Source organism: Paenacidovorax caeni (assembly GCF_001298675.1).
In the GTDB taxonomy this organism is placed as follows: Bacteria; Pseudomonadota; Gammaproteobacteria; order Burkholderiales; family Burkholderiaceae_C; genus Paenacidovorax; species Paenacidovorax caeni.
Map to the genome: position 1 here is coordinate 1 of NZ_CYIG01000039.1, position 50,433 is coordinate 50,433.

A 50,433-nucleotide genomic window follows, 5' to 3' on the forward strand; every position below is an offset into this window, starting at 1 on the left:
AGCGATCAAGGCACAGCTCGATGATCTGGAGAGGCAGATGGTGGGCCATGTGCGCGAGCACTTCGGTGAGCTCGATGGGCTGCTGCAATCGACCAACGGCATCGGCCCGGTGGCCAGCGCAACGCTGATTGCTCAGTTGCCCGAGTTGGGCAGGCTCAACCGCCGCGAGATCGCCGCCCTGGCGGGCGTGGCGCCCGTGGCCAATGACTCGGGTAACAGGAAGGGGCGACGCAGGGTGCAGGGTGGGCGCTTTGAGATACGGCGTGTGCTGTACATGGCCACGCTGACTGCAGCGCGCTACAACCCGGTCATCCGAGCGTTCTACGAGCGTTTGAGGGCTGCGGGCAAACTGCCCAAGGTCGCCTTGGTGGCATGCATGCGCAAGCTGCTGACCACGCTCAACGCAATGGTCAGAACCGGCAAACCTTGGGACCCGTCGCTTCATCGTGCTTGACTTTGAAGACGGTTACTCAGGGGGGTGTTCTTCAGTCATACACCTCGGCTTCGGGGTCGGTGGCCTCCAGCTCGTAGCTGGCGGCGAGCATGGCCAGGCGCGCCACCACGCCGTACATGTAGAAGCGGTTGGGCGCGCTGGCGCCGGGGCGCGCGCCCGGCTGGGGCAGTTGGCCGCCGTGGGCGAAGGCCAGCGGCACGAAGGCCGCGCCCGGGGCGTTGAGATTTTCTTCGTCGCCGCGCTCGGCGTGCACGCGGTAGAAGCCGCCCACCACGTAGCGGTCCATCATGTAGACCACCGGCTCGGCCACGGCCTCGTGCATGCGTTCCTGGGTACGCACGCCTTCCTGGACGATGACCTCGCTCACCGTCTGCCCGTCCTTGATGACGGCCATCTTGTTGCGGCTCTTGCGGTTGAGCTGCTCCAGCTCCTTGGCGTCATGCACGGTCATGATGCCCATGCCGTAGGTGCCGTTGTCGGCCTTGACGATGGCAAAGGGCTTCTCGTTGATGCCGTATTCCTTGTACTTGCGCCGCACCTTGGCCAGCAGCCCGTCCACGTGGCTCTGCAAGCTTTCCAGGCCCTGGCCCTCGGCGAAATCCACCGCGCCGCAATGGCTGAACAGCGGGTTGATGAGCCAGGGGTCGATGCCCAGCAGCTTGCCAAAGCGCTTGGCCACCTCCTCGTAGCTCTTGAAGTGGCGGCTCTTGCGGCGCACGCTCCAGCCCGCGTGCAGTGGCGGCAGCAGGTACTGTTCGTACAGCTCTTCCAGGATGCCGGGCGCACCCGCCGACAAATCGTTGTTGAGCAAGATGGTGCAGGGGTCGAACCCCTTGAGCCCCAGGCGGTGCTTGGTGCGCACCACGGGCTCGATGGTGATCTCCTCGCCCCCGGGCAACTCGACACGCATCGGCTTCTTCACCTCCGGGCTGATGGAGCCGATGCGCACATGCAGCCCCGCCATGTTGAAGATGCGCGCCAGCTGGGCCAGGTTGGCCAGGTAGAAGGTGTTGCGCGTGTGGTTCTCGGGAATGATGAGCAGGTTGCGCGCCTCGGGGCAGATTTTTTCGATCGCCGCCATGGCCGCCTGCACGGCCAGCGGCAGCATCTCGGGCGTCAGGTTGTTCCAGCCGCCGGGAAACAGGTTGGTGTCCACGGGCGCGAGCTTGAAGCCAGCGTTGCGGATGTCCACCGAGCTGTAGAACGGCGGCGTGTGCTCCATCCACTCCAGGCGGAACCAGCGCTCGATGGCGGGCATGGAATCGAGGATGCGCTGCTCCAGCTCGTTGATTGGGCCCGTGAGCGCGGTGATGAGGTGCGGAACCATAAATGCCCTGGTGTAAAGGTCAACCGGGCCATTTTAGGGACGCGCGGCGCGGCTTATGCGCATCGCGGCATATGAAAATTCCGCCGCGCCGCAGCCGCCGGGCCTCAGCGCTTCCAAAACGCGGGCGAAAGCATGGCCATGAAGCTCAGAATTTCCAGCCGGCCCAGCAGCATGGCCAGGGTGCACACCCAGATTTGGAAATCGGTCAGCACCGCGTAGTTGGAGCTGGGGCCGACGGCGCCCAGCCCCGGCCCCATGCAGTGCACGCTGGCGAGGATGGCCGAGAAGGCGGTCAGCGGGTCAATGTCGGTCAGCAGCAGCACCATGCTGAGCACGATCACGGTGGCACCGTACACCAGCATGAAGGCCAGCACCGAGAAGATCATGCGGTTGTCCACCACGTGGCCCCCCAGCAGCACCGGCTGCACGGCGCGCGGGTGCACCAGGCGCGTCAGCTCGCGCCGCGCCTGCTTGATGAGGATGAGCATGCGCACCATCTTGATGCCGCCGCCCGTCGAGCCCGCGCTGGTCGCCACGCCCGACAGCAGCAGCATGAACACCGGCGCGAACACCGGCCACTGCAGGTAGTCCTGCGTGGCGAAGCCCGTGGTGGTGGCCACGGAGACCACGTGGAACATGCCGTGGCGCAGCGCCTGCAGCGGCGCATACACGCCCTTGGCCCACAGCAGCAGCGCCACCAGCAGGCCACCGCCGATCAGCGCCACCATGGTGGCGCGCATCTCGGGGTCGCGCCAGAAGCCGCGCCAGTGGCCTTTGCGCAGCGCGATGAAGTACAGCGCGAAGTTGCAGCTCGCGGCCAGCATGAACACCAGCGCGATGCCTTCGAGCAGCGGCGAGTTGAAGTAGGCAAAACTCGCATCGTGCGCCGACAGCCCGCCCAGGCTCACGGTGGTGAACATGTGCATGAGCGCGTCCATGAACGACATGCCACCGGCCCAGAACGCCGCAGCGCAGGTGACCGAGAACACCGCGTACACGCCCCACAGGCCCTTGGCCGTCTCGGTCATGCGCGGGGTCAGCTTGGTGTCCTTGATCGGGCCAGCCGCCTCGGCCTTGAACAGCTGCGCGCCGCCCACGCCCAGCAGCGGCAGCACGGCCACGGCAAGGATCAGGATGCCCATGCCGCCCAGCCACTGCAGAAAGGTGCGCCACACGTTCACCGACAGGGGCAGCGCATCGACCCCGCTGAGCACCGTGGAGCCGGTGGTGGTCAGGCCCGAGACGGCCTCGAAGTAGGCGTGCGTGAACGTCACCGGGTGGTTCACCCACTGCAGCGCCAGCCACAGCGGCAGCGCCGCACACAGCGGCAACAGCACCCAGACCAGCGTGACCAGAATCACCCCGTGGCGCGGCTGCAGCTCGCGCTTGTAGCGCCGCAACCCCCACGACAGGCCCGCCCCCGCGCCCAGCGCCACCAGCATGGCCAGCGGATAGGCCTGCCACACGCCGTCGTCATGCCCCAGCGAGACGGCCAGCGGCAGCCCCATGGCCAGCGCGAACATGCACAGCAGCACGCCAAGCACACGCAAAACGGGAAAGAGGTCGCTCATGGCCGGGCCGTAGGGGTCAGAAGAACGTGGCGCTGACGCGGAACAGCTTCTCCACCTCGCGCACCAGGCGCTTGTTCGGCAGGAAGAACACCACGTGGTCGTTGTGCTCGATCACGGTGTGGCTGCGCGGCAGGATGACCTCGGGCTCGCTCGCCTGCAGCGGCACGATGGCACCCTCGGGCGGCGGCGGTGCCTCGGGGTCGGGCAGGCCGCGGATGATCAGGCCCATGTGCACGGCGGGCGGCAGGGGCAGGTCCTCCACCTGGCGCCCCACCACGCGCGAGCTCTTGCGGTCGCCGCGCGCCACGATCTCCAGCGCCTCGGCCACGCCGCGGCGCAGGCTGTGCACGGCCTGCACGTCGCCATGGCGCACGTAGGCCAGCAGCTCGCCCAGCATGGCCTGCGCGGGCGACAACGCAATGTCGATCTGCGTGCCGTGCATCAGGTCGGCGTAGGTGTGGCGGTTGATGAGCGCCAGCACGCGGCGCGCACCCAGGCGCTTGGCCAGCAGGCAGGCCATGATGTTGTTCTCGTCGTCGTCGCCCAGCGCCAGGAAGAAGTCCACCTCCTCGATGCCTTCCTCGCTCAGCAGCTCCTCGTCCGAGGTTTCGCCCTGCAGCACCAGCACGCCTTCCGGCAGGGCCGAGGCCAGCGCCACGCAGCGCTGCGGGTCTTCCTCGACGATCTTCAGATGAAAGCGCCCGGCCTGCTGCGCCAGCCGCCGCGCCAGGCGCTCGCTGACCTGGCCGCCGCCGGCCATCATGATGCGCCGCACCGGCCGCGCAGGCTGCCCCTCGGGGCGGTGCAACGCCGCCAGCACCTGCGGAATGCGCTCCTGGCTGGCCAGCGCGAAGACTTCGTCGCCCGGCTCGATGCGCGTGCTGCCGTCGCAGGGCACGAAACGGTCGGGCTCGTCGGCAAAGCGCCGGTAGATGGCCACCATGCGCACGGCCACGTCGGGCATCTGCTGGCGCAGCGCACCAATCTGCAGGCCCACGGCCGGCGCGCCGGGGCGCGCGCGCACCGACACCAGGCTGGCGCGCCCGCCGGCAAACTCGCGCACCTGCAGCGCCTCGGGGTACTCCACCAGCTTGGCGATGTAGCGCACCAGCGAGTCCTCGGGGCACAGGATGTGGTCCACCGCAAAGCCGTCGGGCGCCAGCAGCGCGCTGCCGTCCTCGAAGCTGGGCGAGCGCACGCGCGCAATGCGCGTGGGCACGTTGAACAGCATCTGCGCCACCTTGCAGCACACCAGGTTGGTTTCGTCCTGCGCGGCGCAGGCAATCAGCAGGTCGGTGTCGCGCGCGCCGGCCTCGGCCAGCACCTGGGGCTCCATGCCGTTGCCCACCACGCCGCGCAGGTCCAGGCGCGACTCCAGCTCGCGCAGCCGCGCGCCATCGGTGTCGATGACGGTGATGTCGTTGTGCTCCGACACCAGGCTGTCGGCCACGCTCTGGCCCACACGGCCCGCCCCCAGGATGATGATTTTCATACCAAATCAGGCCCTAAGCCAACGCAGACAAGCGCTAAAAGCTATCAAATAAAGAGCGAATCAGGTCCGAATCTCGCCCTCGCCCAGCACCACGTACTTGAGCGAGGTCAGCCCCTCGATGCCGACCGGGCCGCGCGCGTGGAACTTGTCGGTGCTGATGCCGATCTCGGCGCCCAGCCCGTACTCGAAGCCATCGGCAAAGCGCGTGCTGGCGTTCACCATCACGCTGGCCGAGTCCACGTCGCGCAGGAACTGCTGCGCGTGCTGGTGGTTGGTGGTGAGGATGGCGTCGGTGTGGTGGCTGCCGTAGCGGTTGATGTGGGCAATGGCCTCGTCCACGCCCGCCACCACCTTCACGCTGATGATGGGCGCCAGGTATTCCTCGCCCCAGTCCTGCTCGGTGGCGGGCACCAGCTTGGCGCCGGGCACGGCGGCCAGCAGGGCCAACGCCTCGGCGTCGCAGCGCATCTCCACGCCCTTGGCGGCGTACACGGCGCCGATGCGGGGCAGGAAGTCGGCCGCCACGCCGCGCGCCACCAGCAGGCCCTCGCTGGCGTTGCAGGGGCTGTACTTCTGTGTCTTGGCGTTGTCGGCCACCGTCACCGCCATGGCGATGTCGCAGGGGTCATCGACGTAGGTGTGGCAGTTGCCGTCCAGGTGCTTGATGACGGGCACCTTGGCCTCGGCGCTGATGCGCTCGATCAGCCCCTTGCCACCACGCGGGATGATCACATCGACAAACTGCGGCATGGCAATGAGCTGGCCCACGGCGGCGCGGTCGGTGGTCTCCACCAGCTGCACGCCATGCGCGGGCAGGCCGGCCTGGGCCAGCGCCTGCACCACCAGGCGCGCCAGCGCCTTGTTCGACTCGATGGCCTCGGAGCCGCCGCGCAGAATGCAGGCGTTGCCGCTCTTGATGGACAGGCTGGCGGCCTCGATGGTCACGTTCGGGCGGCTCTCGTAAATCATGCCGAACACGCCGATCGGCACGCGCATCTGGCCCACACGGATGCCGCTGGGCTGCTGCTTCATGCCCAGGATCTCGCCAATGATGTCGGGCATGGCGGCGAGCTGCTCGCAGCCCTGGGCGCAGGTCTCGATCACCTTCGGCGTGAGCTTGAGGCGGTCCACCATCGGCGCGTCCAGCCCGGCGGCCACGGCGCGCTCCAGGTCGCGGGCGTTGTCGTGCTGCAGGGGCTGCACGTTGTCGCGCAGCAGCTGCGCCAGCGCCCGCAGCGCTTTGTTTTTGATAGCTGCTGGCGCACGCGCCATCAGGGCAGAAGCCGTTTTTGCTTGGGAACCAAGGGTATGGGTGTATTCAGCGATGTCGAGCGCGGTCATCGCCCGATTCTGACGCAGTTCCCCTGATGCTGCGCTGACAACCCCCTTGGCGCTACGCTCACGCCCCATGCCCACCGAACTCGCCACCCACCAGCTCCAGACCTTGCAGGACGACCTGCACGCCCTGCGCGACCAGCGCCTGGGCAACCACGCCTTCAGCACGCGCGCGCGCGCCCACAGCGCCTTGCTGGCGGCGCTGCCGCCGCGCTACACCGAAGTGCTGCACGGCCTGCTCGACCGGCTCGAGGCCGGCGCCCTGTTCACCGAGGAAAGCTGCTCGTTCAGCCACCAGGACCTGGTGGACAGCCTGCAGCTGTGGCTGGACAAGGCGCGCGCCACGCTGGCGGCGGCCTGATCCACCCAATTTTGAACAAAATTAGGCCCCAGGCCTTATGCAGTAAGCGCTAGCAGCTACTGATACATGAGCAAACCTACTGCGGCAGCTGCGCCAGGAACTGCGCCAGCGCCGCGTTCACCGGCTGCGGGTGCGTGAGGTTGGCCGCGTGGCCCGCGCCGGGCACCACCACCATGCGCGCGTGCGGCAGGCCCGCCGCCATGGCCTGGGCGCGCTCCAACGCGATGGCGTGGTCGGCGTCGCCGTGCAGCACCAGCGCGGGCGCGGTGATGCGGCCCAGTTCGCCGCTGATGTCGTCGCGTGTGGCCAGCGTGGTAAAGCATGCCAGCAGGTCGGCCGGCTGCATGCGCTGCCACGCGGCGCGCCAGGCAGCGGCGCCCTCCCAGCCATCGCCAAGGATGATGTGCTCGATGGTGCGCGCGCGCTCGTCCGACAGGCCGCGCTCCAGCCATTCTTGGATGATGACCTGGTGGCCCGCCATCTTCTCGGCCTCTTCGGGCAGCGCCTGGGTGTCGATCAGCACCAGCGCGCGCACCACCTGCGGGTGGCGCAACGCAGCGCGCAGCGACAGGTAGCCGCCCTGCGACATGCCCGCGAACACCGCGCGCCCGATGCCCAGGTGCGCCAGCAGCGCCACCACGTCGTCGGCCGAGTCGTAGTAGCTGAACGGCGCGCACGTGCCCGTGGCGGTCTGGCCGTGGCCGCGCTCGTCCCAGGTAATGCAGCGCCACGCACCGCGCAGCGCCTGCACCTGGGGCGCGAACATGCTGCCGTCCATCAGCAGCCCGTGCGAGAAGACGATGGCCGGGCCGTCGCCCCCGGTGTCTTCGTAGTACAGGCGCTGGCCGTTCACGTGCGCGTAGGGCATGGTGTCTCCTTGTCGTTGGTTGGAAGTCGCCATACTGAAAGGGCTCTGGTCACGGCGCTGCCACCTGGGAGACAGCCGCACCGCCGCGCGGAAGGCGTGCACGGCCTCAGGCCGCAGGCGCTGCAGGGGCAAAGCGGCCGGTGCCGACTTCCACCAGGGCGTCGCCCCGGCGCAGCAGCCACAGCGCCTCCAGCGCCTGGCGCTGGGCCAGCGCCAGGCCTTCGCCGACACCGGCCACGAGCAGCGCAGTCGCCCAGGCGTCGGCCTGCATGCAGGTGCGCGCCAGTACGGTGACCGAGGCCACGTCGTTGCGCACCGGAGCGCCTCGGCGGGTGTCCATGGAGTGGGCGAGGCGGGCGCCCCCCACCTCCAGGTAGTGCCGGTAGTCTCCCGAGGTGGCCACCGCCAGGTCTTGCAGGGCCAGGACGCCCTGGACGGCGCGCAGCCCGGGCACTGGCCGCTCCAGCGCCACGGCCCAGGGCGTCCCATCGGCCTGGGCACCCAGCGCGCGCAGCTCGCCATCCAGCGCCACCAGCGCGTGGGCCAGCCCATGCGCCTGCAGCACGGTCGCCATGCAGTCCACGGCATAGCCCTTGGCAATGCCACACAAATCCAGCTGCCGTGGCGCGTGCTTGCGCACGCGGGCACCAGCCTGGTCCAGCTCCAGTGCTTCGTGGGTGGGTGTGCGCGGCGCTTGCGCGGCCGCGCGGATGGCCTGCGCATCAGGCGCTTGGCGCGCCGCCCCAAAGCCCCATGCATCCACCAGCGCCCCGGCACCGGGGTCGAAAGCCCCCCGGCTCAAGCGGCTGATATCGAGCGCGCAAGCCAGCACCTCCAGCAGAGGCTGCGGTACGGCCACCCAGGTATGGCACGGCGCTTGGTTGATCCGATTCAGGTCGCTATCGGGCTTCCAGGGCGACATCTGGGTGTCTACGGTGTCCACCGCCGCCGCCAGCGCCGCGTGCAGGGCGGCGGTATCGGTACCCGCTGGCATATCGCAGGTGACCGACCAGCGTGTCCCCATGGTGGGGCCGTGCAGCGTCTGCCGCTGCGGGTCAGAACAAGTCTTCGGCATAGCGTCCTTCGGCCTTGAGTTGCGCCAGGCACAGGCCCAGGGGGGCCAGCAACGATTCCAGAACCTGCGCCACGCCGTGTGCCATGGGACGGCTGCCGCAGACCCGCACACAGGCACCCTGGGCCAGCAGCGCACGCACCTGGGTGCCGTCACGGCGCAGTGCGTCTTGCACGTAGCCGCCGCCGTCCGGCAGGCGCGAGAACGTGGTGTGCAGGCCGCTCAGGCGGCCCTCGGCCTGCCAGGCTTGCAGCGCGGTGCCGAAGTAGAAGTCCCGTGCCGGGTCGCGCGCACCGTAGTACAGGTGCATGGGTCGGTGGGCCGTGTTGCCACGGATGAAGCCGGCCAGTGGCGCCACGCCGGTACCTGCGCCAATCAGCAGCACGGGCGTGTGGCCCGCCGGCAACACAAAGCCCGGATTGGGCCGGATGAATGCCTGCACACTGTCGCCCGGCTGCAGCGCATGCAGGTGGTTGGAGCACACGCCGCCGGGCATACGGCGCACGCAGATTTCGACAAAGCCGTCGCGTGTGCCGCTGGCCAGCGAGTAGTAGCGCGGCACAGCCTGGTCTGGTGGAACCACACCGACCAGGTCGCCCGCGGCGAAGCGCGGCAGGCTGCGGCCGGGCAGGGCAAAACGCAAAATGGCTGCGGGCTCGCCCGCACCGCCTGCAAAGTCCTGCCGCGCCACGAGGGTGAGCGCCACGGTTGGCGGCAGGCGCGGCCGGTAGTCGATTGCAAGTTGCTGCCCCAGGGCCTGCGCCAGCGCCTGCCCCCAGCGGGCAAATTCCTGGGCGGACTGCTGGTGCACGCGCTCCAATGGCAGCAGCGCGAGCCAGCCCTGGCGGCGCAGCGTTGCTTCCAGTGCCTCGGCAAAGGCGCAGAAGGCAGGGAACTGGCGGTCGCCAAAGCCCAGCACGGCGACCTGCGCGGCCGTTGCCGGTTGGCGCGCCATGGCTTCCAGCGCGCGCGCCGCATGGGCAGGCGGCTGGCCGTCGCCATAGGTGGCGGCGAGCACATAGACCTGGCGCGCCGTGGGCGGTACGCGCCAGTGCTCCAGCGCCGTGGTGTGCACGCGGTGGCCCGCAGCCACCAGCGCGGCATGCAGGGCCTGGGCAAAGCCCCAGGTGCTGCCGCCTTCGCTGGCGACAAAGACCAGGCTGTCGGCCTGCGCCAGCGGGGTGTTGTTGGCAATGCGCGGGCGGCTGCGGCGTGCCTGCCACCACAGCAGCGCGCCTGTGCCCCAGAAGAGCGGGATGCTCACCCCCATGGCGCCCAACAGCAACGCCCAGGCCCAGGCGCCCTCGCCGGTGTGCAGCAGCAGCGTCCAGTCGTGCACGCGCTGCGCGGCCGCGGCGTCCTGCCAGGCCAGCATCTGGCCGCTGTAGCGGTCCACCCAGCCCTGGCCCTGGGTGGTGGTGACCTGCCAGGTGTCCTGCGGGTCGGCGGCGGCGGGCAGGTTGAGCTTGCGCAGGTCCTGCACGCGCACGTCCTGCAGCAGGGGCAACTGCGCGGCCAAAAGCGGTGGCTGGCGGCCTGGCACAGAGGCGACGTCGGGCTCGGGCGCCGCGTCCAGCGGCATCAGACCGAAGGTGGCCGCGCTCATGACGAGCGCCGCAGCAGCCGACACCGCCAGCACCGGCAGCGCCACCCGCCCAGCCAGCACATGCAGGCGCTGCGCCAGCGTGCCGCGTACCGGGCCCGCGAGGTGGCGCCAGCCGCCCATGCGGCGCAGCAGCAGCACCAGACCCGAGACCGACAGCCCCAGCATGGCCAGGGCCACTGCGGCGGCGACCATGCGCCCGGCATCGCCCAGCAGCAGGGCGCGGTGCAGGTTCTTCAACCAGCGCGGCAGCAGCGAGGGCTGGTAGCCGCCCAGCACGCGGCCGTCCGCCGGGTCCACGCGCAGGGCCTGGGCCTGGCCGTTGTCGAAGGCATGGACGACGATACCGCCCGAGGGCAGGCGGCGGATTTCCTCCGCGCCGGGCACGCTGGCCTGCACGCGCTGCACCAGCGTCGCCACCGGCAAGTCCTGCGCTGCCGGGGCTGCCTGCCAAGCGTTGCGCAGCGGGTCGAGCGCCAGCAGCGTGCCCGTGATGCCCAGCACCAGCGCCAGCGTGCCCGCCACCAAACCCAGCCAGCGATGGAGTTGCCGCCAAACCATGGGAGCTCCCTTTGTTTACTTGAGTTGGTAGCTGAACGCCTGGATGTACTGCTTGCCCGCCTGTGGTTTGCCCGCCTGCGCGGTGGACAGCGGCACGCGGATTTCCGAGGGGCTGTCGCGCATGTCCTCGGCAGCAGCGTCGATGCGGATCTCGTAGCCCGCATCCAGCAGTGCGTCGGCCAGGTCGGCCGTCACCTTGAGGGTGCGGCCCGCGCCCACGCTGGCGCCGGTCACGCCCTGCAGGCGCTTGCTGTCGCTGGCGGACAGGCGGTTCCAGTCCGCCAAATGCTTGTAGTACTTGGCCTTGCCACCCGCCACCCAGAGCGTGCCGGCGTAGGCGCCCTTGGGGTCGGTGAGGTACACGGCGAGGTAGGCGCCGTCACCGCCATAGTTCTTGAGCTGGGTGGTGAGCGTGACCTGCCGGGCTTGCGCCAGGGCAGGCACGGCCAGCGCACAGGCAGCGGCCAGGGTGGTCAGCAGGGGTTTGGTGGTGGACATGGACGGTCTCCGGAAAAAAAGGGGTGGGGGTTATTCGATCTGGCCGCGCGGCGTGGTGCCCGGGGTCAGCACGGGGCTGTGCGCCGGGGTGGGCGCAGCACCCGGGACGGCGTCTTGGACGGGCGCGTTGGCCGGTGCGGCGTTGCGTTCGCGGCGACGCTCACGCTCATGGTGGTCGTCGCTCCGCAGTTTCATCTTCACCACGCGCAGCGTCTGGGGGTCCAGCTTGGCTTTGAAGCTGCGGCCCTGGGCGTCGCGGCCACGGATTTCGTAGCAGCCGTCGTCAATCTTCAGGCGTTGTATCTGCCAGCCCTGGGCTGCCGCGTGCTGCATCACGGCGTCGCGCGATTGCCATTTCTGTACCGGGGCTTCGCAGTCATCATCGGCCAGTGCCGGAGCGGCAGCGAGGGCCAGGGACAGCGCGAGAAGAGAGGCCGTGTGTTTCATGGAAATCTCCTTGGGGTAAATCAACGCATGGCAAACGATTCGCGGTGCAATCGCCACGGGCGGGGGCCGCTGGCGTGCGCTTGCAGCGCATTGCCCAGGCCCTGGGGGCCGCAGAACCAGATGTCCAGCGGGCCGGGAATGGCCTCCAGGTCCTCGGGGCGCAGGCGCTGGCCCTGGGCGTCGCCATGCACCGTCAGAACCACGGGCGGCTGGGCCTGCGCGCACAGCGCGCGCAGGCGGGGCAGCAGCGGGTCGGTGGCAGCGTCGCGGGTGCAGTAGTGCATGTGCACGGGTTGCAGCGTGGCGGCGGCCGGTGCCGCGCCCGGCTGGCGCGCCTCCAGCAGCGCCAGGAAGGGCGTGATGCCCACGCCCCCCGCCACCCACACCTGCTGGCACTGGCGGCGGCCCCGGCCGTCGAAGCGGCCGTAGGGGCCTTCGATGTCCACGCGCTGCCCGGCCTGCAGACGCAGGCCCAGGGTGCGGGTGTAGTCGCCCAGCGGCTTGATGACCAGGCGCAGCAGCGGCTCGCCCGCATCGCTCCTGCCCAGGCTGCCCGGTGCGCTGGCGATGGTGAAGGGGTGGGCACCCTCCGAGGCGTCAAAGCGCACAAAGGCAAACTGCCCCGCGCGGTGGCTGGGCCAGAGGGCAGGCAGGGCACAGATCACCTCGATGGGGGCCGCCGCGCCGCCGTCGCCCAACACCTGCACGGCGTGAATGCGGCCTGCGTAGCTATGGGCGCGGCCGATCCTGCCTGCCAACGACCACACCGCCGCCAGACTGCCCAGCGCCAGCAGCGTGCCCATGAGCAAGCCCAGCGGCAGCCTCCAAAAGGTCAGCGGCATCAGCGCCACGGTATGCAGCGTGAGCGCCAAGAACACCAGCGGCATGGCGCGGTGCAAGAAGCGCCAGGGCTTGTAGGGCAGCAACCGGGTCAGCAGCGTGATGGCCACCATGGCCAGCAGCAGGTAGAACGCCATCTCGCCCAGGTCCTTGGCAAAGCCCCGCGCGTCGGTGAGCCAGGGCAGCACGGCTTCGCGCGCGGGCCGGCCGGCGCGCCCCCACAGGCCCTTGATCCAGTCGCTGGACTCATCGGCAGCCCAGTGCAGGAGGGCCGCCAGCGCCGCGCTGATGCCAGCCCACTTGTGCAGGCGATAGACCTGGTCCATGCCGCCCAGCGGGCGCTCCAGCCACGGCAGGCGCAGCGCCAGAACCATGGCCAGCGCCATCAGGCCGATGCTCCACAGCCCGGACAGGTACACGGCCTGCTGGCGCAGCTGCCACCAGCCGGTGGCCGCGCCCTGGGCGTCCACCAAAGGCGAAACGCCCAGGTCAGCGGGTAACACGGCCATCCATGCCAGGGTGATGGCCGACAGCCAGATACCGATGACAGCTTTGGTACGCATGGGAGCCCCTTCTGATCGTGAGCGCAGGATCATTGTGGTGCTGTGTGCCATGGCCCGGCTTCAGTGGGCCAGGGGCCGGAAGTCGGGGTCGGCGAAGTAGCGCGCGTAGCTGTCGAGGGCAGAGACCACCTGGAGCGCACCGTTGCGCGGCTTGCCACGCTGGCCGGTCATTTGCTCGGCGCCCTGCAGCAGTTCGGCGACGACCAGGTGCAACTGGGCATCGGCCTCGGGCGGCAGCTTGCACTGGGCGACGATGTCGGCCACGGCGGCTTCAACCTCCCGCCCCAGGCGGGCGTATTCCGCCGCGGGCAGCCGCTTGGCATGGATCGGGCCAAGCGCTGGCGCCATGTGCTGGCGCAGCCGGGCCATGGCCTGGCGCAAGGGGGCATCGGTCTCCCACTTTTGCCCGGCATTCAGGTGCAGCGCCGCCGTGGGCGCTGCGTGGCTCTGGCTGTGGCCGTGGTCATGTGCAGCCGTGGCGGCCTGGGCAGGCACCAGGGCGGCGACAGTAAGTGCCAGGGCGGCGGCGATGGGCGTGAATTTCATGGAGGCGCTCCTCAAAGCGGGTGGCAAAGCACGATGCCTGGCCTGGCATGCATTCTGAAAACACCCGCCTGAACCCCAGCTGAAGGCGGTGTTCATGCGCCATTCATGCGATCGGAGGTATAAAAACCGCCATGTTCACTCCCCGCCCACGCCCCTTGCACCGCCTCGCTACGTTGGGTCTGCTGGCCTGCGTGCTGGGCCTGGGGGCGACTGCACACAGCCCGGCGCATGGCGAAAGCGATGACCACGACCTGGCGCGCCAGGCTCTGGAACAGGGGCAGGTGCTGCCATTGCGCACCGTGCTGGACCGGGTCGAGCGCGAGTACGACGGGCAAGCACTCAAGGTCGAGTTCGAGCATGAGGATGGCCGCTTCATCTATGAAATCCGCCTGCTGCAGCGCGACGGGCGGCTCGCCAAGCTCAAGGTCGATGCGGTGAACGGCCGTGTGCTCGGCATCAAACGCAAAGGCCCCTGATGCGCATCCTGGTGGTGGAAGACGAACCCGTGCTGCGCACCCAGCTGGCGCAAGCGATTGCCGCCGCCGGCCACACGGTGGACTGCGCCGCCGATGGCGCCCAAGCGCACTACCTGGGCGAGGTGGAGGCGTTTGACGCGGTGGTACTCGATTTGGGCCTGCCCGTGCTCGACGGGCTCTCGGTGCTGCGGCGCTGGCGTGCCGCGGGACGCAACATGCCGGTGCTCATCCTTACGGCGCGCAGCGCCTGGCAGGAAAAGGTGGCGGGCATCGACGCCGGGGCGGATGACTACCTGGCCAAGCCTTTCCACATGGAGGAGCTGATGGCGCGCCTGCGCGCGCTGCTGCGCCGCCAGGGCGAACACGCCAGCGCGCAGTGGCACTGCGGCGCCATCTCGCTCGACACCCGCCAGGCGCGTGTGCTGGTGAACGGGCAGCCGCTGGTTCTCACCAGCCACGAGTTCAAGCTGCTGTCGCAGCTCATGCAGCGCAAGGGCGAAGTGCTGTCGCGCACGGACCTGTCCGAACACATCTACGCCGAAGGCAGCGACCGTGACTCGAACACCATTGAGGTCTTCGTCGGGCGCCTGCGCAAAAAGCTGCCGCCCGGCAGCATCGAGACCGTGCGCGGGCTGGGCTACCGGCTGGTGGAGGCCAGCGCCACACCATGAACACGCCGCCCCCGCCCGGTGAAGCGGACAGTGGCGGCTCGCTGCGCCTGCGCCTGCTGGCGGGCACGCTGGCGTGGATGCTACTCACCATTGCCCTGGCCGGCTGGGGGTTGCGCGCGCTGTTCCAAGACCACATCACGCAGCAGCTGCAAACCCAGCTGGTGATGCAGCTCAACCACCTGAGCGGCGCGGTGGACTGGGCACCGGATGGCCGCGTGAGCCTTGCCCCCATGGGGACCGATACCCGGCTGGGCCAGCCCCTGTCCGGCCTGTATTGGCAAATCGACCGCCTGGGCCCCCAGCCCCAGGTGGGGGTGGCGCGCTCGCGCTCGCTGTGGGACCAGACCCTGACCATCCCGGCCTCGCAAGACGCCGCCCAAGGCGAGCGTGTGCTGGTGCAGTGCGACGCCCTGGGCCACGACCTGGTGGCCGTCGCGCGCACCCTGCAATTGCCCGACGACGACGCGCCGCCACTGCGCCTCGTGGTGGCCGCCGACAAGGCCCTGGTTGCCGAACCCATTCAGCGCTTCACCCACATGCTGCTGCTGGCGCTGGGCATGCTGGGGCTGGGGCTGGCGGCCGCGGTGGCCATGCAATTGCACTTGGCGCTGCGCCCGCTGCAACTGCTGCGCGCACGCCTGGCGGATGTACGCGGCGGCCAGGCCGCGCAACTGGCGGGGCGCTTTCCGCAGGAGCTGCAGCCGCTGGTGAACGAGTTCAACCACGTGCTGGCGGAAAACGCCGACATGGTGCAGCGCGCCCGCACCCAGGCCGGCAACCTGGCGCATGCCGTGCATACGCCGCTCTCGATCCTGGCCAATGCGGCGGCGCAAGACAACAGCAGCGCGCTGGCACAGCTGGTCAACGAGCAGGTCGCCATTGCGCGGCGCCAGGTGGACTGGCACCTGGCACGCGCCCGCGCAGCCGCTGCCGTACGCGCTACCGGCCTGCGCACGCCGGTGCTGGCACCCGTGCAGGCGCTGCTGCGCACCATGGCCCGGCTGCACGAGGCACGCGGCGTGCACTTCGCGCTGGCCGCCCAGGCACAGGATGGGGCTTTCCGCGGCGAGGCCCAGGATCTGTACGAACTGCTGGGCAACCTGATCGACAACGCCGGCAAATGGGCGCGCACGCGCGTGGTGGTGGACGTACAGCGCGAAGGCGCGCAGCTGTGCTTCACCGTGGACGACGACGGCCCCGGCATTCCCGAAGCGCAGCGCGAGCGCATGTTCCAGCGCGGCGTGCAGCTTGACGAGCAGCGCCCCGGCGCAGGCCTGGGCCTGGATATCGTGCGCGCCCTGGCCGAGACCTACGGCGGCAGCGTGCAGGCGCTGGCTTCGCCGCTCGGCGGCGCGCGGCTGCACCTGTGCCTGCCGGCCTGTGACTAACAAGGCCTTGGCAGGCCCCTGGGCACGAAATCCTCAAAAAACATAGCTGCTCGCGCTCACTGGGTATGGCCTGGTGCCTTTTTTCTTTCACGTTTTTTCCTTGCAGCGAGCGCTTGCGCCGGGCACGCGGCACCGCCTGGCTCAAGGCGTACCCAGGGCCTGGTACAAGGCGACGCAGTCGGCCAGTTGCTGTGCTTGGGCCTGGGCCCGCAGCAAGGTCGCTTGTGTCGCCTGCTGCTGGGCTTGCACCAGCTGCACGTAGCTGGCGGCACCCAGGGCATAGCGGCGCTGCACGGTGTGTGCGGAAGCCTGGGCCGCCGCATCGGCTTCGCGCAGGGCCTGCAGCGCCTGCGCGCCGTGGTCCAGGGCACCCAGGGCGTCGGCTACCTGGCGCAAGGCCTGCAGCACCACGCCCTGGTACTGGGCGCTGGCCGCTTGCAGCGCGGCCAGCGCCGCAGCCTCCTGGCCCTGTTGCGCCGGATTGAAAAGCGGCTGTACCAATTGCCCGCCCAGTGCCCACACCGCCGCGCCCGCACCAAACAAGGCGCCACTGGTCAGGGCCTGGCTGCCCAGGTTGGCGCTCAGCTGCAGCTGCGGGTAGCGTCGTGCCACGGTAGCGCCGTGTTCGGCGTGCGCGGCGTGCAGCAGCGCCTCGCTGGCCTGGATGTCTGGCCGTTGGCGTACCAGTTGCGATGGCACACGCAGCGGCAACTGGGTCGGCAAGGTGAAGTCGCCCAACGCGAAAGCATGCAGGGGCTGGATGCCGGGAGGCTGGCCTGCCAGCACGGCCAGTACGTGCTCGGCCTGCTGCAGCTGCTGGCGCAGCGGGGGCAGGCTGGCACGGGTTTGTGCCGCCAGGGCCTGCAGTGCCAGGGCTTCGTCGGGCGTGGCTTGGCCCAGGCGCACGCGCGCCTGGGCGATGTCCGCCAGGGCCTGCTGTTGTTGCACGAGGGTGTGCGTAGCCTCAACCTGCGCCGCCCAGCGCGCCCGCGCGATGGCGGTGGCGGCAATCTGGCCGGCGAGGGCCCGCCGCGCGGCGGTCTGCTCGTGGCGGCGCCATTCGGTGCGCGCTGCGAGGGCCTGGAGCGTGTGTTGGCTGGCACCCGATAGATCAAACAGGTAGCGCACCTGCAAACCCGCGCTGTACAGGCTGAAACTGCGGCCCTCGCCGCTTTGCCCCAGGGCTGCCGGGGAGGTGTGCTGGCGCTGCGCGCCCACGGTGGCGTCGAGCTGGGGCTGTGCGGTGGTGGCCGCTTGGGCGTTTTGCAGCGCCTCGGCCTGGCGCAGCGCCGCCTCGGCGGTGGCCAGCGTGGGGCTGGCCGCTTGGGCCTGGGCAATCAGTGCACTCAGCGCTGGCGACTGCAAACTTTCCCACCAGGGGCCGGGCAGTGCCAGCCCCGCGACGCGCGGGGGCGTGGCGGCTGACTGGTGCGGACCGTCGCTCCAGGGTGCCGGGGCGTCATCGGATGCCACAGCGGCAGGAGGTACCAGCTCCTGGCGGCTGCTGGCGCAGCCGGTCAGCCATGCCGCAAGCAGGCAGCCCAGGGCCATGGCGGCAGCACGAGTACGGGCGCCCCCCAGAGGGGGCAAGACGGCGGGGGCTAGAGGACGCATGGTGAGACGTGGAAAGCGTGGTTAAGCCAAAGGCCGGGCTTGGCCCGCCTCTTCGTGCGTGACCCCGTCGCGGATGTGGTACAGCCGCCGGAACGTCGGGATGATTTTTTCGTCGTGGGTGACGACGACGATGGCGGTGTGGTACGCGCGCGCCATCTCGCCCAGGATGCGCATCACCGCGAGCGCGCGCTCCGAATCCAGTGGCGCCGTGGGCTCGTCGGCCAGGATCACAGGCGGGCGGTTGACCAGCCCCCTGGCGATGGCAACGCGTTGCTGCTCACCGCCTGACAGCTGCGCGGGCATGGCACGCGCGCGGTGCTGCACGTCCAGCGCACGCAGCAGCTCCAGCGCCCGCGCACGCGCCTGGCCGTTGGGTAGGCCCGCCAGCATGGGCAGGAGCGCGACGTTATCGGTCACGTCCAGGAACGGAATCAGGTACGGTGCCTGAAAGACGAAGCCGATTTTGTCGCGCCGCAACGCACGCAGATCACGCACCTGCCAGCCGTTGTCGTAGATGGTCTGGCCGCCCAGCGTCATGCGGCCCGCAGTGGGATCGGTGACGGCACCCAGGCATTTGAGCAGCGAGCTCTTGCCCGAGCCCGAGGGCCCGATCAGGCCAACCACCTCGCCGGGGGCAACCTGCATGTTGACGTCCTTGAGCGCGAGCACTGCGGTATCGCCGCTGCCGTAGCGCTTGGACAGGCCTTGTATGTGAATGCCGTGGTGCGGCTCGGTCATGGCCATCTCCTGTCAACCACCGATGGCTTCGGCGGGGTCGATGCGCAGCGCCACGCGGATGGCAATGACACTGGCCAACGCGCACAGCGCCTGTACCGCGAAGAACCCGGCCAGTGAGTCCTGCGGCACCAGCAGCACGTATTTGGGAAAGAACGGCGCGGCGAACGTAGCGCTGATCTTCCCTACGGCAAAGCCGATCAGGCCCAACGCCAGCGCCTGCTGCAGGATCATCGCGGCGATGGTGCGGTTCTTGGTGCCGATGAGCTTGAGCACCGCAATTTCGCGGATCTTGTCCATGGTCAGCGAGTAGATGATGAAAGCCACGATGGCCGCGCTCACCAGCGCCAGGATGGCCAGGAACATGCCGATCTGGCGCGCCGAAGTGGCGATGAGCTTGCTGACCAGGATTTCTTGCATCTGCGCCCGCGTGTAGACGCCCAGGCGCACGTAGCGGCGAACCGTGTCGGCAACGGCCTGCGCGTCGGCCCCGGGCGCCAGGCGCAGCAACACCGCGTTCACGGTGCTGCTGTTGGTTTGCGACGCATCGATCGCTTCGCGCAGGCCAGGCACTCCGGGACGATTGAACGCCGGGTTGGCCGCCGTGCGCTGGCGCTGGCGGTGGATGGCATCGTTGTCCTTGAGGAACTGCGCCTGCTGGGCGTCCTTCAGCGGGATGAACACCATCGGGTCGCCACTGGAAGACACCATGCGCCGCGTCAGGCCGACCACGGTGTACTGGTTGCGCCGGATCGTCAACCGCTCGCCCAGCGCGACGCCGGAGGCCATGTCGGCCACGGCCTCGTAGTGGCCCCGGGTAATGTGGCGCCCAGCGACCAGCGTGGGGGGATAGCCAGGCGCGCCCCAGGCTGCGCCTGGGGTAATGCCCACCACCATGGCGCGTACGTCCTTCGGCACCGGCGTGTCGCGGCGCACTTGCATGGTGAAGTAGGTCACATTGGCCGCTTCGGCCACACCTTCGATGCCACGCAGCGTACGGTAGGCGTCGTCGCTCAGGCTGGAGGATTCAGCGTACGGCCCCTGCGTATGCTGCTGCACCACCCACAGGTCGGCGCCGCTGTTGTCCAGCAGGGCCTGACCGTCGTCAACCATGCCCCGGTACACCCCCGCCATGACCAGCGTGACGCCGATGAGCAGCCCCAGGCCCACCCCCGTGAAGACAAACTTGCCCCAGCTGTGCAGGATGTCACGGCCCGCAAGCGAGATCATGGCTGGGCCTTCACCAACTGGGACTCCACACGCACGCGCGTGCGCGGGGTCAGCGCCTTCTCGCTGTAGACGATGATGCGATCCCCGGCCTCCAGGCCCTGCAGTATCTGCACGTTGCCCTCCAGGTCGGCGCGCCCCGTGGTCACCGGGGTGAAATGCAGGCCACCCGGGCCATGGCGCCACACCCCCCGCAGGGCACCCAGCCGCTGGAGGGCAGCGTTCGGCACCACTGGCGTAGCCGGCAACGCAGGCAGGTCGACCGAGACCTCGGCCAGCTCACCCAACGGCGGCAAAGGCGTGGGCAGTTGCGTGAAAACCACCTTGGCCAGCGTTTCCTCCGTCACGGCGTCTGCCTTGGGCTCCACGCGCAGCACCCGCCCGGGCAACGGTGCACCAGGGTGCGAACGCAGATGCACTTGCGCCGGCAAGCCCGCAACCAGGCCCGCGGCGCTGGCCTGGTCGATGCGCAGATGCACCCACAGGCTGTGCGGCGCCACTACTTCCAGAACCGCCTGGCCTGCCAGCACAGTGCTGCCAGGCTCCGCGTCGCGCACGGTCACCACACCGTCCGCAGGTGCCAGCAGGCGCAGGTGGCTGCGCTGGCTGCGCAGGGCCGCCGTATCCGCCTGCACCCGGGCAGCCTCCTCGCGCGCGGCAGCCAGGGCAGCGTCAGCCACGGCCAGCTCCTGGCGCTTGAGCTGCACGGTCTCTTCACTGGTCGAGCGCGCGACTTCCAGTTGGGCGTAGCGCTGCGCCTGGGCTGCCGCGAAGGCCTGGCGGGCGCTGGCTTCACGCACAGCCGCTTCCGCGCGTTTGTACGCGGCTTCCTGGGCGCGGATGCGTTCGTCCAGATCCACCGGATCCATCGCGCCCAGGGTCTGGCCTGCGCGCACAGCGTCCCCCACGTCCACGGCCAAGTGCTGTAGCCGCCCGGCTGCGGTGGGACCGATGCGGTATGTCTGCCGCGCCTCCACAGTGCCGATGCCGAACAGCGCGGGCCGCAGCACCTGGCTGCGTACCTCGGCTTCGGTAACAGCCACGGGAGCCAGGGGCCCCGAACGCAGAGCCACATAGCCCAGCAACCCGGCCAGGGGGAGCAGCAGGGCTGCCAGCGCCACGGTGCGCCGTTGCAGTGTGGGGAACGTCATGGGGCATCTCCCGCTGGAATCGCCATGACCGCGCGTCGGTACAACGCGAATACCGGGGCTGCCTGCCGGCGCATGTGCAGGACGTCGCCAGCCAGCATCGATTGCATGACAAGGCCCTGGAGCGAGCCAATGAACAGCGTGACGGCTGTAGCGCAGTCCAGGGCGCCAGCGACCTGGCCCTGGGCCTGGCCTTGGGCCAGCCATTGCTGCAGGCGTGCACCGTAGTGGCCCAGCAGCGTTTGCACCACGCGCTTGGGGGCAGTCATTTCACTGCGCTGCAGCTCACCAAACAGCATGCGCGGTACGCCAGGATGCTCCACCACGAAGTCTACGTGTGCGAGGAATATGGCCTCCAGCGCCGCTAATGCCCCGCCATGGGCCTGGACAGAGTGCGCCGCCTCGTCCACCCGGCTGAGCAAGTGCTCGGCAACCCAGACCATGACGGCCTCCAGGATCGCCTCCTTGGTCGGGAAATGCTTGAACAAGGCGCCCTGTGTCACGCCCATGTGCTGGGCAATGGCCGTGGTGGTGATTTCGCTCGGAGGCGTCTGCGCAGCCAGTTGGATGACCGCCTCGACCGTCGCAGCCCGGCGCGCTTCGGCCGACAGGTATTTGGCAGGTGAGTTCATGCCACGAAAGATAGTAACTTATTACTATCTTGTCAATGCCACGGCAGTCCCATGGGCGCCCACCAAGAAGGCGCTGGCACAATCCTTTGCTTTGCAGCTTTCCGCCGACCGCCCATGTTCACAGGCATCGTCCAAGCCACGGCCACCATCGCCGCCATCCACGACCGCGCCGGCCTGCGCACCTTCACCCTCGACTTTCCCGAGGGCTTCTGCCAGGACCTGGCCATCGGCGCCAGCGTGGCGACGGACGGCGTGTGCCTCACGGTGACCGAGATCCTCTCGCCCACGCAGGCCTGCTTCGACGTGATGCTGCAAAGCCTCAACATCACCACGCTGGGCAGCTACCGCGAGGGCGGCCGCGTGAACGTGGAGCGCGCCGCCAAGGACGGTGCCGAGATCGGTGGCCACCCGCTGTCGGGCCACGTGGATTTCACCGGCACGCTCGTGGAGCGCCGCGAACTGGAGAACAACCTCGTCTGGCGCGTGGCCGTGCCCGAGGCCTTCCGCCGCTACGTGTTCGCCAAGGGCTACATCGCGCTGCACGGCGCCAGCCTCACGGTGGCAGAGGTGAACCGCGCCGAGGGCTGGTTCGAGGTCTGGCTCATTCCCGAGACGCGCCGCGCAACGGTGTTTGAGGCCGTGCAGGTGGGCGACCGCCTGAACATCGAAATCGAGCGCAGCACCCAGGTGGTGGTGGACACGGTGCGCGAGGCCGTGCAGGAAAGCCTGGGGCGCCTGGCACCAGTGCTCGAAGCCTTGCTGCAGGAAAAAGGCCTGTCGCTGGACGACTACCTGCCGCGCCCCCAACGGCCCCAATGACCGCCCTGCCCCGCCCCCTCGCGGCGCAAGACCTGCCCGGCCTGCTGGCAGTGCAGCAGGCGTGCTACGGCGCGGCGTTTGCCGAAAGTGCCGACGTTTTCGCGCGCCGCCTGGCCAGCCCGGCGCAGTGCTCGCTGGTCATCGTGCAGGATGGCGAAGTCGTGGCCTACCTGGCGGCGTACCGCTCCTGCCTGGGCAAGGTTACGCCGCTGCACGGCGACTTCACGGCCTGCGCGGCCCCCGACACGCTGTACCTGCACGACATGGCCGTGCTGCCCCGCTGCGCCGGCCAGGGCCTGGCCCGCGCCCTGTTGGCACCCCTGTGGGCGCGCGCCCGGGCCGAAGGCCTGCGCCACAGCGCGCTGGTGTCCGTGCAGGGCTCACAAGGCTACTGGGAACGCCAGGGCTACGCCGCGCACGCCGTGCCCGATGCGCACCAGCGCCAGCACCTGGCCAGCTATGGCGCAGGCGCGGTCTACATGGTGCGTACGCTGGCGGCGCTGTAGCGTTTTAGAGCCAAAATCGGCTCTAACCCTTACCCAGCAAGCGCTAGCAGCTCTCTTTTCAAGAGCACCAAACCAGCTTCAGGCCGAGGCCCCCACGGGCCTTGCCGCACGCGCCGCCACGCCAGCGCCCACCAGCCCGGCCGAGGCCACGCCCAGCACCAGCGCCAGGGCTGAGCCGTAGAAGATGGCGGCGGTCTGCCCCCGGTCGAGCAGCGCGCCGAACAGCGGCGCCGCCACGGCGAAGCCCAGGTCCAGCCCGGAATACACCGTGCCATACACGCGCCCCGTGGCGCCGGGTGGCGCGGCGCGCTTGATGAGCATGTCGCGCGACGGGCCGGCGATGCCGATGCCCGCGCCCGCCAACGCCACCAGCGCCAGGGCCGCCGCGCCCGGCAGCCAGCCCAGGGCCACCAGCGCCAGCAGCGCCGCCGAGGCGAGCAGGCAGGCGCTGATGGTCTTCTCCAGCCGCACCACACGCCCGACGATGAAGCCGCCCACCACCATGCCGGCAGCGCTGCACAGCATGTAGCCCGTGACCACCATGGCCGTCAGCGACAGCGGCATGGCGTACATCTGCTGCAGCGCCGGGCTGGCGAAGCTCTGGATGGCACTCAGCGAGCAGGTGCTCCAGAAGAAGAAGGAAAAGCACAGCCACACCGACGGCAGGCGCAGAAAGGCCAGCGGATGCTCGGGCACCGCTGCGGGCGCGGCCTTGCCGCCCGGCCCGGCGGCCACGGCCTGGCGGTCGTCCAGCGCGTCGCGGTGCCACACCATGGTGGCCAACACCAGCAACGCCAGGGCCGCGCCACTCAGGCAAGCCACGCGCCACGAGCCCGTGGCCGTGGCGATGCCCGCCATGAACACCGGCGCCGTGGCCCAGCCCAGGTTGCCCGAGATACCGTGCACCGCGAAGCCGTGGCCCAAGCGCTGCGGCGACACACGCTTGTTCAGGATGGTGAAGTCCACCGGATGGAACGGCGCGTTGCCCAGCCCCGCCAGCACCGCTGCCAGCACCAGCCCGGGGTAGCCGCTGGCGCTGCCCGCCACCAGGCCCGAGGCCACGAAACTGCCCAGCGCGCCGAACAGCACCGGGCGTGCGCCCACCCGGTCCACCAGAAAGCCTGACAACGCCTGGCCCACGCCAGAGACGACGAAGAACACCGAGAGCAGCAGCCCCAGTTGCGAGTAGCTGTAGCCGAACTCGGCGATCAGGAACGGGAACAGCGGCGGCAGCAGCATGTGGAAAAAATGCGAGGAGCCGTGCGCCAGGCCAATGAGGCCGATGGTGCGCGCATCCTGGCGCAAGGCAGGCAAGGGGGCAGATGTCGTCATGGCAGCGATGGTAGGCATGGACGGCGGCGGCTGGTTAGCGACAGCCTGCCAATTAATATCGCAAACATGCCAAACCCTGCCCCGCTGCGCGCACCGCCTGGTGCCAGCGCCCCTTCGGTGGACGCGCTCACGCCCCACCTGTTCGAGCCCACTGCGCGCCGCCCGCTGCGCGCCAAGACGCGCTACCTCCCGGCAGACACGCATGTGCTGCCCCACAGCCATGCCTGGGCGCAGATTGCCCTGTCCACCGAGGGCGTGGTGCGGCTCACCGCTGCGCGCGGCACCTACATCGTGCCGCCCTCGCGCGCGCTGTGGATTCCACCCGGGGTGGAGCATGCCGTGACCATGGTGGACGCGGCGCACCTGCACACCCTGTACCTCTACCAGCCGCGCGGGCGCAGCGGGCCGGGGGGGCCGGGCACGCCCGGGCAGACCTGGCAGCAGTGCCGGGTGCTGGAGGTGTCGGCGCTGCTACACGCCCTGGTGCGCGCCCTCGACACCACGCCCGACAGCGCCGCCCCGCCCTCGCCCGAGGCGCTGCGGCGCGAGCGCCACATCAGCGCCCTGGTGCTTGACGAGCTGCGCCGCGCCCGTGCCGTACCCCTGGGCGTGGCACTGCCGCGCGACAAGCGCCTGCGCCAGCTGTGCGAGGCAGTGCTGGACGACCCCACGCGCCACGCCACACTGCAGGGCTGGGCGCAGGACTCGGGCGCCAGCCCGCGCACCGTGGCCCGGCTGTTCCGCCAGGAGCTGGGCAGCAGCTTCACCCAATGGCGCCAGCAGGTGGTGCTGGCCAAGGCGGTGGCCCTGGCGGCGGCGCGCACGCCCATGGGCCAGATCGCGGCTGAGCTGGGCTACAACCCCAGCGCCTTCAGCGCCATGGTGCGCCGCACGGTGGGCATGCCGCCGGGGCGCTTCCTGGGGCAGCAGCGGGGGGAGGCGGCGGTGCAGGCAGCGCCCTGAAGCCAGGGGTTCTTTTGGCCTCTAACGCTTATGTAGCAAGCGCTACCAGCTATTCATTTAAGAGCACACGCGAAGGCCCATGACCGCGCCAGCGTTTTGCCGCACACTGGCGCGATGCGCACCACCGACATCCACAGCTACCAGCCCCGCCAGGGCCACGGCCTGCCGCACGATCCGTTCAACGCCATCGTGGGGCCGCGCCCCATCGGCTGGATCTCCACCTGCAACGCGCAGGGCGCAGCCAACCTGGCACCCTACAGTTTCTTCAACGCCTTCAACTACGTGCCGCCCATCGTGGGCTTCGCCAGCATCGGCCTCAAGGACACGGTGCGCAACGTGCAGGCCACGGGCGAGTTCGTGTGGAACCTGGCCACGCGCGACCTGGCCGAGGCGATGAACACCACCTGCGCCGCGGTGCCACCCGAGGTGGACGAGTTCGTGCTGGCGGGCCTCACGCCGCGGGCCTCCACGCTGGTGCGCCCGCCGCGCGTGGCCGAAAGCCGCGTCACCTTCGAGTGCCGCTGCACGCAGGTGCAGCAACTGCATGGCGCGGACGGCACGGCGGTGGACACCTGGCTGGTGCTGGGCGAGGTGGTGGCGGTGCACATCGACAAGGCGCTGCTCAGGGACGGCATTTATGACACCGCCAACGCCGGCCACATCCTGCGCGCGGGCGGGCCGGCGGACTATTTCACGGTCGGGCCGGAGCAGCTCTTCAAGATGCATCGGCCGCGCTGACGCCGGGGCCGCACAGGCCGGCCTGCGGGGCGCGGGCCCATTGCTCCACCCAGGCCCACACCTGCTGCACGCCGTCGCTGCCGTCCGGGCGCTGCAGGCCGTGGTCGGCGCCGCCGATGCGGCGTGCGCAGTACGGCACGGTGCGCCGCGCGGCCAGATGCGCGAAGTGCGCGTACGCAGCGGCGGGCACCAGGGCATCGTCGCCGCCCCACACTTGCAGCAGCGGCCAGGGGCTGCGCACCAGCGGCAGCGCGAGCGGCCAGCTCCACAGGTCGCGCCAGTAGCCCAGGCTGCGGCCCTGCACCACGGCGCTGTCGGCCCAGCGGCTGGCCTGGATGCGGCCCAGCGCCGCCCAGGCGGCCTGCGCGCCCAGGCGCTCGGCCTGCAGGGCGCCGGCCTGCTGTGGGTCCAGCCCGCTGGAGCCGATTAGCACCAGGCCTGCGAGCTGCGGCACCTCGGGCGCCAGGGCCGGCAGCAGCTCGGCGCCTTCGGAGATGCCCACCAGCAGCTGCGGCACGGGCGGCTCGCCCTGGCGCCGCAGCGCATCGGCCTGCAGCGCGGCGCGGGCGTGCGCCAACCAGGCCGACAGGCGGTCCTGCTGCACGAAGCCGCTGGCGCAGTCGCCGGGCGCGGTACGTGCCTGTGGGTCCACGCCGGGCTTGTGCAGCACCAGCACCTGCGCATGCAGCAGCCCGGCGAAGTAGCGCCCGGCAAACGCTCCCATGCCAGCACAGCCGGACCCGGGCACGACCACGACGCGGTAGCGCAGCGGCGCCACGCGCGCGCCGCGCTCCAGGGCCTGCAGCGTGGCGCCATCGCGACCGGGGAGCACCAGGGTGCGAAAGCCCGGGGGCGCGGGCAGCTCAGGCGCCCCGGGCAACTGCGCGCAGCCCCCGAGTGCCAGGAGCACGCCCAGCAAAAAGGCCAGCCTGGGGCTGGCCTTGCGCGGGGTTAGCGCGGCGGGGTGCGTCACTTCAGGATCAGCACCTGCTCGGGCTGCTGCGGCGCCATCGGCTGGCCCGCCGGGTAGGGCATGGGCGGCTGGCCCGGGCGCACGCCGCGCGCCAGGTTGGGGTCGGAGTAGCCCAGCTGCATGGTCAGCTGCTGGTACACGTCCTGCGCCAGCGAGAGCGAGGTTTCGCGCATCACCTTGGCCCGGTTGGGCGGCGCAATGTCGCCGCGGTTGGACAGGATCTTGGTGTCGTTGCCCGCGCCCTGCGCGGAGAAGGCGGCCTTGATCTCGTAGGTCTTGGTGTTGATGAGCGAGAAGTCGGCCAGCAGTTGCAGGCCGTACTGGCGCGTGGCGCTGGTGGTGCCCTGCAGGGGCGAGAGCGCGTCGGTGAAGTCGATGGAGCTCACGGAGCCGAACAGCACGTAGTCGGCGCCATTGAACTCGCCCTTCTTGATGCGCGCGATCACGTCGGTCACCTGCAGCTGGGCGCGCGGCGTATGCATCTTGCCGGTCTGCACCTGGTTCAGCACCTGCTCGGCCTTGCTGGGCTGCGGGGCGCCGGCGTCGAATGCCTTGCCCTGCACCAGCTTGAAGTAGGTGCCCTGCAGGATGGCGCCCTTGATGTCGTTGGTATAGCCCGCCAGGTCGCGCTGCTCGATGTAGCTGTAGCGCCCGGCCACGTAGGTGCCGCTGGCCTGCGCCGAGGCCTGCATGGACTGCTGGCCCGACGCCGAGCCCGAGCCGCCGTACATGCCGTGGCTGTGGCCGCTGCTGTAGCTGCCCTGCGCGCTCATCTGGCTGCTTTCCTGGTACGTGCCGGCCACGAAATACTCGGACACCTGCTGCGCGTACGCCAGGTTGGTGACAGCGATGCGCGGCGCGGCGCCAGGCTGCTGCGCCTGCGCGGCCACGCCCCAGGTCAGGGCCGTGGCGGCCAGCAAGGCGCAGGCGGCGCCCAGGGTGGTTCTGCGTTGCATGGAGTGCTCCTGGTTCAGCGCTTGCTGGTCTTGCGGATTTCTTTTTCGTCCTGCCACTCCACCGTGCCTTCTTCCACGTCGAAGAGCTGGAGCGTGAACTTGTAGTACACGTCCTTGGTCGTGCTGCTTTGCTTGACGATGCTGGTCAGCTCGCCTTCAAGCTGGTACTTGGCGGCGGTCATCTGACCGACCTTGGCAGTGGTTCCCTGCTTGTACAGGCCGCTCTGGTTCTGCCGCTGCAGTTCATCGACGCCCTGCTGCATCTGGCTGATGGAGCGCACGAAACGGACTTTGCCCGACTTGGTGAGCGCCGTCTGGATGGAGCTCATGACGTTGGTGGTGTCGATGTACTCGCTGGTCTTGTTCTTCACGGTGGAAATGGTCACCGTGGGGCGGCCCTGGAAGATGCCGGTTTCGAGCAGGCTGCCGGTCATCTTCTCGGCGATCATCTGCAGGTCACTGGAGCCGAATTCGTTGGTGACCAGCTCGACGCCCTTGGCATCGCCGTAGTTGACCTGGCGGTCGAAGCGGATCACGGGCGAGGACAGGTTCTGGCAGGCGCTCAGCGCCAGGGTGCTGGCGGCAAGTGCCAGGGCGAAGGCGCGGCGCCGGGTGGTTTGCTGCATGCTGGTTTTCTCCTTTGCTGTGCGCTGCATCAGCGCGATTCCACGTTCATTTCCAGGCGCAGATCAACGGCGGCATTGGTCGGCGCCACGCTCTTGATGGTCTGCATTCCCAGGCCCAGCACGCCGAGCTGTTTCCACGATTCGCCGTCACCGACCTGGTTGCCTACGCTGTCGAGCCAGCGGAAGCGGTAGTACACCGTGCGGTCGCTGCGGCCGCTGTTGGAGAGATCCGCCTGCACGGTCAGGATGTCGTTCTTGCGCACAAGGCGCATCTCGCGCACGGCAATGCCGTTGGCCTCACCGCGCAGCGCCACCTTGGCGGCGACGGCAGGGGGCGTGGCGGGGTCGTGCTGCTGCGCCATGGCAGGCATAGCCACCAAGCCAGCCGCGAGAAAGCCGGCGGCCAAGGAGGTACGAAGAAGGTTCATGGGTAAGACTCCGGGTTCTGAATACAACGCCGTCAGTTCGCGGCCACCTTGGGGGCGCGCTTGCGTGGTGCGGGTTTGGTGGCAGGGGCCGGCACGGCGGCAGGAGCCGGTGCGGCAGCGGGCGCGGGCGCGGGGGCCAGTTGGCCCATCACCGCCACCTGGCCGACGAGCACGCGGTCGCCATAAAAGCGCAGCGGCACCAGCGCGTACTGGCCGTCGATGGTGACGGTGCCTTCGAGCGGGCGGCCATCGATGGTCAGCTGGTGCTCGCCCGGCGGCAAATAGCCACGCGCCACGTAGACGCGGCCGGGCAGCATGCGCCACATGCGGTCGTCGGCCTGCTCGGTGGCCACCGAGGCCACGGCGCCAACCAGGGCGCCGAACAGCCCGGCATTCTTCTGCAGCTGGTCCTGCACCACGCCCTTGGCCACGGCGCGTGTGACACCGCGCAGCACCATGCCGGGCATTTCGTCCTTGAGCACGCGGCGCGCCATCACGTTCACGTCAACCACGCGCTCCAGCTTCAGGTCCTGCCCGCCCGCAGACACCTGGGTCAGCAGCGGGTCGTTGGAAGGCTCGATCACCGGGTACGAGATGCTCGCCGTCACCATGCCCCGCCCCGTGGGCACGGGCAGCGTGAAGGCCCGGGGCTTGCGCGCCGGGGCATCGCCCGCCTCGACGAGGAAGAGCACATCGGTCATGCGCTGGCGGCGCTTCCAGGTGAAGCTGGTGCGCTTGTCGAGACCGCGCAGCCCCTCCTCCAGCACCGCCGTTTCCGGTTTCAGCTCAATGGCCTTGCGGTAGCCCGGCGCGGCCAGGCCCGGCTCGTTCATGACTTCGTACAGGTAGCCCGAGAGGTAATGGCTCAACGCATTCTGGTAACCATTCTTCAGCGCCAGCACCTCGGGGTCATTCAGGGTTTCGACGGGGTAGCCGTCCAGCTCTTTGCCGCCCTTGGTGGCGCCCTTGGACTGCGCCTCCTCCTCGGCCGCGGCCGTTTCCTTGGCGCGGAACTCGGCAATCACGGCCTCGCGCTCGTGCGTGCGCTTGATGTCCACGCGTGCGTTCTCCAGGTCGCCCAGGGCCACGCGGTTCAGCGCCAGGCGGGTGGTCAAGAACACCTTCTCGTAGTCCTGGCCCTCGTAGCTCTTTAAGCGTTCGCTGATCAGGGCCGCACCCATGGTGCCCATGAGCTTGCTGGGATCAAGCTTGGCGGTCTCCTCCCACTCCTTGACGCGCGCATCGGCCACCATGAACGACTGGATGCTGTCCTCGTAGCGGTTGTCCAGGCGCAGCAGCTCGCCGCGCTCCAGGTTGTAGAGCAGCGCCTTCTTGTCGTCGTCCGACTTGGCCGACGCGTCCAGGCGCGCCAGGGCGGCGGGAATGCCCTCGGCGCGGCTGGAAGCCTGGACTTCCGTGGCCAGCTTGTCGTGGCTTTGCATGGTGGCGCAGCCGGCGAGCGACACGCTCAGCGCCAGCGCACCCCACAGGCGGGTGCGCAACAGGTTTTTTGGATGCATGGATTCTCCTCCCGGGTAATAGAAAGTACGGCCGTCCGACGCACACCCGCCGCCGATCCACCGCGTGCCAGGTAGCCACGGCGAGCCGCGGCTAGGCGCGTTTCTCACCAGGAAAGAAGCCGGTTCCTTCATGCACCCCCTCTCCGATGCGCTGAATGAATCCGGCGATAGCGTCCCGTTACGATTGGTTTTATGGTCTGTGACGGCCAGTTTGGAATACCGGGCGTTACTGTAGCAAACCATTTTTCACAACCCGTGTGAAATTTGTCTACACCCGTAACGGCAAGCAATAAACCCACACCATGCGGCCGCCCTCGCGCACAGGCCATTGCGCCTGCGGCGCCACGCCAGGCAGAGGAAACTCCAGGCTCACCAGCCAGCTGCCTGGCGCCATTTCGCCGGCCTTGACCAGGGCACGGGTCATGCTCTCGGGCCGCTGGAAGAGATAGACCAGCTGGTAGCTGCTCCAGTCGGCGAGCCAGATGTCGCCCTGCCGCACACGCGCCCAGGGACAGCGCAGCGCGCACAGCCAGCGCAAGGGCCAGCTGCGCTCCAGCCCATCCAGCCGGGCCAGCGGATAGGCCTGGCGCAGCGCGCGCAGCCCATCGCCCAGACCACACCCCGCATCCAGCACACGCGCCTCCGGCGGCAGCGGCGCGATCGTCTCCAGTCCCTGCAGCGCACCCGCAGGCGTAGGGAACAGCGGGGCATCGCGCCAGGCGTTGAGCGGGTACACCGCGAGCAGCAGGGCCAGCGGAATCAGCCAGGCCCAGGCGGGCAGTGCGGCAGCCCCGGTCAATGCCAGCGACAGCGGAAAGCCCAATGCAATCAGCACCCGGCGCCACCAGCGTGTACCCCAGAGGCTGGCCAGCGTACCCAGCGCACAGCCCGCCAGCAGAGCCGCCAGCGGGCCCGCGCGCGGCAGCAGCAGTGCGTGCAGCGCCCAGGCGCCGGCCCAGGCGATGAGTGCAGGCGCAGGCCAGGGCAGGCGCATGGGCCGGGGCGAAGCGTCAGTCAGAACGTGTGAATGAATCCGGCGTGACCGAGCAGCGCGCCAAAACGCGGCCCATCAAGGCGCAAAGCGCAGCCATAGTGCGGGCTATGGCGAGCATTTGCAACGCAGAGGGGGCGTGTTTTGGCGTGATGAGCGGGCATGGCGGATTCGTTCACACGTTCTCAGCGCGAAGGCGCTCGATCAGGCCGTTGAGCGCATCGAGCGAGCCGAACTGGATGGCCAGCTCACCCATTTCCTCGGTGCGCCCGCCGCGCTTGACGCGCTTTTTCACACGCACCTCGACCTCGGCCATGAGCAGGTCGGACAGTTCTTCTTCGACGCGCTTCAAATCGCGTGACTTCTCTTTTTTGGGCTTTTGCGGCACGAGCTGGAACTCGGCCCCCAGCTTTTTCACCAGACTTTCGGCCTCGCGCACCGAGAGCTTTTTGGCGGCGATCTGGTTGCCCGCTGTGATCTGCGTGGCCCGGTCCAGCGCCAGCAGCGCGCGCGCATGGCCCATGTCGATGTCGCCCGCCATGAGCATGGTCTGCACTGGCTCGGCCAGGTTCAGCAAGCGCAACAGGTTGCTGGCCGCGCTGCGCGAGCGGCCCACGGCCTGCGCGGCCTGCTCATGCGTCAGGCCGAATTCACGCACCAGGCGCTGCAGGCCCTGCGCCTCTTCCAGCGGGTTCAGGTCTTCGCGCTGGATGTTCTCGATCAGCGCCATGGCCGCAGCGGCCTCGTCGGGCACCTCGCGCACCAGCACCGGTACCGTGTCCAGGCCTGCCAGACGCGAGGCGCGGTAGCGCCGCTCGCCGGCGATGATTTCGTACTTGCCGGCATGCTCGCCGCCGGTTAGCTTGCGCACCAGGATCGGCTGCATGATGCCCTGGGCCTTGATGCTCTCGGCCAGCTCGTACAGCGCACCTTCGTCCATGCGCGTGCGCGGCTGGTAGATGCCGGGCACGAGTTGGTTCAGCGTCAGCGTGCTGGGCAGGCCCGCTGGCGTGGCCTCGGCCGGCGCGGCCTTGTCCTCGACTTTGGGGCCTAGCAATGCTTCGAGGCCGCGCCCGAGGCCCTTGGGTTTCTTGGTGACCATGCGTGTCTTTCAGTCCTTGTCTGTCAGCGATTCGAGCAGTGCCCGCCCCTCGGGCCACGCGCCCAGCCCTGATTCGGCATTGATGTGGCCGCACGCACCGGCATCGACAAAGCGCGCGCCCCAGTCCGACGCCAGCGCCTGCGCGCGCTCAAGGCTGCAATACGGGTCGTCGCGGCTGCCCACCAGCACCGCCGGGAAAGGCAGCCGCTGGCGCGCGATCGGCGCCCAGCCGGCGAGCTGCGGCGCCAACGCGGGCCGCTCCACGTCGCCCGGCGCCACCAGCAGCGCGCCGCGCACCTTGTGCGCATGGCGCGTATGCGCTGCCCACCAGGCCGTGAGGATGCAGCCCAGACTGTGTGCCGCCAGCACCACGGGGCCGGGGATGTCGGCCACCACCTCCTCCAGCCGCGCCGACCAGTCGCCGCGCAGCGGGCGTGCCCAGTCGTGCTGCTCCACGCGCTGGTCGCCGTGCAGGCGCTCCCACGCAGTCTGCCAATGGCCGGGGCCGGAGTTTTGCCAGCCGGGCAGGAGCAGGATGGTCGGTGTATTCATCGCTATTGATTCGGTAGCTGTTAGCGCTTGCTGGATAAGGCTTAGGCCCTCTTTTTTATAAAAATCATGCGTTACATGGCCCCTATGCGTTCGACCATTTCCTTGGCGAACTCGACGAATGCCTGGCTGCCCTTGGCTGCAGGGTCAAACACCACCCCGGGCAAGCCATAGCTGGGCGCCTCGGCCAAGCGCACATTGCGCGGGATGACGGTATTGAACACCTTGTCGCCAAAGTGCCCTTTGAGCTGCTCGCTGACTTGGGCCTGCAGCGTGATGCGCGGGTCGTACATCACGCGCAGCAGGCCAATGATCTGCAGCTCGGGGTTGAGGTTGGCGTGCACCTGCTTGATGGTGTTAACCAGGTCCGTCAGCCCCTCCAGCGCAAAGTACTCGCACTGCATGGGCACGATGACCCCATGCGCGCTGCACAAGCCGTTGAGCGTGAGCATGGACAGGGACGGCGGGCAGTCGATCAGTACGAAGTCGTACTCCGCCTGCACCGCATCGAGCGCAGTCTTGAGGCGTTTTTCGCGCCGCTCCAGCTCGACCAGTTCCACCTCGGCGCCGGCCAGCTCGCGGTTGGCACCCAGCACGCGGTAGCCGCCCGGCCCTGACGCAACCGCAGCTTCCTGCACCGAGGCGGATTCCAGCAGTACGTCGTACACGGACAGCGCCAGGCCGCGCTTGTCCACCCCGGAGCCCATGGTGGCGTTGCCCTGTGGATCGAGATCCACCAGCAACACGCGCTGGCCAATCTTGGCCAAGCCCGCTGCGAGATTGACGGTGGTGGTGGTTTTGCCAACGCCGCCTTTTTGGTTGGCGATGCAGAAAATCTTGGCCATGCGATGGACTTATCTGGAAATGGCCAGCTTGACGCCGAAGCCGATGAGAAACACGCCGGCCGTTTTTTCCAGCACGCGCGCAATGGTGGGATTGGCGCGCATGCGCTCGGCCAGGTGGTGCGTGAGCAGCACCACGGTCAGGCTGTAGAAAAACGTCAGGACGGCGATGGTCACCGCCATGACGCCGAACGTCAGCAGCCCCTGGTGCCGCGCCGGATCCACAAACAGCGGGAAAAACGCCATGTAAAAGACGATGGCCTTCGGATTAAGCAGCGTGATGATGGCCCCCTGCTTGAAGTAATGGCGCGGGGCAATGCGCAGCACCGGCGCACTGCCCGGCTTGGCCGTGAGCATTTTGAAGCCGAGCCACGCCAGGTAGGCGGCACCCAGCCATTGCACGGCATGGAAAGCCGCCGGATAGGTGGCCAGCAGCGCTGCCACCCCCGCCACCGCAGCCCACATGAGCACTTGGTCGGCCGCGATCACGCCTAACCCAGCGGCCATGCCCGCGCGCACGCCCCCCTTGCCGGTGGAGGTGATGAGAGCCAGGTTGCCAGGACCGGGAATGGCCAGGAACAGGATGATCGCGGCGACGAACGCGCCGTAGTCAGCGATGCCGAACATGATGGGGAACCCTTCGAGCGCTGCAGGGCAGCAACGGGCGAGTTTACGCCACGGCCTCGCTGGCGGCAGGCCGCATCCAGACGATGCAGCGCTCAGCGTCCAGTCCCGGCACGGTGAGCGGTTCCACGTGGAACACCTGCACCGTGGCCGGCAGCGCGGCGATTTCGTCGCTTGGGTGCCGGCCCTTCATGGCCAGCCAGACAGCATGCGGCGCCAGCGCCTGACGCGACCACGCGGTGAAGTCGGCCAGCGCCGCAAAGGCGCGGCAGCTCACCACGTCGAACGGGCCGGCCAGTGTTTCCACACGCGCGTGGATGCCGTGCAGGTTGGGCAGCTTGAGCGCCGCGGCGGCCTGCTGAATGAACGCGGCCTTCTTGGCCACGGTGTCTACGCAGCTGACATCAACCTCAGGACAGCAGATAGCGAACACCACGCCGGGCAAGCCACCGCCAGAACCCACGTCGAGCAGACGGGCGCCCTGCCCCACTGGCAGCCCAGCGAGGTGGCGACGCAACGGCGCCACGGCCGCCAGGCTGTCGAGCAGGTGGTGGGTCAGCATTTCCTGCGGGTCGCGTACCGCCGTCAGGTTGTATACCTTGTTCCATTTCTGCAGCAAGGCCAGGAAGTCCAGCAACTGGGCAATCTGCCCCTCGTTCAGCGCCAGCCCGAGGGCCTGGGCGCCTTGGCGCAGCGCGGCCTCCATCATGCGGCCTCCACGGCGAAGCCCTTGAAGCCGCCCTTCTTCAAATGCACCAGCAGCAGCGAGATGGCCGCCGGAGTGACGCCCGAGATGCGGGACGCCTGCCCCAGTGTCTCCGGCCGGTGCTTTTGCAGCTTCTGGCGCACCTCAATCGACAGGGCCGCCACCTGCATGTAATCCAGCTCCTCCGGCAGCCGCAACCGCTCGAAGTGGGCCGCGCGCTGCACCTCGTCTTTCTGCCGGTCGATGTAGCCCGCATACTTGGCGGCGATCTCCACCTGCTCAATTACCGACGCGCCCAGGTCGCCCAGCGTTTCACGTGAAACATCGCTGCTCGCGTACTTACCACCGTCCAGCGACATGAGCGCCTCGTAGCCGACGCCCGGGCGGCGCAGCAGGTCGAACAGGTTGTACTCATGCTCGATGGCCTTGCCCAGCACGCGCTCGGACTCCTGTGCCGCGAGGATGCGCGGATTCACCCAGGTGGACTTCAATCGTTCAGTTTCACGCGCAACCGCATCGCGCTTGCGGCTGAACGCATCCCAGCGCGCATCGTCGATCAGGCCCATGCGGCGGCCCTGTTCGGTCAAGCGCATGTCAGCGTTGTCTTCGCGCAGCTGCAGGCGGAACTCGGCGCGGCTGGTGAACATGCGGTAGGGTTCCGTCACGCCCTTGGTCACCAGGTCGTCCACCAGCACGCCCAGGTACGCCTCGTCGCGACCAGGCAGCCAGGGGGCCTCGCCGCGGCATTGCAGCGCCGCGTTCAAGCCAGCAAACAACCCCTGCGCGGCGGCCTCTTCGTAGCCGGTGGTGCCGTTGATTTGTCCCGCAAAGAACAGGCCCTGGATCTGCCGCGTCTCGAAACTGCTCTTGAGCGAGCGCGGGTCGAAGTAGTCGTACTCGATGGCGTAGCCAGGGCGCAAGATGTGGGCGTTCTCCAGCCCCTTCATGCTGCGCACCAGGTCGTACTGGATGTCAAACGGCAGGCTGGTGCTGATGCCGTTGGGGTAGAACTCGTGCGTGGTCAGCCCTTCGGGCTCCAGGAAGATCTGGTGGCTGTCCTTGTCGGCAAAGCGGTTGATCTTGTCTTCCACACTGGGGCAATAGCGCGGGCCCACACCCTCGATCTTGCCGGTGAACATGGGGCTGCGATCAAAGCCGCTGCGGATGATTTCGTGCGTGCGCTCGTTGGTGTGCGTGATCCAACACGGCACCTGGCGTGGGTGCATCGCCGCCGAGCCCATGAAGCTAAACACAGGCAACACACCTTCATTCACACCACCGGGCATGCCGTCGCCGGGCTGCTCCTCGCACTTGGAGAAGTCGATGCTGCGCCCGTCAATGCGCGGCGGCGTGCCGGTCTTGAGGCGCCCTTGCGGCAGCTTCAATTCCTTGAGCCGGCTGGACAGGCTCACGGCCGGCGGGTCGCCCGCGCGCCCGGCCGCGTAGTTGTTCAGGCCGACATGGATCTTGCCGTCGAGGAAGGTGCCCGCCGTCAGCACCACGGTGCGGCTGCGGAAGGTGATGCCGACCTGCGTCACCGCCCCCACCACCCGATCGCTTTCGACCACGAGGTCATCCACCGCCTGCTGGAACAGCCACAGGTTGTTCTGGTTCTCCAGCATGCGGCGGATCGCGGCCTTGTACAGCACGCGGTCGGCCTGCGCGCGCGTGGCGCGTACCGCAGATCCCTTGCTGCTATTGAGTGTGCGGAACTGGATGCCGCCCTCGTCCGTGGCCAGCGCCATGGCACCGCCCAGCGCATCCACCTCCTTGACCAAGTGACCCTTGCCAATGCCGCCAATGCTGGGGTTGCAGCTCATTTGCCCCAGCGTCTCGATGTTGTGGGTCAGCAGCAGCGTTTTGCAACCCATGCGCGCAGCCGCCAACGCCGCCTCCGTGCCGGCATGGCCGCCACCGACAACGATGACATCGAATTCCTGGGGATACAGCATGGGACAAGGCTCCGGTGGCGCAGGGAAACTCGTAATTTTCCCACCTTTGGCCGTCCAGTGTTTCACGTGAAACCCCGCCCGGATTTTTTTGCACCTCGCGTCATACCCGCGCCAGGTTGCACCCTGAAAGCCCCCACAATGAACCAAGCATTCGCCCCACTGCTGGCGGGGTTCTTGCTTCACAAAAAAAGCCACGCCTACAAGGAGAAAAAGTTCATGTCGTTCTTTCGCCAACTCTCGCTGCGCACCCAGATGCTGACGGTGGTGGCATGCATCATCCTGGCGGGTTTTGCGCTGACTCTGTCCATCCTCACCTGGCAGGCAGGCCAGATGCAGCGTGACGCCGCCCTGCAATACGCCGGCGAATTGGCCGCCCACAATGGCCGTGCCGCGGCAGTCCCGCTGCAGCAGGGGCTGGAGGCCGCACGCACGCTGGCCGCCGCCATGGTGGCGCTCAAAGCATCGGGCCACGCCGACCGCCAGACCGCCAACGCCATCCTGCGCTCCGTGCTGGAAAAGAACCCCCGCTTCGTCGGCGTGTGGACGGGCTGGGAGCCGAACGCCTTCGACGGCCGTGACGCCGACTTCGCCAGCGCCATCGGCCACGATGCCACAGGCCGCTACGTGCCTTACTGGAACCGTGGCGGGACCAATGGCAGCGCCACCGTGGAGCCCTTGGCCGACTACGACAAGCCCGGCCCGGGCGACTACTACCAGCTACCCAAGTCCACGGGTGGCAATGTGCTGGTGGAGCCCTACCCCTACCAGATCGGAGGCAAGAGCGTGCTCATCACGACCTTGTCGGTCCCGATCCAGATCGACGGTCGCTTTATGGGCGTCGCGGGCGTAGACATCCCCTTGGACGGTATCCAGGAGATGGTGCAGTCCATCCGCATCTACCAAAGCGGCTACGCCAGCCTGCTCTCCAACCAAGCCCTCTACGTGGCTGCCAAGAACCCTTCCCAGATTGGCAAACCCATGGTGGCCGCAGACGGCTTTGCAGAAGAGCAGCTCCAGTCCATGCGCGAAGCCATCCGCAGTGGCCGCCGCCTGGAAACGGTCTTCCACGACACCCAGGCCAACGCCGACGCCACGCGCATTCTGGTGCCGCTGCAGCTCGACGGCATCACCACACCCTGGTCGTTCGCCGCCACCGTGCCCACCGATGAAATCCTCGCACAGGTGCACCGCCTGCAATGGACTTCCGCAGCCCTGGGCCTGCTCAGCATCGCGCTCGTCTCCATCGTCCTGGCCTTTGCCATGGACCGGCTGGTGCTGCGGCCCATTGGCGGCGAGCCCAGCGAAGCGGCGGCTCTGGCCGAGCGCGTGGCCCAGGGCGACCTGAGCCGCACCATCGCCCTGCGAGAAAACGATCGCAGCAGCCTCATGTTCCAGCTCAAGACCATGCAGGACAGTCTGGCCTCCGTCGTCGCCCACGTGCGTGAAGGGGCGGAGGCCGTGGCCACCGCCAGCGCGCAAATCTCGCAGGGCAACCACGACCTCTCCGGCCGCACCGAATCGCAGGCCAGCGCCCTCGAAGAAACCGCCGCCTCGATGGAGCAGCTCGGCTCCACGGTGCGCCAGAACGCCGACCACGCCCACAATGCCAGCACCCTGGCGCGCCAAGCCTCCGACGTTGCCGCACAAGGCGGCGAGGCCGTGGCCCGCGTCATCCACACCATGCAGGGCATCAACGACAGCAGCCGCAAGATCGCAGACATCATCGGCGTGATCGATGGCATCGCCTTCCAGACCAACATCCTGGCGCTGAACGCCGCCGTCGAAGCGGCGCGCGCCGGCGAGCAGGGCCGGGGCTTCGCCGTGGTGGCCAGCGAGGTGCGCAGCCTGGCCGGTCGCAGCGCCGAGGCGGCACGCGAGATCAAGACCCTCATCAGCGACAGCGTGGGTCGCGTGGAAACCGGCAGCAACCAAGTCCACGAGGCCGGAGAAACCATGCAGCGCGTGGTCGATTCCATCCAGCGTGTGAGCACGATCGTGGCGGAGATCAGTGCCGCCAGCCGCGAGCAAAGCGCTGGCGTGGCGCAGGTGGGAGAAGCCGTCACCCAGATGGACCAGGCCACGCAGCAGAACGCCGCGCTGGTCGAGGAAATGTCCGCCGCCGCCCAGAGCCTGCGCCAGCAGGCCGATGCCCTGGTAGGCACCGTGGCGGTGTTCCAACTGGAGCGCCGACAAACCGCCATCGGACGCGGATAAAGCACGCGGCAGGGAGTACGCCGCGCCGGTGTTTGTTTCACGTGAAACCACGCACATATCCTGCATGCAGGGCGTGGTTCAATCGGCGCCATGAAACTCCTCGCCTTCGCGGGCAGCACCCGCCACGAATCATTCAACCGCCGCCTGGCCGCCGCAGCCGCCCGCATGGGCCGCGAGGCCGGGGCCGACGTCACGCTGCTGGAGCTGTCGGACTTCGACATCCCGCTGTACAACGCCGACCTGGAAGCCCGGGGCACGCCAGCCGACGTGCTCCGCCTCAAGGAGGTGATGGACGCACACCCGGCATGGATCATCTGCTCGCCCGAATACAACGGCAGCTACACCGCCCTGCTGAAAAACACCATCGACTGGGCCTCCAGCCCGGTCAGCGGCCACCCGGTGTGGGGCCAGGGCGACCGCCCGCTGGCCGGCAAAGTGGTCGGCATGCTCAGCGCGTCCAACGGCCGACTGGGTGGCCTGCGCGCACAAAGCCATCTCGCCCCGCTGCTGCTCAACACGCAGTGCTGGCTGGCCCCTCAAGCCTACGCCCTCAGCGCAGCGGCCGAAGCCTTCGATGCACAGGGCGCTCTGCGCCATGCGCACGACCAGGCGGCCGTGCGTGCCGTGGTCACGCAGGTGCTTTGGGCCGCGCAGCGCCTGCAGGGCTAGATGGAATGCCGCCCCGGCTGCGGCGCCTGCTGCACCGCGCCGTCGATTTCCTCGCCCATTCCCGGCATGCCCCAGGGCAAGCCCGCGGGCGTGCCCTGCGTGCAGCTCGGCGCTGGCGCACGCTGCCGCATCTTCGGCCACCCAGAGCGCCCTGCCGTCTGCGCCTCGCTGCAGCCGAGCCAGGCCATGTGCGGTGCCAATCGCACCCAGGCCATGCAGTGGCTCACCTGGATGGAGCAGGCCACCGCCCCAAGCGCCCCAGGAGAAAGCCCCGCGGCAGACAAGCCACCACGCATGGCATAGCATGGCACCCATCCATCCAACCCACTGCAAGGAAGGACCTCGCATGAAGCTGTACTACTCCCCTGGCGCCTGCTCGCTGTCCCCCCACATCGTTCTGCACGAAGCCGGCCTGGCCTACACCCCGGTGCTGGCCAGCACCAAGAGCCACAAGCTGCAGGACGGCACGGACTTCTACACCATCAACCCGCTGGGTTACGTGCCCGTGCTCGAACTGGACGACGGCACCCGCCTGCGCGAAGGCCCTGCCATCGTGCAGTACCTGGCCGACCAGGCACCGCACAAGAACCTGGCCCCGGCCAATGGCACGCTGGCACGCTACCGGCTACAGGAATGGCTCACCTTCATCGGCACCGAGCTGCACAAGAGCTTCGGCCCGCTGTTCACCCCCGGCACCCCCGAGGACTACAAGCCCCAGGTGCGCGAACGCCTGCTGGGCCGCCTGCAATGGGTAGACAGCGAACTGGCGCACAAGCCCTACCTGATGGGCGAGCAGTTCACCGTGGCCGACGCGTACCTCTTCACCGTCAGCAACTGGTGCGGCCATGTCGGCGTGGACATTTCCGGCCTCAAGCACCTCGCGGCCTACCGCGAGCGCATTGCAGCCCGCCCGGCCGTCCAGGCCGCAATGAAGGCCGAAGGCCTGCTCAAGTAAGACGCCACGCCTCCCCCACCCCGCAGGGGGGAGGCATGCCATGCGTCTCCTGGTTGACGCAAGCCAGCGCGCGTGGCGCGCCAAGCCGATACGCTCCCAGGCACCGTTTCCACTACCGCCTCCACGGAGGCCGATTCCATGAATACCCTTTTCGACCCGATTCAAGCCGGCGATCTGCACCTGTCCAACCGCATCGCCATGGCTCCCCTGACGCGCAACCGCTCGCCGCGCACCGTGCCCGGAGAACTCACCACCACCTACTACGCCCAGCGCGCCAGCGCCGGGCTCATCGTTTCCGAGGGCACGCCCATCAGCCAGCAAGGCCAGGGCTACGCCGACGTGCCTGGCCTGTACCTGCCCGAGCAACTCGAAGGCTGGAAGCGTGTGACCCAGGCCGTGCACGCGCGCGGCGGCAAGATCGTGGCGCAGCTGTGGCACGTGGGACGCGTCTCGCACACCAGCCTGCAGCCTGGCGGCGCGGCGCCTGTGGCGCCTTCGGCCGTGACCGCACAGTCCAAAACCTACCTGATCGACGCCGCCACCGGCCAGGGCGGCTTCTTCCCGACCTCGGCACCGCGTGCACTGGACGCCGAGGAGCTGCCCGGCATCGTCCAGGCCTACGCCAACGCCGCGCGCAACGCCGTGCAGGCCGGCTTCGACGGCGTGGAAATCCACGGCGCCAACGGCTACCTGCTCGACCAGTTCCTCAAGGATGGCGCCAACCAGCGCACCGACGCCTGGGGCGGCAGCGTGGAAAACCGTGCACGCCTGCTGGTGCAGGTGGTGCAGGCCGTGGCCGACGCCATCGGCGCAGGCAAGACGGGCCTGCGCCTGTCGCCCGTCACCCCGGCCAACGACATCAGCGACAGCCAGCCGCAGCCGCTGTTCGAGCACGTGGCGCGCCAGCTTGCACCGCTGGGCTTGGCGTTCATCCACGTCATCGAAGGCGCCACCGGCGGGCCGCGTGAGGTCGAAGGCCGCCCGTTCGACTACGCCGCCTTCAAGGCCGCCTACCGCGATGCGGGCGGGCGCGCCGCCTGGATCGTCAACAACGGCTACACCCGCGACATGGCGCTGCAGGCCGTGGCCAGCGGCCACGCCGACATGGTCGCCTTCGGCCGCGATTTCATCTCCAACCCCGACCTGGTGGAACGCCTGCGCCAAGGCGCCCCGCTCAACGCCTGGCAGCGCGAGACCTTCTACGGCGGCGGCGCCGAGGGGTATACCGACTACCCCACGCTTTGAGTGTTTTTGGGCTCCAGCGCTTGCCTGACAAGCGCTGGAAGCTATCAAATCAAGAGCGCTCTGCGGAAAACGCCAGCTGCACGCACAGCCCGTGCCCGTGCGGCGCGGGCAGCACCGTCAGCTGCGCGCCCAGCAGCTCGGCGTAGCGCGCCACGATGCCCAGGCCCAGCCCCGCGCCCTCGCCCAGGCGCTCGCCCTCCCGGCCCTGCACCCAGCGCTGGAGCAGCTCCTGGCGCTGCGGCGCGGCAATCCCTGGGCCGTTGTCGGTCACCGACAGCCGCACCTCGTTGGCGACACGCGCCAGCGCCACCGTCACGCGCGGCGTCTCGCCGTCGGGCGGCTGACCGTAGCGCAGCGCGTTGTCAAGCAGGTTGCTCAACACGCCCTCGATCAGCAGCGGCAGCCCCTGCACCACCACCGGCTGCTCCAGCCCCTGCGCCCCCAAGTCCACCCCGGCGGCATCGGCGCGCGGCAGAAAACGCAGCACCGTCTCCTGCACCAGCACATCCAGCGCCACCGCCTGCAGCGGCATGGCGCTGCGCGCCTCGTCAGCCAGGGCCAGCGCCAGCAGCTGGTCCACCAGGTGGCTGGCGCGCGCCTCGCTGTGCACGATGCCCGCAAGCTGCTCGCGCCACAGCGCCGGGTCGTGCTGCGCCAGGCCGTAGCTGGCCTGCGCGCGGATGCCCGCCAGCGGGGTGCGCAGCTCGTGCGCCACGTTGCCCGCAAACTCGTGCAGCGCACGCACGCCCTCCCCCACGCGCCCCAGCAGCGCGTTCACCGCCTGGCCCAGGCGCTCCAGGTCGCGCGTGCTGGCCTGCACCGGCAGGGGCGCGAGGTCGCGCGCGTCGCGCTGCGCCAGCGCCTGCTGAAACGCCGCCAACGGCTGCAAATCGCGCGCAATGGCGCGGTGCAGCCACCAGGCCAGCGCCCCCAGCAGCAGCAGCTGCGGCAGCAGCGAATACAGCAGCGCGCTGCGCAGCATGGCGTTGCGGCTGTGCACGGTCTGCGCGGTAATGACCTCGAACGCCGCCTGCGCGGGCCGCAGGCGCACCACGCGCAGCGCCTGGCCGCGGAAATGGATGTCGGAAAAACGGTACGGCTCGCCGTCCTGCAAGGTCTCGGCGGCCAGGTGGGCGTTGCCCGCCAGCAGCGAACCGTCGCTGCGCAGCACGGCGAAGTACACCGTCTCCACCTGGTCGAACAGCAGCGCCTTGACCTCGCGCGGGCTCAGCGCCAACTCCAGCCCCTGGCCGCCCTGGCGCACGTTGGCGGCAATGGCGTAGGCGTCGTCGAGCAGCGAGCGGTCGAAGGCGCGCTGCGTGAACAGGTTCGCCACGCCCACCGACGCCACGGTCCCGGCCAGCCACACCAGCGCCAGCGGCACCAGCACGTGGCGCGCCAGCCGCGCGCGCAGCGAGGGCAGCGCGCCGCTCATGGCCCGGCCTGCGGTTGCGCCTCGGCCATGTAGCCCAGACCGCGCAGCGTGCGAATGCCCGCGCCGCTGCCCGCCAGCTTCTTGCGCAGGCGCGAAATGAAGGCCTCCAGCGCGTTGTCCCCCAGCGCCTCGGCAAAGTCCGACAGCTTGTCCGACAGCGCGCGCTTGCTCACCACGCGGCCGGGCGGCGTCATCAGCTCCCACAGCACCTCGAACTCGCGCGCCGGCAGCTCCAGCGCCGCGCCATGCAGCGTGAAGCGGCGCGCGCGCCGGTCCAGCGCCAGCGCGCCCAGCATGGTCACGTCCTGCGCCCCCTGGCTGCGCCGCGCCAGCGCGCGCAGGCGCGCCTCCACCTCGGCCAGCTCGAACGGCTTGCCCAGGTAGTCGTCGGCGCCGGCATCCAGGCCATCAATGCGCTCCTGCGTGCGGCCACGCGCCGTCAGCACCAGCACGGGCGTACGGTCGCCGCGCGCGCGCGCGGCACGCAGCAGCGTCAGGCCGCTGGCCGGAGCGCTGCCCTGGCCCGCATCCTGGGGCAGGTTCAGGTCCAGCAGCACGGCGTCGTAGGGCTGCACGCTCCAGAAGTGGCGCGCCTCGGCCACGCTGGCGGCCACGTCAACGCGGTGGCCGGCGTCGGCCAGGCTGCGCCGCACCACGGCGCGCAGCACGGCATCGTCTTCAACGAGCAGGATTCGCATGGCAACGTATTCCAGGAGGTCAGGCGCTGGTCAGGCACAGGGCGCGATAAACGCGACCCATGAGAATACGACAGTTGTTTCTGATCAGCGCCCTGGCCGCCGCCCTGCCCGGCGCAGGCTATGCGGCGCAGCCGCTCACCCTGGCCCAGGCCCTGGCCGCCGCCCAGGCCAACAGCGATGTGGCGCTGGCGCGCCACGCCCTGAGCGCCGCACGCGCCGACGTGCTCGCCGCCGACCACGCGCCCGCCCCGGTGCTCAGCGCCAAGGCCGCGTCCATCGACCTGCAAAACGGCGTGGGCGGCGGCAACGTGCTCACGCGCAAGCGCATCGACAAATCCATCGGCATCGACTGGACCTGGGAGCGCGGCAACAAGCGCGGCCTGCGCACCCAGGCGGCCCAGGCCGCCGCCCAGGCCGCGCAGGACGATGTGGAAGACACCCAGGTGCAGCAGCTGCAGGCCACGCTGGCCGCCTATTACGAGCTGCTGGCGGCGCAGGAGCGCCTGCGCGAGACGCGCGCCATCGAAGACGGCCTGCTGGCCCTGGAGCGCAGCGCCGCGCAGCGCGTGCGCGCGGGCGACCTATCGGCGCAGGACGGTGCGCGCACGCGCATCGAGGCCGAGCGCGCGCGCGGCGACACGCAGGCCGCCGAACTGGCGCGCACCCAGGCCGCACTGGCGCTGGCGCAGCGCATCGCGCGCGGGCCCGACATCGAGGCCACCCCCGCGGACTGGCCCGCGCGCACCACCCCGCCCGCCCCCGCCACCGACCTGGAAGCCCTGGCCGACCAGCGCCCCGACGTGCGCGCCGCCCAGGCGCGCGTGCAGGCGGCCCAGGCCGCACTGGAGGGCGCGCTGGCCCTGCGCAAGGCCGACGTCACGGTGGGCGCCTCGTACGACCACTTTCCCGGCACCTCGACCCGGCTGCTGGAGCTGCGCGCGCAGTTCCCGCTGCAGTGGGGCTATCGCTTCGAGGGCGAGGTGCAGCGTGCCCAGGCGCAGCTTGACCAGGCCCAGGAGGCCCTGGCGCAGACGCGCCGCGCCGCGCTGCTGGACCTGCAGGCGCTGCAGGCCGCCCTGGCCAGCGCCGCCCAGCGCGCCGCCGGGTACGAGGACGGCATCGTGCCGCGCGCACGCCAGGTGGCGCAAAGCGCCGAGCTGGCCTACGCCAAAGGCGCCATCGGCCTGACCGACCTGCTTGACGCCCGCCGCACGCTGCGCGCCACCCTGCTCGAAGCCATCGGCGCCCGGGCCGACTACGCCAAGGCCCAGGGCCTGTGGCAGCTGCGCACCCAGCCCAACCCGTCCACCCAGCCCTGACCCATTCATAGCCAAAACAGCCTCCAGCGCTTTACCGACAAGCGCAAGCAGCTATAAAAACATGAGCAAATCAACCTTCTCCCTCCCCCGCAGCGGCAGCGCCCTGGCGCTGTGCGCCGCGCTCGCCCTGCCCGGCTGCCAGCAAGCCAGCGCCCCCCCGGCCGAACCGGAGCCCACGCCCCCGGTGCTGCAGGCCGGGCAGCTGCACTACGCCAGCAACCACCCGCAACTGGCCCTGCTGGCGGTGACGGAAGCCCGCCCGGCCAGCGTGCTGCGCGTCGAGCTGCCAGCGCGCCTGGTGTGGAACGAGGAGCGCACGCAGCGCATCGTCCCGGCCTTCGCCGGGCGCGTGGCCGCCATCCGCGCCGACCTGGGCCAGCGCGTGCAGGCGGGCACCACGCTGGCACTGCTGGCATCGCCCGATTTCGGCCAGGCCCAGGCCGACGCCGCCAAGGCCCAGGCCGACCAGCACCTGGCGCAGCAGGCGCTGGCGCGCCAGCGCGAGCTGTTCACCGCCGGCATCGTGGCGCGCAAGGAGCTGGAGCAGGCCGAGGCCGACGCCGCACGCGCGCACGCCGAATCGGCCCGCGCGCTGGCGCGCACGCAGCTGTATGGCGGCGGCACCGGCGTGAGCCAGCAGCTGGCGCTGCGCAGCGGCATCGACGGCGTGGTGGTGGAGCGCAACCTCAACCCCGGCCAGGAGCTGCGGCCCGACCAGGGCGGCCCGGCGCTGTTCGTGGTGACCGACCCACGCTCTCTGTGGGTGCAGATTGACGCGCGCGAGGGCGACCTGGACTCGCTGCGCCCCGGCGACCGCTTCACCCTGCAGGTGGGCGCCTACCCCGGCGAGACCTTCAGCGGCCGCGTCACCGCCAGCGCCGACGCCATCGACCCCGCCACGCGCACCATCAAGGTGCGCGGTGTGGTGGACAACGCCGACCGCCGCCTCAAGGCCGAGATGCTGGCCACCGCGCATGTTGCCGAGAACCGCAGCGGCGGCGTCGTCGTGCCGGCGCAGGCCGTGGTGCTGGCCGGGCGCACGCACCAGGTTTACGTGCAGCGCGCACCCGGCGTGTTCGAGCCGCGCAGCGTCACCCTGGCGCACGAGGGGCCGGGCGAGGCCATCGTCGCCAGCGGCCTGGCGGCGGGCGAGAAGATCGTGGCGGGCAACGTGCTGCTGCTGGCGCAGCAGTGGCAGGCCCTGGCGCAAGACGCCGCGCCCGGCACCCCACCCGCGCGCGCAAAAGACACCCACAAGGACACGCAGCCATGAAGCGCCTGATCCAGTACGCGCTGTACCAGCCGTTGTTCATCATCCTCGGCACGCTGGTATTCGCGGCGGCCGGCTTCGCGGCGTTCAAGCACCTGTCGGTGGAGGCTTTTCCCGACGTGACCGACACCCAGGTCACCGTGATCGCGCTGTACCCCGGGCGTGCGCCCGAAGAAGTGGAAAAGCAGGTCACGCTGCCCATTGAGCTAGCGCTGTCGGGCCTGCCGCATGCCATCCGCGTGTTCTCGCACACGCAGTTCGGCCTGTCGTTCAGCGTGGTCACCTACGACGACGACGCCAACGTGAACGTGGTGCGCCAGCAGGTGGCCGAGCGCCTCGCGGCGGTGGACCTGCCGCCCGGCGTGCAGGCCAACATTGCCCCCAACGCCACACCCGTGGGCGAAATTCTGCGCTACCGCCTCAAGGGCGACGGCCTCTCCACCACCGAGCTGCGCACCCTGCAGGACTGGACCGTGGAGCGCGCCCTGCGCCAGGTGCCCGGCGTGGCCGACGTGGTGGGCATGGGCGGCGCCATCAAGCAGTACGAGGTGCAGCCCGACCTGGACAAGCTGCGCGCCTACAAAGTGAGCTTCCAAAACCTGCTGGACGCACTCGGGCGCGGCAACGCCAACGCGGGCGGCAGCTACGTGGCCCAGGGCGCGCAGCAGTACACCATCCGCGGCATCGGGCTGCTGCGCTCGGCCGACGACATTGGCAGCGTGGTGGTGGCCGCGCGCGGCAACACCCCCATCCTGGTGCGCGACGTGGCAACGGTGAAGACCGGCGCCGTGCCACGCCTGGGCATCGTCGGCCAGGACGGCGACGATGACGCGGTCACCGGCATCGTCGTCATGCGCAAGGGCGAAAACGCCAGCGAGGTCCTCAAGGGCGTGAAGGCCAAGGTGGCCGCGCTGAACGAACGCGGCCTGCCGGCGGGCGTGCGCATCGTGCCGTTCTACGACCGTACCTGGCTCATGGAAAAAACCCTGGGCACGGTGTTTCGCAACCTGGTCGAAGGCGCGCTGCTGGTGTCGCTGGTGCTGTATATCTTTCTGTCCAACCTGCGCGCCAGCCTGGCGGTGGTGGTGGTGATACCGCTGTCGCTGCTGGCCACCTTCATGGGGCTGAAGGTGCTGGGCGTGCCCGCCAACCTGCTGAGCCTGGGCGCGATGGACTTCGGCATCATCGTGGACGGCGCGGTGATCGTGGTGGAAAACATCATGCACCGCCTGGCCGAGCGCGGCGAGGACATGGACGAACGCGACCGGCGCGACACCATCATCAGCGCCGCCAACGAAGTCGGGCGGCCCACGCTGTTCTCCATGCTCATCATCATCGCGGCGCACATTCCCATCTTCGCGCTGCAGCGCCACGAAGGTCGCATCTTCCAGCCCATGGCCCTGTCCGTCACCATGGCGCTGGTCGGCTCGCTGATCTTCTCGCTCACGCTGGTGCCGCTGCTGGCCTACTGGATGCTCAAGCGCCGCCTGCCGCACGGCGACAACCGCGTGGTGCGCGGCGCCAAGCGCCTGTACGCCCCGGTGCTCGACTGGGCGCTGGCGCACCAGCGCAAGGTGCTGGTACTGGCGCTGCTGGGCTTCGGCGCCACGGGGCTGGTGGCTTCGCGCCTGGGCTCGGAATTCCTGCCCGAGCTGAACGAGGGCACCACCTGGGTCAACTTCGGTATGGCGCCTTCGGTGTCGAGCGAGGAGGCCACGCGCATCCTGCGCATGGCACGCCAGGCGCTGCTCACGGTGCCCGAGGTGCGCACCACCGTGTCGAAAGCCGGGCAGCCGGAGGACGGCACCGACCCCAAAACCATTGCCTCGGTAGAGGTGTTCGTCGACATCAAGCCCGAAGACCAGTGGCGTCCCGGCATGACGCGCGAGAAGATCACCGCGGAAATGCAGCGCGCGCTCAGCGCCATTCCCGGTATCGACCCGGCGTTCTCGCAGCCCATCCGCGACAACGTGCTCGAATCCATCTCGCAGATCAAGGGGCAGATCGTCATCAAGCTCGCCGGCGACGACCTGGCCGAGCTCAAGCGCCTGACCGACGCCATTGCCCGCGAGGTGCGCCAGGTGCCCGGCGTGGCACGCGCCGAGATCGACCGCGACGGCCAGGTGCCGCAGCTGCTCATCGAAGTGAACCGCGAGCGCGCTGCGCGCCACGGCCTGAACGTGGGCGATGTGCAGGACGTCATCGAGGCCGCGCTGGCCGGCAAGGCCGCCACCAGCCTGTGGGAAGGCGAGCGCAAATTTGCCGTGGCGGTGCGCCTGCCCAAGGACGAGCGCAGCATCGCCAACCTGCCGCGCACGCCGATTGCCACACCCGACGGCGGCTACGTGCCGCTGTCCGAGGTGGCCGATATCCGCGAGGACATGGGCGCCATGAACATCGCACGCGAAGCCGGGCGGCGCACCCAGGCCATCGGCATCTTCATCGCCGGGCGCGACATGGGCTCGGTGGTGGCCGACATGAAGCACCGCGTGGCGGACAACGTGCAGATCCCCGAGAACTACCAGCTCAACTGGTCGGGGGAGTTTGAAAACCAGGAGCGCGCCATGAAGCGCCTGTCGGTGGTGGTGCCGATTTCGCTGCTGCTGATTTTTGTGCTGCTGTTCGACGCGTTCAAGTCATTCAAAACCGCCGCACTGATCCTGGTAAACGTGCCCCTGGCGCTCATCGGCGGCTTCGTGGCGCTGTGGCTGCTGGCCATTCCGCTGTCGGTGTCGGCGGCCATCGGCTTCATCGCGCTGTCGGGCCAGGCGGTGCTCAACGGGGTGGTGATGCTCTCGGTCTACCGCCAGCTGCAGGAGAGCGGCCTGAGCGTGCGCGACGCCGTGCGCCAAGGCTCCATGCAGCGCCTGCGCACGGTGCTCATGACGGCGCTGCTGGCCATGCTGGGCCTGCTGCCCATGGCGCTGTCGCACGAGATTGGAGCGGAAACGCAGCGCCCCCTGGCCATCGTGGTGATCGGCGGGTTGGTCACGGCCACGCTGCTCACGCTGGTGGTGCTGCCCGCGCTGTACCTGGCCTGGTTCGGGGAGCGTTCCGCCAAGCACGGCGTTTGATGCCTTTTCGGGCTCCAGCGCTTACCAGGCAAGCGCTGGCAGCTACGTTTTTGATACCGCTCGCCAGCCCCATCAACCCGCCAGGCGCGGCACGTCGGCGTGCCCGGCACTGTCGTTCAGCCGGAACTGCGCCACCAGCTGCGACAGCCGCGCCGCCTGGTCGCGCAGCGAATCGGCGGCGGCGGCAGACTGCTCGACCAGCGCGGCGTTCTGCTGCGTCATGCGGTCGATCTCGCCCACCGACTGGTTGACGTGGCCAATGCCCTCGGTCTGCTCGCTGGCGGCGGCGCTGATCTCGCCAATGATGTCGCCCACGCGCTGCACGCTGGCAACGATCTCCTTCATCAAGCCGCCCGCGTCCTCGACCTGGCGCACGCCGCCGTTCACGGCGGTCACGCTGTTGCTGATCAGGCCCTTGATCTCGCTCGCCGCCTGGGCGCTGCGCTGCGCCAGCGAGCGCACCTCGCCCGCCACCACGGCAAAGCCGGCGGCCCTGCT

The 50,433-nt window shown here is 69.2% G+C and carries 49 protein-coding genes; 17 read left to right on the plus strand and 32 right to left on the minus strand.

Features of this window, described 5'->3' with window-relative positions; genetic code table 11:
* Window positions 1–454 (plus strand): transposase (locus tag BN2503_RS14695; RefSeq protein ID WP_148639759.1); only part of this gene is annotated, 454 nt, incomplete at its 5' end.
* A 31-nt stretch (window positions 455–485) separates the two neighbouring features.
* On the opposite strand, the gene gshA is transcribed toward BN2503_RS14695, so the two are convergent.
* The 4 genes from gshA to BN2503_RS14715 all read right to left on the minus strand — a co-directional run bounded on the left by gshA (window position 486) and on the right by BN2503_RS14715 (window position 6,185).
* Complete coding sequence (gene gshA / locus BN2503_RS14700) at window positions 486–1,781, minus strand: glutamate--cysteine ligase (protein WP_054257398.1); 1,296 nt, start codon at window positions 1,779–1,781, stop codon at window positions 486–488.
* A 104-nt stretch (window positions 1,782–1,885) separates the two neighbouring features.
* Entirely contained in the window at window positions 1,886–3,352 is a 1,467-nt protein-coding gene (locus BN2503_RS14705; protein WP_054257399.1) for a TrkH family potassium uptake protein, read from the minus strand.
* Window positions 3,353–3,368: 16 nt separating this feature from the next.
* A complete protein-coding gene (trkA, locus tag BN2503_RS14710) occupies window positions 3,369–4,844 on the minus strand; it encodes a Trk system potassium transporter TrkA (RefSeq protein ID WP_054257400.1) in 1,476 nt (491 codons plus the stop codon).
* Between the two features lie 60 nt (window positions 4,845–4,904).
* Window positions 4,905–6,185, minus strand: coding sequence for a glutamate-5-semialdehyde dehydrogenase (locus BN2503_RS14715; protein WP_054257401.1), 1,281 nt, complete (start codon window positions 6,183–6,185; stop codon window positions 4,905–4,907).
* A gap of 67 nt (window positions 6,186–6,252) precedes the next feature.
* Between BN2503_RS14715 and BN2503_RS14720 the strand changes: the two genes are divergently transcribed.
* Complete coding sequence (locus tag BN2503_RS14720; RefSeq protein WP_054257402.1) at window positions 6,253–6,540, plus strand: hypothetical protein; 288 nt, start codon at window positions 6,253–6,255, stop codon at window positions 6,538–6,540.
* A gap of 76 nt (window positions 6,541–6,616) precedes the next feature.
* Here the strand turns inward: BN2503_RS14720 and BN2503_RS14725 are convergent, their stop codons facing one another.
* The 7 genes from BN2503_RS14725 to BN2503_RS14755 all read right to left on the minus strand — a co-directional run bounded on the left by BN2503_RS14725 (window position 6,617) and on the right by BN2503_RS14755 (window position 13,538).
* Complete coding sequence (locus tag BN2503_RS14725; RefSeq protein ID WP_054257403.1) at window positions 6,617–7,408, minus strand: alpha/beta fold hydrolase; 792 nt, start codon at window positions 7,406–7,408, stop codon at window positions 6,617–6,619.
* Between the two features lie 106 nt (window positions 7,409–7,514).
* The gene (locus tag BN2503_RS14730; protein WP_054257404.1) at window positions 7,515–8,483 is read right to left on the minus strand and encodes an FAD:protein FMN transferase; all 969 of its coding nucleotides are present in this window, start codon (window positions 8,481–8,483) and stop codon (window positions 7,515–7,517) included.
* Window positions 8,464–10,644, minus strand: coding sequence for a PepSY domain-containing protein (locus tag BN2503_RS14735; RefSeq protein WP_054257405.1), 2,181 nt, complete (start codon window positions 10,642–10,644; stop codon window positions 8,464–8,466). Before BN2503_RS14735 ends, BN2503_RS14730 begins: the two co-directional genes overlap by 20 nt.
* Window positions 10,645–10,659: 15 nt before the next feature.
* The gene (locus tag BN2503_RS14740; protein ID WP_054257406.1) at window positions 10,660–11,142 is read right to left on the minus strand and encodes a DUF2271 domain-containing protein; all 483 of its coding nucleotides are present in this window, start codon (window positions 11,140–11,142) and stop codon (window positions 10,660–10,662) included.
* A gap of 30 nt (window positions 11,143–11,172) precedes the next feature.
* On the minus strand, window positions 11,173–11,589 hold the full coding sequence (locus BN2503_RS14745) for a PepSY domain-containing protein (protein ID WP_054257441.1): 417 nt from the start codon (window positions 11,587–11,589) through the stop codon (window positions 11,173–11,175).
* Window positions 11,590–11,609: 20 nt separating this feature from the next.
* Entirely contained in the window at window positions 11,610–12,992 is a 1,383-nt protein-coding gene (locus BN2503_RS14750) for a ferredoxin reductase family protein (RefSeq protein WP_054257407.1), read from the minus strand.
* A 60-nt stretch (window positions 12,993–13,052) separates the two neighbouring features.
* Window positions 13,053–13,538, minus strand: a complete 486-nt coding sequence (locus BN2503_RS14755; RefSeq protein ID WP_054257408.1) for a hypothetical protein — start codon at window positions 13,536–13,538, stop codon at window positions 13,053–13,055.
* 131 nt (window positions 13,539–13,669) lie between these two features.
* On the opposite strand from BN2503_RS14755, the gene BN2503_RS14760 reads away from it, so the two are divergent.
* The 3 genes from BN2503_RS14760 to BN2503_RS14770 are packed head-to-tail and all read left to right on the plus strand — an operon-like array spanning window position 13,670 to window position 16,073.
* Window positions 13,670–14,014 (plus strand): PepSY domain-containing protein, encoded by a 345-nt coding sequence (locus tag BN2503_RS14760; protein WP_054257409.1) that lies wholly within the window; start codon window positions 13,670–13,672, stop codon window positions 14,012–14,014.
* Window positions 14,014–14,685 (plus strand): response regulator transcription factor, encoded by a 672-nt coding sequence (locus tag BN2503_RS14765; RefSeq protein WP_054257410.1) that lies wholly within the window; start codon window positions 14,014–14,016, stop codon window positions 14,683–14,685. Before BN2503_RS14760 ends, BN2503_RS14765 begins: the two co-directional genes overlap by 1 nt.
* The gene (locus BN2503_RS14770) at window positions 14,682–16,073 is read left to right on the plus strand and encodes a sensor histidine kinase (protein ID WP_054257411.1); all 1,392 of its coding nucleotides are present in this window, start codon (window positions 14,682–14,684) and stop codon (window positions 16,071–16,073) included. The genes BN2503_RS14765 and BN2503_RS14770 overlap by 4 nt, the downstream gene beginning before the upstream one ends.
* Window positions 16,074–16,214: 141 nt before the next feature.
* Here BN2503_RS14770 and BN2503_RS14775 read toward each other — a convergent pair whose 3' ends face one another.
* From BN2503_RS14775 to BN2503_RS14795, 5 genes are read right to left on the minus strand one after another with little or no spacing between them, the layout of a single operon-like run.
* Entirely contained in the window at window positions 16,215–17,687 is a 1,473-nt protein-coding gene (locus BN2503_RS14775; protein WP_082366624.1) for an efflux transporter outer membrane subunit, read from the minus strand.
* 21 nt (window positions 17,688–17,708) lie between these two features.
* Window positions 17,709–18,425, minus strand: coding sequence for an ABC transporter ATP-binding protein (locus tag BN2503_RS14780; RefSeq protein WP_054257442.1), 717 nt, complete (start codon window positions 18,423–18,425; stop codon window positions 17,709–17,711).
* A gap of 12 nt (window positions 18,426–18,437) precedes the next feature.
* Complete coding sequence (locus BN2503_RS14785) at window positions 18,438–19,652, minus strand: ABC transporter permease (RefSeq protein WP_054257413.1); 1,215 nt, start codon at window positions 19,650–19,652, stop codon at window positions 18,438–18,440.
* Window positions 19,649–20,800 (minus strand): efflux RND transporter periplasmic adaptor subunit, encoded by a 1,152-nt coding sequence (locus BN2503_RS14790; RefSeq protein WP_054257414.1) that lies wholly within the window; start codon window positions 20,798–20,800, stop codon window positions 19,649–19,651. The genes BN2503_RS14785 and BN2503_RS14790 overlap by 4 nt, the downstream gene beginning before the upstream one ends.
* Window positions 20,797–21,429 carry a TetR/AcrR family transcriptional regulator gene (locus BN2503_RS14795; protein WP_054257415.1) on the minus strand — a complete coding sequence of 211 codons (633 nt, stop codon included), beginning with the start codon at window positions 21,427–21,429 and terminating at the stop codon, window positions 20,797–20,799. Before BN2503_RS14795 ends, BN2503_RS14790 begins: the two co-directional genes overlap by 4 nt.
* A 114-nt stretch (window positions 21,430–21,543) precedes the next feature.
* Between BN2503_RS14795 and BN2503_RS14800 the strand changes: the two genes are divergently transcribed.
* Together BN2503_RS14800 and BN2503_RS14805 are read left to right on the plus strand one after the other, a co-directional pair.
* On the plus strand, window positions 21,544–22,248 hold the full coding sequence (locus BN2503_RS14800; RefSeq protein WP_054257416.1) for a riboflavin synthase: 705 nt from the start codon (window positions 21,544–21,546) through the stop codon (window positions 22,246–22,248).
* A complete protein-coding gene (locus BN2503_RS14805; protein WP_054257417.1) occupies window positions 22,245–22,754 on the plus strand; it encodes a GNAT family N-acetyltransferase in 510 nt (169 codons plus the stop codon). The genes BN2503_RS14800 and BN2503_RS14805 overlap by 4 nt, the downstream gene beginning before the upstream one ends.
* A 78-nt stretch (window positions 22,755–22,832) precedes the next feature.
* On the opposite strand, the gene BN2503_RS14810 is transcribed toward BN2503_RS14805, so the two are convergent.
* Window positions 22,833–24,086, minus strand: coding sequence for an MFS transporter (locus BN2503_RS14810; protein ID WP_233495092.1), 1,254 nt, complete (start codon window positions 24,084–24,086; stop codon window positions 22,833–22,835).
* 66 nt (window positions 24,087–24,152) lie between these two features.
* Between BN2503_RS14810 and BN2503_RS14815 the strand changes: the two genes are divergently transcribed.
* Window positions 24,153–25,049 carry an AraC family transcriptional regulator gene (locus tag BN2503_RS14815; protein ID WP_054257419.1) on the plus strand — a complete coding sequence of 299 codons (897 nt, stop codon included), beginning with the start codon at window positions 24,153–24,155 and terminating at the stop codon, window positions 25,047–25,049.
* 114 nt (window positions 25,050–25,163) lie between these two features.
* On the plus strand, window positions 25,164–25,787 hold the full coding sequence (locus BN2503_RS14820; RefSeq protein ID WP_054257420.1) for a flavin reductase family protein: 624 nt from the start codon (window positions 25,164–25,166) through the stop codon (window positions 25,785–25,787).
* Here the strand turns inward: BN2503_RS14820 and BN2503_RS14825 are convergent.
* The 12 genes from BN2503_RS14825 to mnmG form a co-directional block, all read right to left on the minus strand.
* A complete protein-coding gene (locus BN2503_RS14825) occupies window positions 25,765–26,760 on the minus strand; it encodes an alpha/beta fold hydrolase (protein ID WP_074930199.1) in 996 nt (331 codons plus the stop codon). The genes BN2503_RS14820 and BN2503_RS14825 overlap by 23 nt on opposite strands.
* Window positions 26,757–27,716, minus strand: a complete 960-nt coding sequence (locus BN2503_RS14830) for a hypothetical protein (RefSeq protein ID WP_054257421.1) — start codon at window positions 27,714–27,716, stop codon at window positions 26,757–26,759. The genes BN2503_RS14825 and BN2503_RS14830 overlap by 4 nt, the downstream gene beginning before the upstream one ends.
* Before the next feature lie 14 nt (window positions 27,717–27,730).
* Window positions 27,731–28,342, minus strand: a complete 612-nt coding sequence (gene lpoB, locus BN2503_RS14835) for a penicillin-binding protein activator LpoB (RefSeq protein ID WP_054257444.1) — start codon at window positions 28,340–28,342, stop codon at window positions 27,731–27,733.
* 29 nt (window positions 28,343–28,371) lie between these two features.
* A complete protein-coding gene (locus tag BN2503_RS14840) occupies window positions 28,372–28,770 on the minus strand; it encodes a YcfL family putative periplasmic lipoprotein (protein ID WP_054257422.1) in 399 nt (132 codons plus the stop codon).
* Between the two features lie 32 nt (window positions 28,771–28,802).
* Window positions 28,803–30,290 carry a COG3014 family protein gene (locus BN2503_RS14845; RefSeq protein ID WP_054257423.1) on the minus strand — a complete coding sequence of 496 codons (1,488 nt, stop codon included), beginning with the start codon at window positions 30,288–30,290 and terminating at the stop codon, window positions 28,803–28,805.
* Window positions 30,291–30,558: 268 nt separating this feature from the next.
* Complete coding sequence (locus BN2503_RS14850) at window positions 30,559–31,284, minus strand: class I SAM-dependent methyltransferase (RefSeq protein WP_054257424.1); 726 nt, start codon at window positions 31,282–31,284, stop codon at window positions 30,559–30,561.
* A gap of 172 nt (window positions 31,285–31,456) precedes the next feature.
* Window positions 31,457–32,383 carry a ParB/RepB/Spo0J family partition protein gene (locus BN2503_RS14855; protein WP_054257425.1) on the minus strand — a complete coding sequence of 309 codons (927 nt, stop codon included), beginning with the start codon at window positions 32,381–32,383 and terminating at the stop codon, window positions 31,457–31,459.
* Between the two features lie 9 nt (window positions 32,384–32,392).
* Window positions 32,393–32,935, minus strand: coding sequence for an RBBP9/YdeN family alpha/beta hydrolase (locus BN2503_RS14860; RefSeq protein ID WP_054257426.1), 543 nt, complete (start codon window positions 32,933–32,935; stop codon window positions 32,393–32,395).
* A 71-nt stretch (window positions 32,936–33,006) separates the two neighbouring features.
* Window positions 33,007–33,777 carry a ParA family protein gene (locus BN2503_RS14865; RefSeq protein WP_054257427.1) on the minus strand — a complete coding sequence of 257 codons (771 nt, stop codon included), beginning with the start codon at window positions 33,775–33,777 and terminating at the stop codon, window positions 33,007–33,009.
* A gap of 9 nt (window positions 33,778–33,786) precedes the next feature.
* Window positions 33,787–34,401 (minus strand): LysE family translocator, encoded by a 615-nt coding sequence (locus tag BN2503_RS14870; RefSeq protein WP_054257428.1) that lies wholly within the window; start codon window positions 34,399–34,401, stop codon window positions 33,787–33,789.
* 43 nt (window positions 34,402–34,444) lie between these two features.
* Entirely contained in the window at window positions 34,445–35,107 is a 663-nt protein-coding gene (rsmG, locus tag BN2503_RS14875) for a 16S rRNA (guanine(527)-N(7))-methyltransferase RsmG (RefSeq protein ID WP_054257429.1), read from the minus strand.
* A complete protein-coding gene (gene mnmG, locus BN2503_RS14880; RefSeq protein ID WP_054257430.1) occupies window positions 35,104–37,056 on the minus strand; it encodes a tRNA uridine-5-carboxymethylaminomethyl(34) synthesis enzyme MnmG in 1,953 nt (650 codons plus the stop codon). Before mnmG ends, rsmG begins: the two co-directional genes overlap by 4 nt.
* 138 nt (window positions 37,057–37,194) lie before the next feature.
* Here mnmG and BN2503_RS21315 point away from each other — a divergent pair, with 138 nt between their 5' ends.
* From BN2503_RS21315 to BN2503_RS14905, 5 genes are all read left to right on the plus strand, one after another.
* Complete coding sequence (locus tag BN2503_RS21315) at window positions 37,195–39,270, plus strand: methyl-accepting chemotaxis protein (protein ID WP_054257431.1); 2,076 nt, start codon at window positions 37,195–37,197, stop codon at window positions 39,268–39,270.
* A gap of 90 nt (window positions 39,271–39,360) precedes the next feature.
* Window positions 39,361–39,939, plus strand: a complete 579-nt coding sequence (locus BN2503_RS14890; RefSeq protein ID WP_054257432.1) for an NADPH-dependent FMN reductase — start codon at window positions 39,361–39,363, stop codon at window positions 39,937–39,939.
* Entirely contained in the window at window positions 39,940–40,242 is a 303-nt protein-coding gene (locus BN2503_RS14895; protein ID WP_054257433.1) for a YkgJ family cysteine cluster protein, read from the plus strand.
* Window positions 40,243–40,285: 43 nt separating this feature from the next.
* Entirely contained in the window at window positions 40,286–40,894 is a 609-nt protein-coding gene (gene gstA / locus BN2503_RS14900; RefSeq protein ID WP_054257434.1) for a glutathione transferase GstA, read from the plus strand.
* A 138-nt stretch (window positions 40,895–41,032) separates the two neighbouring features.
* Window positions 41,033–42,139 carry an alkene reductase gene (locus BN2503_RS14905; RefSeq protein WP_054257435.1) on the plus strand — a complete coding sequence of 369 codons (1,107 nt, stop codon included), beginning with the start codon at window positions 41,033–41,035 and terminating at the stop codon, window positions 42,137–42,139.
* A 49-nt stretch (window positions 42,140–42,188) separates the two neighbouring features.
* On the opposite strand, the gene BN2503_RS14910 is transcribed toward BN2503_RS14905, so the two are convergent.
* Window positions 42,189–43,574, minus strand: coding sequence for a sensor histidine kinase (locus BN2503_RS14910; protein WP_054257436.1), 1,386 nt, complete (start codon window positions 43,572–43,574; stop codon window positions 42,189–42,191).
* Complete coding sequence (locus BN2503_RS14915) at window positions 43,571–44,272, minus strand: response regulator transcription factor (protein ID WP_054257437.1); 702 nt, start codon at window positions 44,270–44,272, stop codon at window positions 43,571–43,573. Before BN2503_RS14915 ends, BN2503_RS14910 begins: the two co-directional genes overlap by 4 nt.
* A 74-nt stretch (window positions 44,273–44,346) precedes the next feature.
* Here BN2503_RS14915 and BN2503_RS14920 point away from each other — a divergent pair, with 74 nt between their 5' ends.
* From BN2503_RS14920 to BN2503_RS14930, 3 genes are all read left to right on the plus strand, one after another.
* Window positions 44,347–45,591, plus strand: a complete 1,245-nt coding sequence (locus BN2503_RS14920; RefSeq protein WP_054257438.1) for a TolC family protein — start codon at window positions 44,347–44,349, stop codon at window positions 45,589–45,591.
* Window positions 45,592–45,652: 61 nt separating this feature from the next.
* Window positions 45,653–46,864: an efflux RND transporter periplasmic adaptor subunit gene (locus tag BN2503_RS14925; protein WP_054257439.1), complete on the plus strand. Its 1,212-nt coding sequence runs from the start codon at window positions 45,653–45,655 to the stop codon at window positions 46,862–46,864.
* Window positions 46,861–49,935 carry an efflux RND transporter permease subunit gene (locus tag BN2503_RS14930; RefSeq protein ID WP_054257440.1) on the plus strand — a complete coding sequence of 1,025 codons (3,075 nt, stop codon included), beginning with the start codon at window positions 46,861–46,863 and terminating at the stop codon, window positions 49,933–49,935. Before BN2503_RS14925 ends, BN2503_RS14930 begins: the two co-directional genes overlap by 4 nt.
* A 72-nt stretch (window positions 49,936–50,007) precedes the next feature.
* Here BN2503_RS14930 and BN2503_RS14935 read toward each other — a convergent pair.
* A partial coding sequence (locus BN2503_RS14935; RefSeq protein WP_233495093.1) for a methyl-accepting chemotaxis protein occupies window positions 50,008–50,433 on the minus strand: 426 nt, incomplete at its 5' end.

What these genes read in the sequence shown, in the direction of transcription:
- BN2503_RS14805 (WP_054257417.1), top strand. Translation starts at nt 22,245, where the DNA reads ATGACCGCCCTGCCCCGCCCCCTCGCGGCGCAAGACCTGCCCGGCCTG.
- BN2503_RS14865 (WP_054257427.1), bottom strand. Translation starts at nt 33,777, where the DNA reads ATGGCCAAGATTTTCTGCATCGCCAACCAAAAAGGCGGCGTTGGCAAA.
- BN2503_RS14720 (WP_054257402.1), top strand. Translation starts at nt 6,253, where the DNA reads ATGCCCACCGAACTCGCCACCCACCAGCTCCAGACCTTGCAGGACGAC.
- BN2503_RS14735 (WP_054257405.1), bottom strand. Translation starts at nt 10,644, where the DNA reads ATGGTTTGGCGGCAACTCCATCGCTGGCTGGGTTTGGTGGCGGGCACG.
- BN2503_RS21315 (WP_054257431.1), top strand. Translation starts at nt 37,195, where the DNA reads ATGAACCAAGCATTCGCCCCACTGCTGGCGGGGTTCTTGCTTCACAAA.
- BN2503_RS14745 (WP_054257441.1), bottom strand. Translation starts at nt 11,589, where the DNA reads ATGAAACACACGGCCTCTCTTCTCGCGCTGTCCCTGGCCCTCGCTGCC.
- BN2503_RS14785 (WP_054257413.1), bottom strand. Translation starts at nt 19,652, where the DNA reads ATGATCTCGCTTGCGGGCCGTGACATCCTGCACAGCTGGGGCAAGTTT.
- BN2503_RS14910 (WP_054257436.1), bottom strand. Translation starts at nt 43,574, where the DNA reads ATGAGCGGCGCGCTGCCCTCGCTGCGCGCGCGGCTGGCGCGCCACGTG.
- BN2503_RS14750 (WP_054257407.1), bottom strand. Translation starts at nt 12,992, where the DNA reads ATGCGTACCAAAGCTGTCATCGGTATCTGGCTGTCGGCCATCACCCTG.
- BN2503_RS14845 (WP_054257423.1), bottom strand. Translation starts at nt 30,290, where the DNA reads ATGCATCCAAAAAACCTGTTGCGCACCCGCCTGTGGGGTGCGCTGGCG.
- mnmG (WP_054257430.1), bottom strand. Translation starts at nt 37,056, where the DNA reads ATGCTGTATCCCCAGGAATTCGATGTCATCGTTGTCGGTGGCGGCCAT.
- BN2503_RS14770 (WP_054257411.1), top strand. Translation starts at nt 14,682, where the DNA reads ATGAACACGCCGCCCCCGCCCGGTGAAGCGGACAGTGGCGGCTCGCTG.
- BN2503_RS14840 (WP_054257422.1), bottom strand. Translation starts at nt 28,770, where the DNA reads ATGAACCTTCTTCGTACCTCCTTGGCCGCCGGCTTTCTCGCGGCTGGC.
- BN2503_RS14715 (WP_054257401.1), bottom strand. Translation starts at nt 6,185, where the DNA reads ATGACCGCGCTCGACATCGCTGAATACACCCATACCCTTGGTTCCCAA.
- BN2503_RS14790 (WP_054257414.1), bottom strand. Translation starts at nt 20,800, where the DNA reads ATGACGTTCCCCACACTGCAACGGCGCACCGTGGCGCTGGCAGCCCTG.
- BN2503_RS14855 (WP_054257425.1), bottom strand. Translation starts at nt 32,383, where the DNA reads ATGGTCACCAAGAAACCCAAGGGCCTCGGGCGCGGCCTCGAAGCATTG.
- lpoB (WP_054257444.1), bottom strand. Translation starts at nt 28,342, where the DNA reads ATGCAGCAAACCACCCGGCGCCGCGCCTTCGCCCTGGCACTTGCCGCC.
- BN2503_RS14760 (WP_054257409.1), top strand. Translation starts at nt 13,670, where the DNA reads ATGTTCACTCCCCGCCCACGCCCCTTGCACCGCCTCGCTACGTTGGGT.
- gstA (WP_054257434.1), top strand. Translation starts at nt 40,286, where the DNA reads ATGAAGCTGTACTACTCCCCTGGCGCCTGCTCGCTGTCCCCCCACATC.
- BN2503_RS14830 (WP_054257421.1), bottom strand. Translation starts at nt 27,716, where the DNA reads ATGCAACGCAGAACCACCCTGGGCGCCGCCTGCGCCTTGCTGGCCGCC.
- BN2503_RS14780 (WP_054257442.1), bottom strand. Translation starts at nt 18,425, where the DNA reads ATGACCGAGCCGCACCACGGCATTCACATACAAGGCCTGTCCAAGCGC.
- rsmG (WP_054257429.1), bottom strand. Translation starts at nt 35,107, where the DNA reads ATGATGGAGGCCGCGCTGCGCCAAGGCGCCCAGGCCCTCGGGCTGGCG.
- BN2503_RS14725 (WP_054257403.1), bottom strand. Translation starts at nt 7,408, where the DNA reads ATGCCCTACGCGCACGTGAACGGCCAGCGCCTGTACTACGAAGACACC.
- BN2503_RS14930 (WP_054257440.1), top strand. Translation starts at nt 46,861, where the DNA reads ATGAAGCGCCTGATCCAGTACGCGCTGTACCAGCCGTTGTTCATCATC.
- BN2503_RS14890 (WP_054257432.1), top strand. Translation starts at nt 39,361, where the DNA reads ATGAAACTCCTCGCCTTCGCGGGCAGCACCCGCCACGAATCATTCAAC.
- BN2503_RS14755 (WP_054257408.1), bottom strand. Translation starts at nt 13,538, where the DNA reads ATGAAATTCACGCCCATCGCCGCCGCCCTGGCACTTACTGTCGCCGCC.
- BN2503_RS14815 (WP_054257419.1), top strand. Translation starts at nt 24,153, where the DNA reads ATGCCAAACCCTGCCCCGCTGCGCGCACCGCCTGGTGCCAGCGCCCCT.
- BN2503_RS14925 (WP_054257439.1), top strand. Translation starts at nt 45,653, where the DNA reads ATGAGCAAATCAACCTTCTCCCTCCCCCGCAGCGGCAGCGCCCTGGCG.
- BN2503_RS14800 (WP_054257416.1), top strand. Translation starts at nt 21,544, where the DNA reads ATGTTCACAGGCATCGTCCAAGCCACGGCCACCATCGCCGCCATCCAC.
- BN2503_RS14850 (WP_054257424.1), bottom strand. Translation starts at nt 31,284, where the DNA reads ATGCGCCTGCCCTGGCCTGCGCCTGCACTCATCGCCTGGGCCGGCGCC.
- trkA (WP_054257400.1), bottom strand. Translation starts at nt 4,844, where the DNA reads ATGAAAATCATCATCCTGGGGGCGGGCCGTGTGGGCCAGAGCGTGGCC.
- BN2503_RS14705 (WP_054257399.1), bottom strand. Translation starts at nt 3,352, where the DNA reads ATGAGCGACCTCTTTCCCGTTTTGCGTGTGCTTGGCGTGCTGCTGTGC.
- BN2503_RS14895 (WP_054257433.1), top strand. Translation starts at nt 39,940, where the DNA reads ATGGAATGCCGCCCCGGCTGCGGCGCCTGCTGCACCGCGCCGTCGATT.
- gshA (WP_054257398.1), bottom strand. Translation starts at nt 1,781, where the DNA reads ATGGTTCCGCACCTCATCACCGCGCTCACGGGCCCAATCAACGAGCTG.
- BN2503_RS14820 (WP_054257420.1), top strand. Translation starts at nt 25,164, where the DNA reads ATGCGCACCACCGACATCCACAGCTACCAGCCCCGCCAGGGCCACGGC.
- BN2503_RS14775 (WP_082366624.1), bottom strand. Translation starts at nt 17,687, where the DNA reads ATGCGTCCTCTAGCCCCCGCCGTCTTGCCCCCTCTGGGGGGCGCCCGT.
- BN2503_RS14870 (WP_054257428.1), bottom strand. Translation starts at nt 34,401, where the DNA reads ATGTTCGGCATCGCTGACTACGGCGCGTTCGTCGCCGCGATCATCCTG.
- BN2503_RS14860 (WP_054257426.1), bottom strand. Translation starts at nt 32,935, where the DNA reads ATGAATACACCGACCATCCTGCTCCTGCCCGGCTGGCAAAACTCCGGC.
- BN2503_RS14795 (WP_054257415.1), bottom strand. Translation starts at nt 21,429, where the DNA reads ATGAACTCACCTGCCAAATACCTGTCGGCCGAAGCGCGCCGGGCTGCG.
- BN2503_RS14765 (WP_054257410.1), top strand. Translation starts at nt 14,014, where the DNA reads ATGCGCATCCTGGTGGTGGAAGACGAACCCGTGCTGCGCACCCAGCTG.
- BN2503_RS14915 (WP_054257437.1), bottom strand. Translation starts at nt 44,272, where the DNA reads ATGCGAATCCTGCTCGTTGAAGACGATGCCGTGCTGCGCGCCGTGGTG.
- BN2503_RS14905 (WP_054257435.1), top strand. Translation starts at nt 41,033, where the DNA reads ATGAATACCCTTTTCGACCCGATTCAAGCCGGCGATCTGCACCTGTCC.
- BN2503_RS14740 (WP_054257406.1), bottom strand. Translation starts at nt 11,142, where the DNA reads ATGTCCACCACCAAACCCCTGCTGACCACCCTGGCCGCTGCCTGTGCG.
- BN2503_RS14730 (WP_054257404.1), bottom strand. Translation starts at nt 8,483, where the DNA reads ATGCCGAAGACTTGTTCTGACCCGCAGCGGCAGACGCTGCACGGCCCC.
- BN2503_RS14810 (WP_233495092.1), bottom strand. Translation starts at nt 24,086, where the DNA reads ATGACGACATCTGCCCCCTTGCCTGCCTTGCGCCAGGATGCGCGCACC.